59 protein-coding genes and 1 tRNA gene (2 of these 60 only partly in view) are annotated in these 56,049 nt (G+C 69.0%); 35 read left to right on the forward strand and 25 right to left on the reverse strand.

The genetic code is table 11. The features are described from left to right. From A0130_09480 to A0130_09505, 6 genes are all read right to left on the reverse strand, one after another. On the reverse strand, nucleotides 1–364 hold the 5' portion of the coding sequence (locus A0130_09480; GenBank protein ID ANF31873.1) for a cation transporter. Its footprint begins 233 nt before the window's first position; the window shows 364 of its 597 coding nt (coding positions 1–364); its start codon is at nucleotides 362–364; its stop codon lies beyond the left edge, outside the window. 46 nt (nucleotides 365–410) lie between these two features. Further along, the gene (locus tag A0130_09485) at nucleotides 411–698 is read right to left on the reverse strand and encodes a monooxygenase (GenBank protein ID ANF31874.1); all 288 of its coding nucleotides are present in this window, start codon (nucleotides 696–698) and stop codon (nucleotides 411–413) included. Between the two features lie 33 nt (nucleotides 699–731). Continuing rightward, nucleotides 732–1,835 carry a cobalt transporter gene (locus tag A0130_09490; GenBank protein ANF31875.1) on the reverse strand — a complete coding sequence of 368 codons (1,104 nt, stop codon included), beginning with the start codon at nucleotides 1,833–1,835 and terminating at the stop codon, nucleotides 732–734. Beyond that, nucleotides 1,832–2,212 carry a transcriptional regulator gene (locus A0130_09495; GenBank protein ID ANF31876.1) on the reverse strand — a complete coding sequence of 127 codons (381 nt, stop codon included), beginning with the start codon at nucleotides 2,210–2,212 and terminating at the stop codon, nucleotides 1,832–1,834. The genes A0130_09490 and A0130_09495 overlap by 4 nt, the downstream gene beginning before the upstream one ends. A gap of 215 nt (nucleotides 2,213–2,427) precedes the next feature. Then, entirely contained in the window at nucleotides 2,428–2,736 is a 309-nt protein-coding gene (locus A0130_09500) for a hypothetical protein (GenBank protein ID ANF31877.1), read from the reverse strand. Nucleotides 2,737–2,854: 118 nt separating this feature from the next. Beyond that, entirely contained in the window at nucleotides 2,855–4,510 is a 1,656-nt protein-coding gene (locus A0130_09505; GenBank protein ID ANF31878.1) for a CoA-disulfide reductase, read from the reverse strand. A 109-nt stretch (nucleotides 4,511–4,619) separates the two neighbouring features. On the opposite strand from A0130_09505, the gene A0130_09510 reads away from it, so the two are divergent. From A0130_09510 to A0130_09545, 8 genes are all read left to right on the forward strand, one after another. After that, entirely contained in the window at nucleotides 4,620–4,802 is a 183-nt protein-coding gene (locus A0130_09510; GenBank protein ANF31879.1) for a hypothetical protein, read from the forward strand. A 2-nt stretch (nucleotides 4,803–4,804) separates the two neighbouring features. Then, on the forward strand, nucleotides 4,805–5,161 hold the full coding sequence (locus tag A0130_09515; protein ID ANF31880.1) for a thiol reductase thioredoxin: 357 nt from the start codon (nucleotides 4,805–4,807) through the stop codon (nucleotides 5,159–5,161). A 67-nt stretch (nucleotides 5,162–5,228) separates the two neighbouring features. Next, nucleotides 5,229–5,498 (forward strand): transcriptional regulator, encoded by a 270-nt coding sequence (locus tag A0130_09520; protein ANF31881.1) that lies wholly within the window; start codon nucleotides 5,229–5,231, stop codon nucleotides 5,496–5,498. After that, on the forward strand, nucleotides 5,495–5,857 hold the full coding sequence (locus A0130_09525; GenBank protein ANF31882.1) for a hypothetical protein: 363 nt from the start codon (nucleotides 5,495–5,497) through the stop codon (nucleotides 5,855–5,857). Before A0130_09520 ends, A0130_09525 begins: the two co-directional genes overlap by 4 nt. Nucleotides 5,858–6,563: 706 nt before the next feature. Then, entirely contained in the window at nucleotides 6,564–7,427 is an 864-nt protein-coding gene (locus A0130_09530; protein ANF33376.1) for a hypothetical protein, read from the forward strand. 1,267 nt (nucleotides 7,428–8,694) lie between these two features. Further along, nucleotides 8,695–8,982 (forward strand): hypothetical protein, encoded by a 288-nt coding sequence (locus A0130_09535; protein ANF31883.1) that lies wholly within the window; start codon nucleotides 8,695–8,697, stop codon nucleotides 8,980–8,982. Between the two features lie 503 nt (nucleotides 8,983–9,485). Beyond that, on the forward strand, nucleotides 9,486–12,218 hold the full coding sequence (locus A0130_09540) for a hypothetical protein (protein ANF33377.1): 2,733 nt from the start codon (nucleotides 9,486–9,488) through the stop codon (nucleotides 12,216–12,218). 484 nt (nucleotides 12,219–12,702) lie between these two features. After that, the gene (locus A0130_09545) at nucleotides 12,703–13,578 is read left to right on the forward strand and encodes a hypothetical protein (GenBank protein ANF31884.1); all 876 of its coding nucleotides are present in this window, start codon (nucleotides 12,703–12,705) and stop codon (nucleotides 13,576–13,578) included. A gap of 18 nt (nucleotides 13,579–13,596) precedes the next feature. Here A0130_09545 and A0130_09550 read toward each other — a convergent pair whose 3' ends face one another. Beyond that, on the reverse strand, nucleotides 13,597–14,205 hold the full coding sequence (locus A0130_09550; protein ID ANF31885.1) for a hypothetical protein: 609 nt from the start codon (nucleotides 14,203–14,205) through the stop codon (nucleotides 13,597–13,599). 720 nt (nucleotides 14,206–14,925) lie between these two features. On the opposite strand from A0130_09550, the gene A0130_09555 reads away from it, so the two are divergent. Next, on the forward strand, nucleotides 14,926–15,111 hold the full coding sequence (locus A0130_09555) for a hypothetical protein (GenBank protein ANF31886.1): 186 nt from the start codon (nucleotides 14,926–14,928) through the stop codon (nucleotides 15,109–15,111). Between the two features lie 470 nt (nucleotides 15,112–15,581). Next, nucleotides 15,582–15,655 (forward strand) — tRNA-Gly (locus tag A0130_09560). Nucleotides 15,656–15,709: 54 nt separating this feature from the next. On the opposite strand, the gene A0130_09565 is transcribed toward A0130_09560, so the two are convergent. From A0130_09565 to A0130_09585, 5 genes are read right to left on the reverse strand one after another with little or no spacing between them, the layout of a single operon-like run. Continuing rightward, nucleotides 15,710–16,084: a hypothetical protein gene (locus A0130_09565; protein ID ANF31887.1), complete on the reverse strand. Its 375-nt coding sequence runs from the start codon at nucleotides 16,082–16,084 to the stop codon at nucleotides 15,710–15,712. Between the two features lie 13 nt (nucleotides 16,085–16,097). Further along, nucleotides 16,098–17,348, reverse strand: coding sequence for a hypothetical protein (locus A0130_09570; GenBank protein ID ANF31888.1), 1,251 nt, complete (start codon nucleotides 17,346–17,348; stop codon nucleotides 16,098–16,100). Next, on the reverse strand, nucleotides 17,332–18,210 hold the full coding sequence (locus A0130_09575) for a hypothetical protein (GenBank protein ID ANF31889.1): 879 nt from the start codon (nucleotides 18,208–18,210) through the stop codon (nucleotides 17,332–17,334). The genes A0130_09570 and A0130_09575 overlap by 17 nt, the downstream gene beginning before the upstream one ends. 37 nt (nucleotides 18,211–18,247) lie before the next feature. Then, nucleotides 18,248–19,030, reverse strand: coding sequence for a hypothetical protein (locus tag A0130_09580; protein ANF31890.1), 783 nt, complete (start codon nucleotides 19,028–19,030; stop codon nucleotides 18,248–18,250). Between the two features lie 59 nt (nucleotides 19,031–19,089). Next, a complete protein-coding gene (locus A0130_09585) occupies nucleotides 19,090–19,827 on the reverse strand; it encodes a CDP-alcohol phosphatidyltransferase (GenBank protein ID ANF33378.1) in 738 nt (245 codons plus the stop codon). A gap of 104 nt (nucleotides 19,828–19,931) precedes the next feature. Here A0130_09585 and A0130_09590 point away from each other — a divergent pair, with 104 nt between their 5' ends. From A0130_09590 to A0130_09615, 6 genes are all read left to right on the forward strand, one after another. Further along, a complete protein-coding gene (locus A0130_09590; GenBank protein ID ANF31891.1) occupies nucleotides 19,932–20,909 on the forward strand; it encodes a dehydrogenase in 978 nt (325 codons plus the stop codon). Further along, nucleotides 20,909–21,295 carry a 6-pyruvoyl tetrahydropterin synthase gene (locus A0130_09595; GenBank protein ANF31892.1) on the forward strand — a complete coding sequence of 129 codons (387 nt, stop codon included), beginning with the start codon at nucleotides 20,909–20,911 and terminating at the stop codon, nucleotides 21,293–21,295. Before A0130_09590 ends, A0130_09595 begins: the two co-directional genes overlap by 1 nt. Further along, nucleotides 21,292–22,341 carry a hypothetical protein gene (locus A0130_09600; GenBank protein ANF31893.1) on the forward strand — a complete coding sequence of 350 codons (1,050 nt, stop codon included), beginning with the start codon at nucleotides 21,292–21,294 and terminating at the stop codon, nucleotides 22,339–22,341. Before A0130_09595 ends, A0130_09600 begins: the two co-directional genes overlap by 4 nt. Beyond that, a complete protein-coding gene (locus tag A0130_09605) occupies nucleotides 22,338–23,156 on the forward strand; it encodes a hypothetical protein (protein ANF31894.1) in 819 nt (272 codons plus the stop codon). The genes A0130_09600 and A0130_09605 overlap by 4 nt, the downstream gene beginning before the upstream one ends. 978 nt (nucleotides 23,157–24,134) lie before the next feature. After that, the gene (locus A0130_09610) at nucleotides 24,135–24,866 is read left to right on the forward strand and encodes a deaminase (GenBank protein ANF31895.1); all 732 of its coding nucleotides are present in this window, start codon (nucleotides 24,135–24,137) and stop codon (nucleotides 24,864–24,866) included. Beyond that, nucleotides 24,863–26,488 carry a hypothetical protein gene (locus A0130_09615; GenBank protein ID ANF31896.1) on the forward strand — a complete coding sequence of 542 codons (1,626 nt, stop codon included), beginning with the start codon at nucleotides 24,863–24,865 and terminating at the stop codon, nucleotides 26,486–26,488. Before A0130_09610 ends, A0130_09615 begins: the two co-directional genes overlap by 4 nt. A 9-nt stretch (nucleotides 26,489–26,497) precedes the next feature. Here A0130_09615 and A0130_09620 read toward each other — a convergent pair whose 3' ends face one another. Continuing rightward, the gene (locus A0130_09620; protein ANF31897.1) at nucleotides 26,498–27,676 is read right to left on the reverse strand and encodes a transporter; all 1,179 of its coding nucleotides are present in this window, start codon (nucleotides 27,674–27,676) and stop codon (nucleotides 26,498–26,500) included. A gap of 99 nt (nucleotides 27,677–27,775) precedes the next feature. Here A0130_09620 and A0130_09625 point away from each other — a divergent pair, with 99 nt between their 5' ends. The 5 genes from A0130_09625 to A0130_09645 all read left to right on the forward strand — a co-directional run bounded on the left by A0130_09625 (nucleotide 27,776) and on the right by A0130_09645 (nucleotide 32,399). Then, nucleotides 27,776–28,189 (forward strand): hypothetical protein, encoded by a 414-nt coding sequence (locus tag A0130_09625; protein ID ANF31898.1) that lies wholly within the window; start codon nucleotides 27,776–27,778, stop codon nucleotides 28,187–28,189. 118 nt (nucleotides 28,190–28,307) lie between these two features. Continuing rightward, the gene (locus A0130_09630; protein ID ANF31899.1) at nucleotides 28,308–29,159 is read left to right on the forward strand and encodes a lipase; all 852 of its coding nucleotides are present in this window, start codon (nucleotides 28,308–28,310) and stop codon (nucleotides 29,157–29,159) included. A gap of 113 nt (nucleotides 29,160–29,272) precedes the next feature. Further along, nucleotides 29,273–30,379 (forward strand): spermidine/putrescine ABC transporter ATP-binding protein, encoded by a 1,107-nt coding sequence (locus tag A0130_09635; protein ID ANF31900.1) that lies wholly within the window; start codon nucleotides 29,273–29,275, stop codon nucleotides 30,377–30,379. Beyond that, nucleotides 30,376–31,584 carry a spermidine/putrescine ABC transporter substrate-binding protein gene (locus A0130_09640; GenBank protein ID ANF31901.1) on the forward strand — a complete coding sequence of 403 codons (1,209 nt, stop codon included), beginning with the start codon at nucleotides 30,376–30,378 and terminating at the stop codon, nucleotides 31,582–31,584. Before A0130_09635 ends, A0130_09640 begins: the two co-directional genes overlap by 4 nt. Beyond that, nucleotides 31,563–32,399, forward strand: a complete 837-nt coding sequence (locus A0130_09645; protein ID ANF31902.1) for a spermidine/putrescine ABC transporter permease — start codon at nucleotides 31,563–31,565, stop codon at nucleotides 32,397–32,399. Before A0130_09640 ends, A0130_09645 begins: the two co-directional genes overlap by 22 nt. A 64-nt stretch (nucleotides 32,400–32,463) precedes the next feature. Here the strand turns inward: A0130_09645 and A0130_09650 are convergent, their stop codons facing one another. From A0130_09650 to A0130_09665, 4 genes are all read right to left on the reverse strand, one after another. Continuing rightward, the gene (locus A0130_09650) at nucleotides 32,464–32,823 is read right to left on the reverse strand and encodes a hypothetical protein (GenBank protein ANF31903.1); all 360 of its coding nucleotides are present in this window, start codon (nucleotides 32,821–32,823) and stop codon (nucleotides 32,464–32,466) included. Nucleotides 32,824–33,193: 370 nt separating this feature from the next. Beyond that, nucleotides 33,194–33,580 (reverse strand): glyoxalase, encoded by a 387-nt coding sequence (locus tag A0130_09655; protein ID ANF33379.1) that lies wholly within the window; start codon nucleotides 33,578–33,580, stop codon nucleotides 33,194–33,196. 94 nt (nucleotides 33,581–33,674) lie between these two features. Continuing rightward, entirely contained in the window at nucleotides 33,675–34,379 is a 705-nt protein-coding gene (locus A0130_09660; GenBank protein ANF31904.1) for a transcriptional regulator, read from the reverse strand. 31 nt (nucleotides 34,380–34,410) lie between these two features. Then, nucleotides 34,411–35,430, reverse strand: a complete 1,020-nt coding sequence (locus A0130_09665) for an aldo/keto reductase (GenBank protein ANF31905.1) — start codon at nucleotides 35,428–35,430, stop codon at nucleotides 34,411–34,413. A gap of 107 nt (nucleotides 35,431–35,537) precedes the next feature. Between A0130_09665 and A0130_09670 the strand changes: the two genes are divergently transcribed. Next, on the forward strand, nucleotides 35,538–36,125 hold the full coding sequence (locus A0130_09670; protein ID ANF31906.1) for a TetR family transcriptional regulator: 588 nt from the start codon (nucleotides 35,538–35,540) through the stop codon (nucleotides 36,123–36,125). Here A0130_09670 and A0130_09675 read toward each other — a convergent pair. Both A0130_09675 and A0130_09680 read right to left on the reverse strand, forming a co-directional pair. Next, a complete protein-coding gene (locus A0130_09675; GenBank protein ANF31907.1) occupies nucleotides 36,106–36,420 on the reverse strand; it encodes a hypothetical protein in 315 nt (104 codons plus the stop codon). The two genes, A0130_09670 and A0130_09675, sit on opposite strands and share 20 nt — an antisense overlap. A gap of 9 nt (nucleotides 36,421–36,429) precedes the next feature. After that, the gene (locus tag A0130_09680) at nucleotides 36,430–37,611 is read right to left on the reverse strand and encodes a monooxygenase (protein ANF33380.1); all 1,182 of its coding nucleotides are present in this window, start codon (nucleotides 37,609–37,611) and stop codon (nucleotides 36,430–36,432) included. A gap of 93 nt (nucleotides 37,612–37,704) precedes the next feature. Between A0130_09680 and A0130_09685 the strand changes: the two genes are divergently transcribed. Then, on the forward strand, nucleotides 37,705–38,241 hold the full coding sequence (locus A0130_09685) for a molybdenum cofactor biosysynthesis protein (protein ANF31908.1): 537 nt from the start codon (nucleotides 37,705–37,707) through the stop codon (nucleotides 38,239–38,241). Nucleotides 38,242–38,243: 2 nt separating this feature from the next. Here the strand turns inward: A0130_09685 and A0130_09690 are convergent, their stop codons facing one another. The 3 genes from A0130_09690 to A0130_09700 form a co-directional block, all read right to left on the reverse strand. After that, nucleotides 38,244–39,440: a hypothetical protein gene (locus A0130_09690; GenBank protein ID ANF31909.1), complete on the reverse strand. Its 1,197-nt coding sequence runs from the start codon at nucleotides 39,438–39,440 to the stop codon at nucleotides 38,244–38,246. 100 nt (nucleotides 39,441–39,540) lie between these two features. Beyond that, a complete protein-coding gene (locus A0130_09695) occupies nucleotides 39,541–39,966 on the reverse strand; it encodes a hypothetical protein (GenBank protein ANF31910.1) in 426 nt (141 codons plus the stop codon). 137 nt (nucleotides 39,967–40,103) lie between these two features. Beyond that, nucleotides 40,104–40,862: an NmrA family transcriptional regulator gene (locus A0130_09700; protein ID ANF31911.1), complete on the reverse strand. Its 759-nt coding sequence runs from the start codon at nucleotides 40,860–40,862 to the stop codon at nucleotides 40,104–40,106. Between the two features lie 177 nt (nucleotides 40,863–41,039). Here A0130_09700 and A0130_09705 point away from each other — a divergent pair, with 177 nt between their 5' ends. The 8 genes from A0130_09705 (at nucleotide 41,040) to A0130_09740 (ending at nucleotide 49,605) form a co-directional block, all read left to right on the forward strand. Further along, on the forward strand, nucleotides 41,040–42,443 hold the full coding sequence (locus tag A0130_09705) for an MFS transporter (GenBank protein ID ANF33381.1): 1,404 nt from the start codon (nucleotides 41,040–41,042) through the stop codon (nucleotides 42,441–42,443). A 37-nt stretch (nucleotides 42,444–42,480) separates the two neighbouring features. Then, nucleotides 42,481–43,242 carry an NmrA family transcriptional regulator gene (locus A0130_09710; GenBank protein ID ANF33382.1) on the forward strand — a complete coding sequence of 254 codons (762 nt, stop codon included), beginning with the start codon at nucleotides 42,481–42,483 and terminating at the stop codon, nucleotides 43,240–43,242. A 9-nt stretch (nucleotides 43,243–43,251) separates the two neighbouring features. After that, nucleotides 43,252–44,142: an RNA polymerase subunit sigma-24 gene (locus A0130_09715; protein ID ANF31912.1), complete on the forward strand. Its 891-nt coding sequence runs from the start codon at nucleotides 43,252–43,254 to the stop codon at nucleotides 44,140–44,142. 69 nt (nucleotides 44,143–44,211) lie between these two features. Then, nucleotides 44,212–45,549, forward strand: coding sequence for an NADH dehydrogenase (locus A0130_09720; GenBank protein ID ANF31913.1), 1,338 nt, complete (start codon nucleotides 44,212–44,214; stop codon nucleotides 45,547–45,549). Continuing rightward, complete coding sequence (locus A0130_09725) at nucleotides 45,549–47,189, forward strand: ubiquinol-cytochrome c reductase cytochrome b subunit (protein ANF31914.1); 1,641 nt, start codon at nucleotides 45,549–45,551, stop codon at nucleotides 47,187–47,189. The genes A0130_09720 and A0130_09725 overlap by 1 nt, the downstream gene beginning before the upstream one ends. Beyond that, nucleotides 47,158–47,541 (forward strand): hypothetical protein, encoded by a 384-nt coding sequence (locus A0130_09730; GenBank protein ID ANF31915.1) that lies wholly within the window; start codon nucleotides 47,158–47,160, stop codon nucleotides 47,539–47,541. Before A0130_09725 ends, A0130_09730 begins: the two co-directional genes overlap by 32 nt. Before the next feature lie 101 nt (nucleotides 47,542–47,642). Further along, nucleotides 47,643–48,362 (forward strand): alpha/beta hydrolase, encoded by a 720-nt coding sequence (locus A0130_09735; protein ANF31916.1) that lies wholly within the window; start codon nucleotides 47,643–47,645, stop codon nucleotides 48,360–48,362. A 223-nt stretch (nucleotides 48,363–48,585) separates the two neighbouring features. Next, nucleotides 48,586–49,605 (forward strand): tellurium resistance protein TerC, encoded by a 1,020-nt coding sequence (locus A0130_09740; protein ANF31917.1) that lies wholly within the window; start codon nucleotides 48,586–48,588, stop codon nucleotides 49,603–49,605. Here the strand turns inward: A0130_09740 and A0130_09745 are convergent. Then, nucleotides 49,576–50,187, reverse strand: coding sequence for a hypothetical protein (locus A0130_09745; protein ANF31918.1), 612 nt, complete (start codon nucleotides 50,185–50,187; stop codon nucleotides 49,576–49,578). The genes A0130_09740 and A0130_09745 overlap by 30 nt on opposite strands. A 62-nt stretch (nucleotides 50,188–50,249) precedes the next feature. Between A0130_09745 and A0130_09750 the strand changes: the two genes are divergently transcribed. Further along, nucleotides 50,250–51,125, forward strand: a complete 876-nt coding sequence (locus A0130_09750) for a short-chain dehydrogenase (GenBank protein ANF31919.1) — start codon at nucleotides 50,250–50,252, stop codon at nucleotides 51,123–51,125. On the opposite strand, the gene A0130_09755 is transcribed toward A0130_09750, so the two are convergent. Then, nucleotides 51,097–52,437: a hypothetical protein gene (locus tag A0130_09755; GenBank protein ID ANF31920.1), complete on the reverse strand. Its 1,341-nt coding sequence runs from the start codon at nucleotides 52,435–52,437 to the stop codon at nucleotides 51,097–51,099. The genes A0130_09750 and A0130_09755 overlap by 29 nt on opposite strands. A gap of 58 nt (nucleotides 52,438–52,495) precedes the next feature. Beyond that, nucleotides 52,496–53,371, reverse strand: a complete 876-nt coding sequence (locus A0130_09760; GenBank protein ID ANF31921.1) for a hypothetical protein — start codon at nucleotides 53,369–53,371, stop codon at nucleotides 52,496–52,498. Between the two features lie 52 nt (nucleotides 53,372–53,423). Between A0130_09760 and A0130_09765 the strand changes: the two genes are divergently transcribed. The 3 genes from A0130_09765 to A0130_09775 form a co-directional block, all read left to right on the forward strand. Beyond that, a complete protein-coding gene (locus A0130_09765; GenBank protein ANF31922.1) occupies nucleotides 53,424–54,674 on the forward strand; it encodes an MFS transporter in 1,251 nt (416 codons plus the stop codon). Between the two features lie 134 nt (nucleotides 54,675–54,808). Next, a complete protein-coding gene (locus A0130_09770) occupies nucleotides 54,809–55,513 on the forward strand; it encodes a short chain dehydrogenase (protein ID ANF31923.1) in 705 nt (234 codons plus the stop codon). Between the two features lie 278 nt (nucleotides 55,514–55,791). Further along, nucleotides 55,792–56,049, forward strand: partial view of a hypothetical protein gene (locus tag A0130_09775; GenBank protein ID ANF31924.1) — the 5' portion only. Its footprint extends 96 nt past the window's final position; the window shows 258 of its 354 coding nt (coding positions 1–258); it begins with the start codon at nucleotides 55,792–55,794; its stop codon lies beyond the right edge, outside the window.

Consider the following 56,049-nt stretch of genomic DNA (forward strand, 5'->3'; position numbering starts at 1 on the left):
CGAGGATGAACATTGTGGCGGCGGTGATCCCGGTCCATATGATGCCCCCGACGCTGCCGTCCGGTCGATGACCGCCGGCGAGGGCCACGACCGTTTGCACAAGGAGGTAGCCGGCGACGGCTACGAAGGCAGCGCCGATAAGCCGCAGGGCGATCCTCTGCCGGTGCTCCCCCGTCCCCGAAAGCTCCCAAATTACGACCGTGCTCGCCCCGATCTCGACTAACGAGTCGAGCCCGAAGCCGGCGAGAGCGACGGAGGCGGACGACAAGGCGAGGACCGCGAGCACCATGACGCCTACGACGTTCCACTCCAGCGTGAATCCGGCACGCAACAGCGCACGCCGATCGGGAGCGAGATCGGTCATCGTCAGCGTCCTTCCGCGCGAGAATGCATGGTCGAGCGAAGTCGACTCAGAGGTCGACCACCTCGAACTCGAGCAGGTCGGCCCCAGTGGCGACCGGGTTGGATCCGCCGTGAGTCATCCCGGCCTGTCCCTCCCGCCACGCCTGGTACGCCTCCTCTGTCGCCCAGGTACTGACGACGAAGTAGCGATCCTCCCCCTTGACCGGGCGAAGCAGCTGGAAGCTCTCGAAGCCGATGTGCTGGTCGACGTCGTGTGCGCGGCCGGCGAAGCGGGCCTCGAGGTCAGCTCCCCGGCCGGCAGGGACGTGAATGGCGTTGATCTTGACGATGGACATGCGTGTTGTTCCTTTCAGTGGAGCGGGGGCTGATCAGTGGTCGGCCGCGATCGGTGTCACGACGAAGTCGTCGAGGTTGCGCAGCTCACTGCGCACGTGCTCGGTCGCGCGATCGGCCACATGGGTGGCGTCGTGGAGGGTTGTGGCGCCGGTGGTGATCACTGCGGAGCCCAGGAGGCGGTGCCCGGACCAACGCAGCTTCACGTTCCGGACACCCGTAACACCGTCCGTTGTCCCGAGTATGCGCTCGACTCGGTCGAGAAGATCGGGATCGACGGCATCCATCAGTCGTGCGCCGACCGATTTCACGGTGCCCCACAGCAGCACCAGGATCGAGATGGAGATCAGCAGGCCGATGATCGGGTCGGCCAGCGGGAACCCGAGCATCACGCCGATCGCACCGAGCACGACCGACAGCGACGTGACCCCGTCCAGCCGGGCATGCACACCGTCAGCCACCAAAGCAGCCGAGCCGATCTTCCGCCCCACCCGGATGCGGTAGATCGCGACCAGTTCGTTTCCGGCGAAGCCGATCACACCGGCGACGACCAGCCACCACGCATTCTCCACTGGCCGCGGATGCACAAACCGGTCGATCGCCTCCCACCCGGCCACCACCGCCGAGAGGGCGACCACGAAGACGATGAACAGGCCGGCGAGGTCCTCGGCGCGGCCATAGCCGAAGGTGTAGCGACGAGTGGCCGCTCGACGGCCAAGGACGAACGCGATCCACAACGGCACCGCCGTAAGCGCATCCGCGAAGTTATGGATCGTGTCCGCCAGCAACGCCACAGAGCCGGTGACCCACACCAGGATCAACTGAAGCAGCGTCGTGCCCAGCAGGATGAACATCGACACCTTGACGGCGGTCACACCGGCCTTGCTCGCCTCCAGCGCGTCATCCACCGCATCAGCGGAATCGTGGGTGTGCGGAACGAAAAGGTTGTAGAGGAACCCCTTCACCCCACCGTGAGGGTGCGAATGCTCGCCGTGATCATGCGAGTGACCGTGATCGTGCGACTGACCGTGACCCTGGTCATGCTCGTGGTCCTCGTTGTGAGGATGAGCATGATTTGTGCCGTCGTGAACGTGGGAGTGATCGTGATCGTCGTGAGAGTGCGTGTGGGTTCCGCTCATGCTGACGCCCCCTCCGTGGCCGCCGCCACAGCATGGTGATGCCGGGGAGTTCCTCCAAGGGAGTGCTCGGCCTGCAAGATCGCATCGGACACCAGCCGGCTCGCGTGCTCGTTCTCCAGCCGATAGAACACGCGCTGCCCGTCCTGCCGGGTCGCCACGATGCGCGCCAGCCGCAGCTTCGCCAGATGCTGAGACACCGCCGACGGCTGCTTGTCGAGAATGTCGGCCAAGTGGTTCACCGAGAGCTCGCCCGCATCCTTCAACGCCAGGACGATCCGCACCCGCGTCGCATCCGCCAGCATCGCGAAGACCTCCACCGCCAGCTCGACGAACTGGCTATCGGGAAGGCGCCCACATATCGGCTTGTCTGCATCCATACGCAGATAATACGCGCGCGGCCAACGGCAACGAGAAGAGCACGGGGCGCGCACTCATGCGCTCGTGTCGCTATTGCGGGTGTCGGTCGCCACGCCACCACAGGGCAACCCAGAAGCCGCACCGTCTGCAGATGCGAGCGCTGCCGCCTTCCAGCGAGTGAACTCTGCTTCTGGGCAGCTCGCGTCCACAGCAAGAGCACACCACCAAGGCGTCATCATTCATGGGTCGAGATCGCCTGCACCAGCTGATCGACCGTCGGGAGCCCTGCGACGCCCTCCGGGGTGAAATAGATCCGGCACGCGAGATCGGTTGTTCGCGCTCCGTTCGGAAACAGATCCGCCCCGTCCGCGGTAATCGTCGGTGAACCCGCGAATGCGACCGCCGCCGCCTCCAGCGGAGTCTGAAGAAGCCGAAAAGCAACGGCCGTCGTCGTGTCACCGAGTCGATCGAGGGCGTCGCGGACGCGCTCACCCGCCTGCTCCCAGTTCGGGCACTCCTCGATATGCAGTACCTCGATCCTCATGCAACCATCCTCCGTCATTCAGGGCGCTCGAGCATCGTTGATTCATTGCAGGATGGCCCGAATCGGGCTAGATCGAGCCGGTTGTGGCGTCACAAGCAGCGCTCGTGACGCCACCTCATCACGCCGATTTGACCGGTACCGGCACCGCCACTGACGTGCCGGCCACCCAGGTGCGGTAGCCCCCGTCGAGGTTGACGACGTCGAAACCGTGCTGGTCGAGGATGCGCGCGGCGGTGTGACCGCGCTGGCCCACCTGGCAGTGCACCACGATCGGGCCGGCCGGCAGCTCGCCCAGCCGGTCGCGCAGCTCGTCCACTGGGATGTTCACAGCGCCGGGGATCGAGCCGGCCGCGTGCTCCCCGGCCGTGCGTACATCGACCAGGGTGGCGCCAGCGTCCAGCGCAGCGCCGAGCTCGTGCCACTGCAGGGAGCGGGTGGTACCGCTGCGGAGGTTGTCGGCGACGTAGCCGAGCTGGTTGATCGGGTCCTTCGCCGACCCGAACTGGGGTGCATACGCCAACTCGAGACGCATGAGACCGGAGGCGGTGATCCCGCCCGCCATGGCGACCGCGATCACGTCGATGCGCTTATCGACACCCTCGCCGCCGACGATCTGCGCACCCAGGATCGCATCTCTCCCAGGATCCACGAGCAGCTTCATCGACATGGACTGGGCACCCGGGTAATAGGTGGCGTGCGAGGCAGGATGCGTGTGGATGACTCGGTGCGCCCGCCCAGCAGCGGCGAGCTGCCGTTCCCCCCAGCCGACCTTCGCCGCGACGGCGTCGAAGACTTTCACGATCGCGGTGCCGAGGGCGGGCGTGTTGTGCTCCTCGCGGCCGGCGATGACGTCGGCTACGGATCGGCCGTGACGGTTGGCGAGCCCGGCCATGGTCACGAGCGTCTCTGCGCCGCTGAGCGCATCCACCTTCTCGACGCCATCGCCGACGGCGAAGATGCGCTCGACGCTGGTGCGGTTGCGGGCATCGACCGCGATCCCGCCCGTCGGCCCCAGCCACAGACCGGCCGAGCGCGCCAGGTCCACGCTCGGCACCACACCAGACGCGTCGATGATGAAGTCCGGCCGAACCGTCGCGCCGTCGCTGAGCAGCACCACCCCCGCCTCGACCGTGTCGATCGTGACGGAGGTGCGCACGTCGACGCCATGGCTACGCAGCTGCGCCTCAACGGGCGCAACCATCTCCACGTCGAGCGGGCTCAGGATGTGTGGGCCGCGCTGGATGAGCGTGACGTGGATGCCGCGCCGCACCAGGTTCTCGACGGCCTCGAGGCCGATGAAGCCGGCACCGACGACGAGGGCAGAAGGGTTGTCCGCGGCGGCGTCCACCAGCACGCCGATCGCGTCGACATCCTCCACCGTGCGCAGGGTGTGCGTCGGGATGCCGGGATGCCCCACGGCCTCCCGTGCAGACGCTCCGACGGCGAGGATCAGCTCGTCATAGCTCTCTATCATCGTCTCACCCGCGGCGAGGTCGAACACCGAGACAGTGTGTGCGACCGGATCGATCGCGAGGACCTCGTGGCCGGTTCGCACATCGAGCCGGAACCGGGCGGCCAACGACTGCGGGGTCTGCAGAAGGAGTGATGACCGATCGGTGATCACTCCGCCGACGTAATAGGGCAGCCCGCAGCTCGCATACGAGACGTACGGGCCGCGCTCGAACACCACGATCTCCGCAGTCTCGTCGAGCCGGCGCAGTCGCGTCGCGGCAGACATTCCTCCGGCGACTCCGCCGACGATCACGATCTTCATCCTGTGCACCTCCCGAGGGCGGTTTGGTTATACCCTCCCCGGTATCGTACTATACCGAGGGGGTATCCAGACCCACCCCTCCCGGACCCGAGAAGGAGAGTTCTAACCCATGTGCTACCCCGCCACCTGCAAAGTCTGCGCCAAGACGACCTGGAGCGGCTGCGGCCAGCACGTCGCCGACGTGCGCCGGCGCGTGCCCGCAAACCAGTGGTGCAACGGCAACCACACCGACGCCGAGAAGGCCGCCGCCTCCAGTGGCGGGTTCTTCGGCCGGCTCTTCGGACGCGGCTGACCGTGAGCACCGTCACCCTCACCGCCGACACACTCAAAGGCCAGATCGAGCAGAACGACATCGTCTTGATCGACTTCTGGGCGGCCTGGTGCGGCCCCTGCCGCATGTTCGCCCCCGTCTTCGAGACCGCATCCGAGCAGCACCCGGACATCGTGTTCGGCAAAGTCGACACCGAGACCGAGCAGAAACTCGCCGCGGCCGCCGGGATCACCTCGATCCCCACCCTCATGGCTTTCCGCGACGGGGTCCTCGTGTTCTCACAGCCCGGAGCGCTCGCCGGCCGGGACCTCGAGGATCTGATCGGCCAGATCCGCGCCATCGATCCGGCTGAGCTCACCGCCGTCAAGGCCCGCATCTGACCCGAACCGATACCCTGGCGGGTACCCGCGACGCCCCCTCGGCGCCATCGAGAAAGTTGAACATACCGTGGCCACTACCACCGCCGCCGACATCAAGCCCGTCCTCAACCGGCTCCGCCGCGCGCAGGGCCAGCTCAACGCCGTCATCGCCGCCGTCGAGAACGGCGGCAAATGCCGCGACGTCGTCATCCAGCTCGCCGCAGTCTCGAGTGCCCTCGACAAAGCCGGCTTCCAGATCATCTCCACCGCCATGCAGAAATGCATCACCGACCCCGACGACGACTCCGACCCGATGACGGTCGAAGAGCTCCAGAAGCTCTTCATGACTCTCGCGTGAACGACGTGGCCGACGCCGTAGCGTCCGGTGTGGTTGTTCACCTCGATGAGGCCGACCCCGCCAAGCACGCCGACGTCCTCAGGAACGTCAGCAACCTCATCGATGCGCTCGAACCGGGAACGGACATCGAACTCGTCGTCCATGGGCCAGGGATCAGCATCCTTCTGCCCGACAGCCCGCACCACGAAACCGTCCGCACGCTCCAACACCGCGGACTCACCGTCGACGCCTGCCGGAACACTCTCCGAAGCGAACACATCGACGCCGAGCAACTTGTGGCCGACACCGTCATTGTTCCCTCCGGCATCGCTCACCTCGTGATCCGTCAACGCGAAGGCTGGGCGTACCTACGGCCGTGATGGCGGCGGGCATGCGCCCTCGGGTCATCTCGTAAGGTAAGTCCGATGGAGAACACGACAGCGCGTCTATTCCGCGCCCTGATGGGGCTTGTCATCTGCGTAGTGGGCGCTGGAATCGCTGTCATCGCGATCATCCTCACCGTCGAGTACGCCTGGGGATGGATCTTCCTCATTGGGCCAGTCGCGCTTGTTCTTGCGGCACTCTCCACTCGGTGGGGAACTCGCCTGATTTCCCACTAGGGCGAAGCACACCGAACCGAACCAGAGCAGGAGGCCGAGCGGCTCTGCGAATCCGACATCGTGAGCACAATGCGCTGCGCTGCACGCACAGCCGCCCAATCTTCCCTGGCCAGCGATAAGAGAACGTCGAAGTCGAATAACCCTGCCGGCCAAGACATTGACACCGTCCACCGACCATGACCTCATCCGAGGAGGAGTCAGCGGCCTGATCAACTCGTTCACCATCCAGATTGGACAGGGCTCGATCGGACGCCTTCGGCGTGCTGACTTCCTTACTCTTCTCTCCGATCCGGCAGCCGACCATAGCAAGCTCCGGCAGCTCCAGGCCCGGTCGTCGCTATTTGCAGACTCCGCTCGCTGCGCTCACTCCGCTTAGCAACCGCTGCCTCCGGGCATTCCGCTGCCTCCACCCGCTATCGATCTTTGTGCCGGAACGGCCAGAAGAACGATGAGGGAGTTCGAGATCATGAGCGGCAAAGTCATCATCCGGAGCGCGAAGGCGCGACAGGTAGAAGCGGAGGCACTTCACGCGTCGATCGTGGAGCAGGTCCAACAACTCGCCGACAGCGGCCAGTGGCGGGCGTTCCTCGAGTTCGCCCGCTCCTTCCACAACTACAGCCTGAACAACCTCCTGCTGATCCTCTCCCAGAACCCCAAGGCGACCATCGTCGCCGGCTTCCGACAGTGGCAGACCAAGGGACGACAAGTTCGTAAAGGCGAGAAGGCGATCAAGATCTTCGGCTACCGCGAGAGGAAGGCCAGCCGCGACGACGACACAGACGAGACCGAAGGCGAACAACGAGTGGTGCGCTACTTCCCCACCCTTTCCGTGTTCGACATTGCACAGACCGACCCAATCGAAGAAGCCGAACCCCTCCCCCAGAACCCAACCCGCCGCCTAACCGGCCACGACGACCACGGCGTCATCGCTCCCCTGACCACGCACCTCCAAGCCAACGGATGGAGTGTCCAACGCGCACCGCTCATGAACGCGAGCGGGTACACGGATCCCGGACTGCACCGGGTGACCATGGCGGAAAACCTGGCGATGGAGCACGCGGCCAAGACACTCATTCACGAGACCGCGCATATCGAGCTGCGCCACGTCGAGGATCTCGACGAGTACCGCGCCCACCGGGGGCGGATGGAGGTGGAAGCCGAATCGGTCGCCTACATCGTCGCGGGCCTGTCCGGGTTCGATACCAGCGCGTACAGCATCGGCTACCTAACGGGCTGGGCCGGCGAGGACACGGCCCTCGTTCGAGACACGGCCGCGCGAGTACTAAAGGCAGCGCACACGATTTCGGCGGTCGTGGAAAAGCCTCACTAGGCCGTCAGCCGCACCGCGAAGAGAGCCCCGATCCACTCGGATCGGGGCTCTTCGCCGTCGGGGAACGGAACCGCGTTGAAGCGGCTCGAAGAACAGATCGGGCGAGACGTGGTGAAAAAGACGCCAAGCGAAGAAACGGGAACAACAAGAGGAGGACGCAGATCGGGAGAACCCAAATACAACGGCCAAGGCTAGAACCGACGGAGCAAGAAGCGAATGGCCGGCAAAGAGCGAATGCACGCAGGCACTTTGAGTGGAATGGTCGGTCGGTGGGCGCGGACATTGCGGCGTTGCGTGGCTGAGCTAGCGACGTCGAGGTGGCCCCATGTCAGGGCGGAAGCGATCACGGGCGCGGCTTTGAGCCGCGTGGAAGCGAAGTAGCTAACGCGTCGTTGAGTACTCGTTCGGCGACCAGAGGCCGGTCTTGAGCAGCCAGTTGTTGTAGCTGAGAAGGATGACCTTGCGAGCACGTCGGGACCCAAAGGCGTTGTGCCAGCGCTGAACTTTTGCCTGCACGTACTCCAGGTACTCCACGGCGTTGGATGTCCATCGATGGTGGTAGCTGAGCCTTGGTTCGACGAAGGTCGGATCGAGGTCAATCCAGGCAACCGACCCGGCGCCGCTGCCAACGGCATCCCACAATGACTGACGAAGATGCGTCCAGCCGTGGGGCACAGTCTGCTCGACTCGGCGTGCAGATGCATACGCCCTCGTCATCAAGTCGCGCCACGCTTCAATGTCGTACTCTGCTTCCAGCAAGAGGAGGCGATTCCGGAGCTCAGGTATCCAAGCGAGCAGGTCGGCTGCCGCTTCTCGCCTTTGTGTGCGCTCGTCGTCGAGTCGTCTACGGCGGCTTTCGCCCCAAACACCGATCAACCCGGTTATCGCGCTCGAGCCAAGCTTCGTCGCCACATCAGACATCTGGTTCCTCCGTGCAGATGTAATCAGTCGCGTCAGACAAACCTGCTGCGACAGACGGGCCCACACTATTTTCACGGCAGCGAGCAGACGCATGAGAGCCTCCTTGCGAGGCCGGCCGGGACGGATCGAGGACGCCGCACACGGCGCTGCGCTGGTGCGGTTGAGAGCCTTTCCGCCGCCCGATCGTAGCTCGCTCCCGATGCTCCGTGCCGGGCTTTCGCGGCGTATCCTCCTCCGCTGCGCTCCCCCGTTACTCCACGGTCCCGGCACTCCACACCTCCCACTCGCTCTCGATCACTCGCCGGAAAGGCAGTCAAGGACGATCGACACCTGAGAAGTGAGTGGGATGCGGGTATTCACAATCGACACCAGCAACATGGCACCGGAACTGCAAGGCGGACTCATCGGAGTGGGAGGCTTACCGAACCCGAATGCCTCTGAGAAGTACGAGTGCATTGAGATCGTCAGCGCATTCGTGCTGGACGGATGGGCGATCGCCGCCGACCCGCACACGCAGATCGGGTGGCTCGCCGCGCTGACCGCGGAGACGGCGTGCGTGCCCTTCGTCAACTTCTCCCGCCTGGCCATCGAACAACGTGAGCCGCAGTCGGTGCGCGACAGCGTCGGTGGCTAGACGCACGATGGCCGCGCGGTCCACGGCACGGTTCGAGCCGAACTACCGCTACGATTCCCGCGATTCCTAGCGGGTTTCGGACATTTCCGGGGTTCGCGCGTCAAAAGCGGCTTTCAAACACAACGTGTAGGTATGAGGGCATTCGATTCGGACAGGACAGCACAGCGCGGCTCTCTGACAGCCGCGCGGGGTCCCCTTAGCGTGAACCGTCGCCGCGTCGAGACGGCCGGATTTGCACTCGGTATGAGCTGCGGAATCGTCACGGGTTGCAAATTCACAGGTGACCGCGGGTGGCCCGTTCAAATACCCGCAAACACAGGCCAGATCTGGCCGGTCACCGTTGAAGGGGGACAGAGCGGATTCGGGAAAGCAGCAGCGCGCGCCATTTGCGCGCCAAAACGCTCGCCGAACCGGAAGTAATAAGTAGAGGGAGTTCTTTTTGAAAGGACCAGACTGTCCAGTTTCGGGAAGCTCGAGATCAGGTGTGTGGGAGGTGAGTGCAGGTGCGAGGTGGAGTAGCCAGGTGGAAGCGAGGGCAGCAGTCCCACGGGGTCAAGCAAGCCGTCGACTACGCCTTCAGCGGCGTTTGTGATGCCACGCTCACCGCCAAGACCGCCGATGGTGTCATCGCTGCTGCCGGCTACGCCGACGCAGTGATGACCCGGTACATCGTGGAGAACGGGGCCATCCGCGACGACCTCCTCACCCGGCACCAGCTGAAGGACTGGGTCGACGGACTCGACCCCCTCACCGGGGAACGCCGCGGCCGGGATCTCGAGTCTCCCGTTGCGGATCTGATTCTGGATGCGACGATCAACGCTCCGAAGTCGTTCTCGATCGCCGCGATGCTCGACCCCGACCTGGCAGCCGCCTACGAAGACCTCCAAGACCGGCTCCGCGACCGGATAGTGAAGCTGTGGCAGGGCGAGCTCAACGCCCGCCGCGGCAATGGCGGCGCCATCCGCGAGAACCTGGCCCGGATCGAGGTCGTCGAACTCCGGCACGAACGCTCCCGCTCCCTGGACCCGCACAAGCACCGTCACCTCTGGCTGAATGTCAAAGTCCAAGGCCAGGACGGGAAGTGGTCCAACATCGACACTAGGGTGGCGTTGCGGTTCCAGAACGTGATCAACGCCGAAGGCGACCTCGCCTCCCGCACCGATCCCGCCTGGATCACCGCTCTGGCCGCGAAAGGGTTCACCCTCAACGCGGACGGGGAGATCTCCCAACTGCAGCACCTGGTGCGACCGTTGTCGAAGCGGTCCGCGCAGATCGAAGCTAACAAACTCTCCCGAACCGCGTGGTGGAAGCAACAGCATCCCGGGCAGGATCCGTCGCGCGATGTGCTGAATCAGATCGACCGTTGGGCGTGGGCAGCAGGTCGACCCAACAAGCCCAGCGACCTGAACGAGGACGACTGGGCCGAGCTCATCCGTCAAGAACTTGTAATCGCTGATCCCGCGATCCATCGAGCTAGCAGCCGCGTCGAAGTTGCTCAGGCGTCAGTAGCGGACCTAGACCTTGAGTTACTCGCCGCCAAGGCCGTCGTCGACGCTGACGCCCGTTCGACGGGGACCGGCGGCCGGTTCAGCGTGATGGACATAAGAGCGGGCGCGCTCCGAGCAGTCGCAACAAGCGGCGTCGTGGCCAGCCGGGAGGACCTAAACGCGGTCGCCATTGAGGTTTCCGCTGTTGCTCAGCGGACTCTTACCGTCGCGATGCTTGCGGACTCAAAGGTTCCAGACCACGTCAAGGGCCTCATGGCGACCAACACCGCAACGCTCAAGGCCGTCCTGGCTCACAGGGTTGAAGCGCTCTCCGCAACGGGGACGACGATGCATCCAGACGAGGTCAGGGCTATCGCTGGGATCGTAGAGCCGAGTCGCGCTCTTGACGAGGGTCAAGTCGACGGCGCCACCGCAATCGCGGGAACCTCGCGTACTGTCGCCATCTCCGGAGCCGCGGGTACGGGAAAGACCACGATGCTCAAGGTGGCCAACGCGGCTCTGCGCCGCCGTGGTCGAAACATGATCATCGTTGCCCCGACGAAGAAAGCATCGGACGTCGCCGGTCGCGAGACTCAAAGCGCGGCATCGTCACTCCACCAACTTCTCTTTGATTACGGCTGGCGCTGGTCAACGGGCGAAACGGGAGCAACAACCTGGACGCGTCTGAATACTGGAGACTTCGATCCGGTAACGGGAGGAACTTATGCAGGTCCTCGGATCAGGATCCGACCCGGGGATCGGATCGTCGTCGATGAGGCCGGCATGCTCGACCTCGAAGCTGCTAACTCCCTTGTCGACGTTCTGACCCGAACCGGTGCGGGAGTGGCCCTCGTCGGCGACGAACGCCAAGCGCTCCCAGTTGGACACTCGGGTGCAATGGCGCTCTTCTGGCGGTACGCGGCCGACCAGGTCGAGCTCACCACCATTCATCGATATAAGGATCCGGAGTGGGCGGACCTTACCCTGCGCCTTCGAGACCCGCGCAACAAAGACGTCGCGGCCGGCGTCGCAGATGAGCTTGTCGACACCCGCCACGTTGTGCTCACGGACAGTGACGCTGCGGCGCGTGACGCAATGATCGAGGGCTGGTTTGATGCGCGCCAGATCGGTATGTCGATCGCGCTTGTAACGGCGACTCATGCCGAAGCCCAAGCAGTTGGCGAAGGCATCCAGGCTCGCCGAATCGCGGACGGCGCGATCAAGACTGACCGCTGCGTGGTTGGCCAGTCAGGTCAGGCCATTTTCGTCGGCGACGTGGTCCAGACACGCCGCAACGACGGTTCCGCAGATGTGCAGAATCGTCAGAGCTGGATCGTAAAGAAGGTCACCCACGAGAAGGTGGTACTCGTGTCGCCGACAGATTCGTCAGACCTTCGGAACATCAGCCACGACTACGCCGGCTCACACCTCCACCTCGGATACGCATCAACCGTGTACGGCCTCCAAGGCGAGACCACCGAACTATCCCTCGTCGGCCCGGGCGTAGACGCGGCCGGACTCTACGTGGGACTAACGCGTGGAAGGATCGACAATTCGGTAGTCGTTGTGGCGCCGACCGAAGTGTCCGCGAAGTCTCAACTCGTCGAAATGATGCAGCGAGGAACCATCGAAGAGACGCTCCACGCTTCGCGCCTGGCCGCTCGAATCGAGCTCAACCGTGCCGCCCAAGCAAAGGCGGATTCGACGCACGCTAGCGTTGAGGGCGCTGGCGCTTCGCTCTCTCGCTGATCGCGTCTAAGCAAGCCCGTTGGCGCGAAGTTGTCGACCAAGTTCGTTAGCGCCGTCGAGAGCACCGTCGTTTGCACGGTACCGAAGAAGTGCGACGCCACATGCATGTGCGCGCTGTTTAGCAGTTGGCCGCACTCCACCAGGAAGAAAGATCAGCGGTAGTCGGCCGTCGTATGCGGCGACGGATGCTGCGTGATCGACCATATCGACATCCAGGTTGCCCCGGCTGTCGCTGACCCAGGCGAGATAGCCGCTGCTATACAGATCGCAAGCTTCACGGGTATCGCCGGAGGATCTCACCACATCGACAGCTCCGAGGTGTGCCATCCATTCTCTGCACAATTCAACCGCTTCTTGGCCCGAAACCCCATATGGCCGTGGCATCGGCTCTGGCGTGTTCACCACCCAAGTTTCCACCCATCCACCGAGCTTGGTCGGCACCGTCGGCCCACTGGTGCTCCGCACTGCCCCATATTGTTGGTGCATGTCGGTCGACGCCTTCGACTTCAACAAGCCTCCCAACGAGGAGCGGGAGCGACTCGGTATCGCGTTATGGGCGCAAACGTACCCGCGAATCGATGACCTCGAGACGAAGCTCAACGGACCCTACATGCTCGTTCAAGCGGGCTCGACCCTTGCCGTCGACGACCGCTTCTTGGGCCGGTGGCGGGCAGGCGGCCTCCAGGGTGGGGCGATGGCAGCGTCACTGGACGCGCTGCTGACAGCGCGAATGGTTCTCGAAGCAGGCACACTACCGATGACCGCCCTTTACCCAGTGTTTCGAGCAGCGATCGAGAACGCATCACTTGCCATCTATTTGCTGTCGCCCGACGCGCGCGACGACAGACTCGTGCGCGCCTACGGGATCGCAGCAGACGAGGCTCAGAAACAGTTCGCCTTTCAAGCGTCGCTCGGCCAGGACGGGGCGAGCGCCCGGGACCAGATTCTCTCCGAGATTCGCAACCTCGTGGAGGCTCGCGGGACTCTCGGGGACGCAAAGGCTTTCCGGCCGATGAACTCCACCCACACGCTGATCGTCAAATCTGCCGACGAGGTCATCGAACGGGACCCAGCCATTGCTCACCATCAAAGAATGCCGTTGGTCGCGATCTGGCAACTGTTGTCGGGCATGTCTCACGCAAAGCAATGGGCGCTAATAACGGCGCTTCACCGAACCGAGGCAATCGTGAATGAAGAGGATCAGACCGCTCACGTGAAATTGACCTCAGGGACCGAGCTCGTCGCCCTCGTGATGAATCGGGCCGTCGAGGCCCTCGAAGTTGCACTCAGGTTCCACGGAAGACGCTCCAAGACCTGGACTGCGTTGCCCGAAGACACTGCTGATATGACACGTCGGTAGCCACGCCCAGGGCGTGCGCTACTCCTCGTCTTCATCTTGCGGCGGCACGAGCGAAATCCCCGCACGTTGGAGCTCCTGAAGTTTGTCGAGGTTTGGCACGTCCGGCGCGTCCTCGATCCCCCACTGCTCCGTAACTACGGGCCGCCCCTTCTCCAGTCGGGTTGGGCTGTAGAAGCTAAAGGGCAGATCATCGATTGCCTTGACCTGCACTTTGCGGTCCTTGCCTCTTCCCGCCCGAAGCGCTTCCAGGTGCCGGGTCCCATCGACGACAAATGCACGCGGGTGGTAGGTGACAACGTCGCCGACGTACACCTCCGCACCAAGGAGCGTCATGGACCAATCGGAATGGGTCATTCCGATCGCATGTGGCTCGGAGAGGAATCCCTCGATACTGTCGCCGATGGCACCGGTCAGTTGGAAGTTGAACCCATCGATCCCTGGATAAGGAACCGCACGCCCTTGAAGGACTCGAGCAATGATTCGGGCCCAGAGACGTTCGTCATTTGTCACGCCTTCTTCCGGGATGACCAATGCAACATCTAGCTCATTCTCGATGAACGCCAGATCTTCTATCAGGTCCGAAAGGGCCTTTGGGATCTCGCGACTCGCTTCTCCGCTGAGCTGCATTGGAATCGGTTCGGCGCCATCGATTGCGATTGTCAGCCGTTCTGCTCGTGTGAGCGAATTGACGAACCGGATCGCGCCACGCACATCTCGTGCTCTGTGGCCAGTAGGACCGTACTCAAATGTGACCTCCCCGTGGAGCGAAAGATCCTTCGGAAAGCGCCACAGCTGGTTGAATCCACCGTCAAACTCCACATCTACCGTCGCGCCTTTCGCGCCACTCACGATGCTCTTGGTCGCACCACTTAGGCTCGCCAATCGCGAACCATTTCTGTCGAGTGCGACAACTTGGACCGGTTTTCCTATAGCTTGTGGCATTGGAATGAGGTGAACCTCAGCTCCGCCGGCCTCCTCTTCGAACCACGACGCCCCCGCCTTCTTGAAGGAGGTGACGACGTCTGAGGGAAGCACCAAAGGGCGGGCCAGCCCATAGTCCATTCCAGCCTGAAAACGTGTGCGCAGATCCTCGTGTTTAGGACTAAAGAGAGCCGTGAAGTTGACGGTCAGAGGTTCGTGAATCGGCGCATCCGGCCGCTTCGCGTAGAGAGTTTCGGTATAGGTTCCGTCCTGCTCGATGCCAAACGCGAAGCCCCAGTATTGACTCCGACCGTCGAGTTGTTTCTGAATGCGGCGTGTCTCGCTCGCTAAGTCCCCTGATTGTGTCAGCGCAGCTTCTGGACGATTGATGGCTGAAAGTAGCCGTATCCCATAGTCCTGGAGGTAGTGATCACGGATCTCCGGGTACTTCGAAAGGAGCAGATCCAGCTCGACTGGCCCAATGAACTCCATGCGCACTATTCGCCCGCGGCGCATGTCGAGAACGGCTTTGCGTTCTTGAGCCGTGACCTTGCGCGGGGTCACCAGCGCCCACACGGGGGGATGATGCTCGGCCATAGCCTTGTCGAATGAGTCTCTGATCTGACGGCGCCTATTCCGATGGCCTCCCGAGAAGCCTTCGGGGAAATACTTCACTTGCAGGATCTTGACCAGCTGCCCGGTCTTCTTGACAGTCACATCAATGTCGATCCCGCCGTCTCCGCCTCGGCCATCAATCGCCGTGGCGATTAGGCCGCTCCCTGCATAGTCGCGGACGATGAGGGCGTCGACAAGCTTGTTGAAGACGCCTTCGTCGATATGCCGCCAATCGATAGAGTTCACCGGGTCTCCCCTCGACCTCGCCAGAAGGTACCGCAATTAGCCAAGCACGAACCTTCGCCGCGCAAGGCATTCGACTTCAGGCCGAAGCAGGTCTTGCCGCCTGAAAGAAGGTGCACTGATCACAAAGCGGTGAGTAAACGGTGAGTTTGGCCAAAAACCATTGAGCGGGTAGTCTGGGCGGCAGCCCTCCTCCCCAGTGTTTTACTGGGATTCCGGGCCACGCGAGTGTAGTTCAATGGTAGAACTTCAGCTTCCCAAGCTGATAGCGCGGGTTCGATTCCCGTCACTCGCTCCGATGTGATGTCTCGGGACATCGTGAACGGCCGGCTGAACCCTCGGAGACGAGGGTTCAGCCGTTTTTGCGTTGGTAGTCGCGGGTGGGGTCGACCTCACCGTTTGTTGTCAGGATCGGTGTCCGCGCCACTCTCACGAGCTCGTCAAAAGCCGTGTCCGACACTCGCGGATCCACGATCACCGGCGTGGCGTCGAGGAGCCACAGGGCGATGAGCGTCCCTGTGAAGACCGACGGATCCGTCAGCTGAACGACGACTCGATCTCCTGCGCCGACGGACCTGCTGCTGAGGGCGGCGAGTGCTTCATCGACCAGATGCTCGAGTGGGCGTGAACCGCTGCCCAGTTGGGCCACGTGTGGAGATCGGGGAGCTTCAAGGAGGAAGCGTACGAAGTCCGCACGGGAGGTGGATGCGGTGGTCTGCTGGGGCATATCGCTACTTTCTTCAGGGGCGCAACGCGTCGCCGGCGTGCGCAGTCGAGGCCTGGCGCCCGTCGCCCCGAGTCACCGCTTCCGCGACCAATCGCCAGAGCAGGAGAAACGGGAGCCCCGCGGCTCCGGCGACGAGCAGTGTGCCGACCACAGGGACGGAGGCTTCCGGCACGATCGAAATCGCGAGCACGCCGGCGACGATGGCCACATCAACCGACGGGCTCATGAGCGAAAAGTAGCGCCCGATCTGATCGCCCGGTATTCGGCGTTGGATCTCGGTGAAGTAGATGGCGATTCCGGACCCCTCGAGAACCCCGAGCAGCGCCAAGAGCAGGACGAGGACTCCCACATTGGGCGAGACGAGGGTGGCGAGCCAGAGTGGAACCTCGGCGAGAGTGATCGCCACGTACCATCGAGCCGGGGATGAGATGCGAAACCGCCCAACCGCCAAGCCGCCGACGATTCCCCCTGCAGCCAGGGCAGCGATCAGGAGACCGAGTTGATCCTGGCTTGTCCGAAGGGTCACAACCAACATGGCCGGCAGCAGTAGTCGCTGCGCTCCGATTCCTACCGAGTAGAGGACGCCGCTGATCGTGTACTCGAGGATCAGGCGGTCGCTGCGGACGAGCGCCCAGGCCCGTCGATAGGGGCCCGCGAGGCGGCCCGCCCATCCGGCTGTTCGCGCCTGCTGGGTGGGCGTGGACATGGCGGGTCGCGGCAACGTGAGAATCAGCGCCCCCGAAATGCTCGCCAGAACCGCCTCGAAGTAGAAGATGTACGTGTAGTTCCCGGCCGTCGCGATCAGGGTCGCGACAAGTGGGCCAAGGACGAGGCCTAGACGCTCGGCGGCGACGATGTACCCGCTGGCCTGTTGCTGGAGCGCCTCCGGTATCACGCTCGCCCTCAACGCCATGCGGGACGAGATCGCTGGGAGTCCCGCGACTCCGATCAGGACGGCGACGACGCTCGCAAAGGCGGGCGTCGTTGCGAGCGGATACAGCATGACGACGAGTGCGCTCGCCAGCGACGACGCAACGGCCACCTTTCGAGGGTCCCTCTTCGAGACCAAATCTCCGACGACCGGGCCCAAGAGCACGTTCGGTGCTACCTGAAGCGCGAGAGCGACACCGGACTCGACACCGATACCGAATCGATCCACCAGCAGCAGGACGGCTGCGACAGCGGTCATGGCCGCACCGAGTTGTGTGAGGAACAGGCTTGCGACGAGCGTGCTCAGCCTGCGTTGCTCAGTGGCTCGCAACACGGGTCCGCCGCTTGTCGTGTGCGCGAAGCGCACGCACCATCTCCGGAGCACGATGAAGTTCGACGAGTATCTCGGGTGGAGGGACGGCTTCCACGCCGAGCCAGTCCAGTACGCGGGTGAAGTGTGCCCTGTAGCTGGCAGCCAAGTCGTCTCGGACACTCAACGGAACATCCCAACCGTATTCGTCGCCGACGGCCACAGCATGCTCCACGGTGCGTTCGATAACGGTGTCCCGGGCTGCTGAGACAGGCGCGCGATCGGGCCGGAACGGCTCCCAGAGGGGGTCCTCGGCTGCGCCGGTCACGATGTCGCGGACGTGATCGGCGATCATAGGCGAAAGGTGTATGCCCTCCCGATAGGTTCCCGCAATCACGACAAGGCCAGGAACGGGAGCTCGTCCGATCAGTGGCAAGGCATCGGCGGAAACGGGTCGGTTGCCGCTGATGAGCTCGGCGATCCGCCCCCGAGAGAATCCCGCGTGAAGTTGTTCGACAGCGCAATTCAAAAGGAACACCGCATCGTCGACGGTCGGTGCGGAAACCGGTGAAGCGAACAGATGATTCGTGGCCCCGACATACATGCCGCCGCCATGCCGCGGGACGGCGTGGAGTCCGCACGCGAAGGCTCGGTTCGGAGTCCTCAGCACGGATCGGGGGGGAAGCGTCTGAGGCCCGTCGACCACATGCGCAGCCACCCCAGCCCCGGAGAACACGGGCATGATCGCCTCATCCAACTCCGGAACACCGTTGGACTGGCCCGCGAAGAACCGGTCAGCGTCCCCGTCCCACACCTCGTCGCCCCACTCGAGCGAGAACTGGCCGTAATCGGTGTCGACGGTCTGGTCGAAGAGGATCCTCGTCACGCCTGAACCATACCGATCCGGTGGGTGGTTCACGACCTCACGCGAGGAACGCCGCCACCCTCTCCGGCCACGTGTCGGCGTCCGCGGCGTGCTCGGCGACCACCAGCTCCGAGTCCGGCAGCAGTTCGTGGAGGCGCTCGGCGGTCGAGAGCGGGTGCCCGGGGTCGCCGGCCCAGGGCAGCAGCAGCACCGGCATGCGCAGGGTGGCGATGGCGGACGGCTCCGGGAGGTCCGAGAGGGCCGCGCCGCGCAGCACGGTCGCCGCGGTCTCCGGTCGCAGCTGGGTCTGCAGGCCCACACCGCGCTCCTCCAGCACCGGCGGCAGCGCGACGGGGGACGACGCCATCCACTCGGTCAGCGCGTCCCAGCCCTTCTCGTCGATCAGGTCGGCCATCTGCCGGTACATGGCGGCCTGGCCGGCGCGGGTGTCCCACGCGGTCGGCGGCAGCGCGAGCACGAGCCGGCGGAACCGCTCGGGATGCCGCACGGCGGCGGTCAGGATGGTGCCCGTCCCCATCGAGACGCCGACCGCATCCACCGGTCCGTCCGCTCCGACGGCGTCGAGCAGGGCGAGCAGGTCGTCTGCCAGCACCGGCCAGCGGTAGCGCTCCGGGTCGTCCGAGCCCGGGGATCCGCCGTGGCCGGCCGCGTCGTAGCGGACGAGCCGGTGCCCGCGGGACGCAAGACCGCGCACGTCGATGATGGAGAGGTCGGCGTCCCGGCCGGCGGTGAGGCCGTGCGCCTGCACGACGATGGGGCCGGTGCCGTCGACCTCGTAGGCGAGGGTGGCGCCGGGGCGGGAGAGGGTCTGATCGGTCACGGCGTGCTCACGATGGTCGGGGGTGGGCCAGCGGCCGCGAGCGCGGCGCGGTCGCCATGCTAACCCCGCGGGCGCCAGCGGGATGACTCCATCACGGCGCACCTCAGCACACTCATCGTCGCCGTGCGCTGACGCACCAGCCATAGCGCGTCGCGACCGAAGGACTCCAGCAGCAGCGCCAGCGCCAGCCCGACGGCGACCGCGGCGACCGGCACGGGCGCCCCGGCCACCGCGAGGGCGAGGGCGATCCCCGCGACCGCGGTGACCACTTTGCGCCAGTAGCGGTACGGCAGGCGCGCGCGGAACCACGGCAGCATCCACCCCACCGCGACGAAGGCGTAGCGCAGCAGGCCGATCGTCAGCACCCAGAGGCCCAGGTCGCGGGCGACGGAGGCGCTCAACACGAGCAGCAGGAACGCGTCCACCTCCATGTCGAACCGCGCCCCCAGCTCGCTGGTGGAGCGCGTACGGCGGGCGACCCATCCGTCCACCGCGTCGAGCGCGAGGGCGGGCACGGTGAGGCCAACGAGCAGGGGGACGGGCACCGGGGCGACGAACGAGGCGACGACCAGGCCCGTGATCAGGCCGACCAGCGTCGAGCGCAGCGAGGTGACCGCGTTGGCCGGGCCGAAGCGAACCGCGCCGTGGCGGCGGAGGCCGCGCATCAGCAACAGGGTGGTGACGACGAGGTAGGCGACGGCCGTCAGCCAGGCCATCAGTGGCACCGAGGACACCCCGCCGGCGGCGAGGGCGGCGAGGGGCAGGACCAGGATTCCCCACAGCGCGGCCCATCCGATCGCTTCGCGTTGAACCGTTCTCACATCCACCTCGTGTTCCAGGAGAGCACCTTGTCGCGTTTAACACGCGACCGGTGCGCCGAAGGTTCATGGGAGGTCCGCGGATGCGCGAGGCGACGGCGTTCTGGGTCGAGCGGCCGGGTGCCGGCGCGCTCCGCCCGGTCCCGCTCGCCGCCCCGGAAGACGGCGAGGTGCTCGTCCGCACCCTGCACACCGGCATCAGCCGCGGAACCGAGACGACGGTGTTCGACGGTCGCGTACCCCCGAGCGAGTACGAGAGGATGCGCGCGCCGTTCCAGGAGGGCGCGTTCCCCGGACCCGTGAAGTACGGCTACCTCAACGTCGGCGTCGTCGAGCAGGGGCCGTCCGCCCTGGTCGGCCGTGTTGTCTTCGCGCTCTACCCGCACCAGTCGGCGTTCGTCGTCGGCGCCGACGACGTCGTCCCCGTCCCGGAGGACGTCCCCGCCCGTCGCGCCGTGCTCGCGGGCGCCGTCGAGACGGCCATCAATGTGCTGTGGGATGCGGCCCCGCTGGTCGGAGACCGGATCACGGTCGTGGGGGCCGGGATGATCGGATGCTGCATCGCACGTCTCGCTTCGGGCATACCCGGGGCGGAGGTGGTGCTCGTGGATGTCGATCCGGCGAAGGCCGCCGTGGCCGCCCGGCTCGGGGTCGCCTTCGCCACGCCGGGCGACGCCCCGCACGGACGTGACCTGGTGATCGACGCGAGCGCGTCCGAGGCCGGGTTGCAGCTCGCCTTCGAAACGGTCGTGACCGAGGGCGAAGTGATCGAGGCGGGATGGTTCGGCGACCGGCCCGCGACACTGACCCTGGGCGCCGATTTCCACTCCCGGCGCCTCAGCATCCGGTCGAGCCAGGTGGGCGCCGTCGCACAGCGCCGCCGGGGGTCCCGCACCGCCCGCGACCGGCTCGCGCTGGCGCTCGAGCTGTTGCGCGATCCGGCGTTCGACGCCCTCCTCACCGGCTCGTCGTCCTGGCGGGAGCTGCCGGAGGTGATGTCGCGGCTCGCGGAGGGACCCAGCGGGGAACTCTGCCACACGATCGATTGGAGCGACGCCTGATGCCGTACACCGTGACCGTCCGCGACCACTTGATGGTCGCCCACAGCTTCCGCGGCGAGGTCTTCGGACCCGCGCAACGGCTGCACGGCGCGACGTTCGTGGTAGACGCCTCGTTCGGCGCCGACGAGCTGGATGCGGACGGCGTCGTCGTCGACATCGGCCGCGCCTCCGCCGCGCTGGCCGACATCACTGGAGCGCTCACCTACCGCAACCTCGACGAGGATCCCGACTTCGCGGGCGTCAACACGACCACCGAGGTGCTCTGCCGTACCATCGCCGACCGGCTGGCCGAACGCGCAGGCGACCTCGGCGGAGCACTGACCTCGATCACCGTCACCCTGCACGAGTCGCACATCGCGTGGGCGAGCTATTCGAGGTCGCTGTGAGCACCGTGTTCTTCGCCGTTCCCGACACCGTCGACGACCCGGAGCGGGTCAGCGGAGGGAACGTCTACGACCGTCGCCTGCGCGACGGGCTGGAGGCGTCCGGGTGGGACGTGCGGATGCTGCCGGTGCCGGAGCGCACCGGCGCGCTCCGGCGGACGCTCGCCGGCGTGCCGGACGATGCGCTCGTGCTGGTCGACGGTCTCCTCGTCGCTCGCGAGACGGGCGCGGTCGCTGCCGAAGCCCGGCGCCTGCGCTGCGCGATCCTCACCCACATGATCGACGGCGAGCTCGGCGACGCCGAACGCGCCGACTATTACGCCTCCCGTCAGGTCATCGCGACGAGCGCGTGGACCCGCGCCGAACTGATCGCGCAGGATGCCGCGGAACCGCACGCGATCACGGTCGCGCATCCGGGCACTGATGAGTTCGCGCCGAGTTCCCCGTCGCCGTCGGGAGGGCGCCTGCTCTGCGTCGGCGCGGTCGCCCCGCACAAAGGTCAGGACCTGCTGGTCGAGGCCCTGAGCGCGTTCGCCGGCCGGCCCGGCTGGACCTGCACCGTCGCCGGTTCACTGACGACGGATCCCGGCTTCGCGGCCGCTCTGCGTGAGCGCATCGACGCCGCCGGTCTCGCCGACCGCGTCGTCCTCGCCGGTGTGCTCGGCGGCGACGCCCTCGCGGAGGCGTACGCGCGCGCCGACCTCGTCGTCCAGCCCTCCCGCCTCGAGAGCTACGGGATGGCCGTCGCGGACGCGCTCGCGCACGGCATCCCGGTGCTGGTCACGGAGGTCGGCGGCCTGCCCGAGGCGATCGGCGTGAACGATGCGGCGATGATCGTGCCGCCGGACGATCCCTGGGCGATCCGGGTGGTGCTGCAGCGGTGGTGGGCGAGCGCCGAATTCCGCCGCGCTCTGCACGACGAAGCCCTCCGCGCTCGGGGAGCGCGCCGCACCTGGAGGTCAGCGGTGGAGGCCGTCGCGGCGGCGCTGCGACGCATCGAGAGCACGGACTCCCACCCGGCCGGAGCGACGAGGGCGGCGGCCTCGTGAGCGACGTCATCCAGGTCAGCCCCGACTGGCTCGCCCTGCGCGAGGCGGAGGATGCCCGCGCCCGCTCGCTGGACCTCGCGCGCGGCCTGCCGGACATCCTGCCCGCCGGCCCGCTCACCGTGCATGACCTCGGCAGCGGAACCGGGTCGATGATGCGCTGGCTGGCGCCGCTGCTGCCCGGTCCCCAGGCCTGGGTGCTCCACGATTGGAACGCGAGCCTGACGGCGCAGGCGTTCGAGGGTCCGCGCCCGCGCGACCTGCACGGCGCACCGGTCGCCCTCCGCACCCGGGTCGACCAACTCGACCGGTTGGACGCCGGGGCGCTGGCAGGCGCCTCGCTGGTCACCGCCTCCGCGCTCCTGGATGTTCTGACCGCGTCCGAGGCACACGCGATCGTGGATGCCTGCGTCGCCGCGGGCGCGCCCGCCCTGTTCTCGCTGAGCGTCACCGGAGACGTCGACCTGCGCCCGTGGGACGCGCAGGACCGTCGCGTCGCCGAGGCGTTCAACGCGCACCAGCGGCGATCGGTGCAGGGCCGTGGCCTCCTCGGCCGATACGGCGCACCGATCGTCCAGGGACTGTTCCGGCTCGCCGGATGGAACGTCCGCACGGCGCTGACCACCTGGCGCCTCTCGGACGCCGAACCGCAGCTGCTGAGCGAGTGGTTCGACGGCTGGCTGGGCGCGGCGGAGGAGCAGTCGCCGGAACTGGCGACCCGGATCGCGGGCTACCGCGAGCTGCGCACGTCCCAAGCCGGTCGCAGGGAGCTCTCGGCCGTCGTCTACCACCGGGATGTGCTGGCATGGCCGCGATGACCGCCGTCCGACCGCGTCCGATGCTGGGCCGGATGCTGCACTCCCGTCGGGTCGGCGTCATCGTCCGCCTCGTCCTGGGCGGCGCGGTGTTGGTCGCGGTCGTCCTGCGCTTCGGCGGCGCCCCCTTCCTGCACGGCCTCCGCAGCGTGGACGCGACGACCGTCATCGTGGCGATCGTCCTCTGCGCGGTGGCGACGGCGGCAGCCGCGTGGCGGTGGCGGCTGATCGCCGTCCGGCTCGGCGCCGACCTGCGGTGGGGCACTGCGGTCGGGATGTACTACCGGTCCCAGTTGGTGAACAGCGTCGTTCCGGGTGGGATCGTCGGGGACGTTGAGCGCGCCGTGGACCACGGCCGCAGCACCGACCGCCTGGGCGCCGCGGCCCGCGCCGTGGCGGTGGAGCGCACCGCCGGCCAGGCGGTCCAGCTCGCGGTCACGGTCGTGGTGCTGGTGCTGGTCGGACCGCAGTTCGCCGGGTGGCTGCTCCCGGTGATCGGGATCGGCCTGGCCGCTGCGGCCCTCGGGCTCGCGGCCGCGGCTCTGGCCAGCGCCCGGGTGCGGAGCGTGCTGCGTCGCGAGGCCGCGGAGCTGCGAGCCGGGCTGGGCTCACCCGCCGCCGCGATCCAGGTCGTGGCGGCCTCCCTCGTGGTCGTCGCGTGCCACGTCACCACGTTCGCCGTCGCCGCTGTCGCGGTCGGCGCGCACGTCCAGCCCGCACGGATGCTCGTCCTCGCGCTCGTGGTGTTGCTCACCACGTCCATCCCGCTCTCGGTCGGCGGCTGGGGGCCGCGCGAGGGCGTGGCCGGCTGGGCTTTCGCCGTCGCCGGCCTCGGCGCCGCCACCGGCGTGTCGGCAGCCACCGTCTTCGGTGTGCTGGCCGTCGTCTCGGTGCTGCCCGGGGTGCTCGTCTTCCGGATCGCTCCGGCCGTCGCATCCCTTCTCACCCGTTTCGTCGCGTCCCTCGGCTCCGGGAGGAACCATGATCGACACCCCGTACGTCACCCTCAGCTGCGCGGTCTCGCTGGACGGCTACCTCGACACCGCCGGGCCGCCGCGGCTGGCGCTCTCGAACCCGGCGGACTTCGACCGGGTGGATGAGGTCCGCTCCCGCAGCGACGTCATCCTGGTCGGGGCGCACACCGTCCGGCTGGACAACCCGCGTCTGCTGGTGCGGGACCGCGACCGGCAGCGCAGGCGCACGGAGGCGGGTCTCGGAGACTCGCCCTGGAAGGCGACGGTCACCGCGAGCGGCGACCTCGACCCGCACGCCGCATTCTTCACGGAGGGAGACACCGCGAAGCTCGTCTACTGCCCGCGTGACGAGGCGCCGCGCATCCGCCGGCGCCTGGGGGGAGCGGCCGAGGTCGTCCCGCTCGGCGGGACTGTCCGGATGCGCGACCTGCTCGCAGACCTCGGCGCACGCGGTGCCGGCAGACTGATGGTCGAGGGCGGCGGGAAGACCTTGACGCAGTTTCTGGCGGACGACCTCGTCGACGAGCTCCATCTCGCCGTCGCGCCGCTGTTCGTCGGCGACCGCCGGGCGCCGCGGTTCGTCGGCGACGGCGACTTCCCGTGGACGGCCGACAACCGCGCGCGGCTGGTGGACGCCCATCCGATCGGGGATGTGGTGCTGCTGCGGTACGCCCTGTCGGCGCGGTTCGAGGAGGTCGAGCTGCGTCCCCTCGAATACGGCCGGGTGGTGCGCTCGTGACCGCCGCCCGCGTCCGTCCCGTCCGTTCCGCGCTAGCGACCACGGCGGCCGTCGTCGTGCTGTTCGCCGCAGCGACGGCGCCCGGCGTGATCGCGTCCGGGTCCGCGCTGGCATTGGTCCGCATCCCGCTCGTCACCGTGCTCGCCCTGACCGTGCTGGCGTTCGTCCCGTGGCGCTGGCTGCGCCGCGTCATCGCCGCGGTCGTCGCCCTCGTGCTGGTCGCGGCGACCGTCAGCGCCGCACTGGACCGTGTCTTCACCGCAACGGTCGGGCGCCCCTTCGACCCCGTGTCCGGCTGGACGGAGCTCGTCGATGGCTACGGCGTGGTGCAGGACTCGGCCGGCGACCTCGGCGCGCTGCTCCTGCTCCTGCTCGTCGCTCTGCTCGCGGTCGCCGCGGTCGTCGGCGTCACCGCCTCCCTGCTCCGGCTCGCGCGGCTGCTCCGCCGCCACCTCCGCGCCACCGCCCTCGGCGCGGCCGCCGTGACGGCGGGATGGCTCGTCGTCGCCCTGGTGGGAGCCCAGCTCGTACCGGGCGAGCCGGTCGCCGCGGCCGATCCGCTCCCGACCGCAGCGGCGCGCGTCGCCCAGGTGGAGGCGGCCGGCCGCGACCAGGCGGTCTTCGCCCGGGAAGCCGCCACCGATCCGTACGCGGGTCTTCCCGCTTCGCAGCTCCTCACCGGGCTCCGCGGCAAGGACGTCATCGTCGCCTTCGTCGAGAGCTACGGCCAGGTCGCGGTCCAGGGCAGCTCGTTCTCCCCCGGTGTGGACGCCGTCCTGCGACAGGGGAACGCGCAGCTCGCTGCTCACGGCTACAGCGAACGCAGCGCGTTCCTCGACTCCCCCACCTTCGGCGGCGTCAGCTGGCTCGCGCACTCCACGCTCCAGACCGGCCTGTGGATCGACAGCCAGCAGAAGTACGACCAGATCACCTCCGGTAATCGCTTCACCCTGGCCACCGCCTTCCGGAAAGCCGGCTGGGACACCTTCAGCGACGTCCCGTCCGACACCAAGCCGTGGCCCGTCGGCACGGACTTCTACCGGTTCGGGACGCAGCTCAACGCGAAGAACGTCGGCTATCGGGGACCGAAGTTCAGCTACGCCCGCATCCCCGACCAGTACACGCTGGCGCACTTCGACCGGACCGTGCTGGAAAAGCCGCACGCGCCGGTCATGGCGGAGATCGACCTCGTCTCGTCGCACACGCCCTGGACCCCGCTCCCGAAGCTCGTCCCGTGGAATGCGATCGGCGACGGCTCCGTCTACGATCCGCAGCCGGCAGAAGGTCTCAGCCCCGGCGTCGCCTGGCAGGACGCGGCCCGCGTGCAGCAGCTCTACGGCCAGTCGGTGCAGTACTCCCTCGGCTCGCTGTTCTCCTTCCTCACCGAGACCCACGACCCGAACCTGGTCCTCGTCGTGCTCGGCGACCACCAGCCCGCCACGATCGTCAGCGGCGAGGGCGCGAACCACGAGGTGCCCGTCAGCGTCATCGCGAAGGACCCTGCGGTGATGGAGCGGATCGCCTCCTGGAAGTGGGAGCCGGGGATGCTGCCGTCGACCTCGGCGCCCGTCTGGCGAATGGATGCGTTCCGCAACCGCTTCCTGGACGCCTTCGGCGGGTGATGCCGCCGTTCAGGGCTCGGACGGGAACGACCGCCGGGCCACCAGTACGATCACCAGGCCCACGAGCACGAGCGCCGCACCTGCGTACGGCAGCCACCCGGCGCCGGGCCCGGCGAGCACCGCGGCGCCGATCGCCGCGCCTCCGCCGATCCCGATGTTCGCCGTCGAGTTGACGAGCGCGCCGACCACCTCCGGGGTCGCGCCGCGGGTGCGGATGGCGGCGGTCTGGAACACCGACGCCACCCCGCCGAATGCGGCGCCCCAGAACGCGGCCGCGGCGAGCGTCCCGCCGAGAGTTGGGAACACGAGCCCCACCGCGACCAGCGCCAGGGTCAGGACGCTCAGCAGCACCAGGACCACGAAGCGCGGCCGCCTGTCGAGCATGGACCCCGCGAACCACGTCCCGAGCAGTCCGACCGCGCCGAGCCCCAGCAGGACCGGGCCGATCCCCGCCTCCGGCAGCCCTGCGCCGAGGAGCAGCACCGACACGAAGGTGTAGACCGTGAACTGCCCCAGGTAGACCACGGCGTTGGCGGTGGACACGATCCCGAGCCGCACGCGACGCGCTCCGACCCCCGCGCCGGTGTGCTCCGTCCCCCCGCCGGGGACCGCCGGCAGCAGAACGAGCACGAACACCACCGTGAGCGCGCACACGCCCGCCAGCACCCCGAAGGCGGCCCGCCAACCGACCGCGTTCCCGAGCGACGTCGAGAGCGGCACACCGAGCACGAATCCCGCCGCCGCACCCGCCGTGACGATGGCGAGCGCCCGCCCCGTGAACGCCGGCCGGACCAGCCGCGAGGCGTAGCCGATGCTGACCGAGAAGAACAGGGCATGGGCGATACCGCCGAAGGCGCGCCCGGCCGCCAGCACTCCGAAGTCCGGCGCCACGGCGACGAGCGCGTTGCTGATCGTGTAGCCCACGATCGTGGAGGTCAGCAGTACCTTGCGCGACACCCGGGCCGTGGACAGCGTCAGCGGCACGGCGAGCACGGCCACCATGAACGCGTACACCGTCACCAGCAGACCGGTCACCGAGTCGCTGACCCCGATGTCGCGCCCGATCGCCGGGAGCACACCGACGGGGAGCATCTCAGTGGTGACCGCGAGGAACGTGGCGACGGTCAGCGCGACGAGTCCGCCGGCGGCCTGGCGGAGGGTCCCGGGATCCCAGGCGGCGGCGGGCATGAGCCGATGCTAGCGGCCGGTGAACCTTTCCCGCTGCCGCCTCGTGTTCCCCATGACGCCTTCGCCGGGTGGAGGCGCGAAGTGGAAGCGGGTAGAGAAATGAGCGACAGCCGTCGGGGCATCCTGGGCCTCCCCTGGGTCATGCGCATCCTGAGCGCGATCCTCCTCGCGGCGGCGGGCGGGATCCACCTGTTCCTGGTCTTCGACGGGGTCGGCGGGATCCTCGGGGTGTTCTTCATCCTCAACGCGATCGCGGGCATCGTGCTCGCCATCGGGATGCTCGTCACGCGCGGCCGGCTCCTGCAAGCGGTCACCGTGCTCGGATTGCTGTTTCTGATCGCGAGCCTCGCCGCCCTGCTGCTCGCTCTCACGGTCGGGCTCTTCGGCATCACCGAGTCGTGGTCGTTCACACTCGTCCCCGAGACGGTGATCGTCGAGTCCATCGGCATCGTGGTGCTGGCGATCGCGTCGGCGATGGTGCTGCGCGCGCGGGCGGTGCGGACGGTTGCCTGAGGGCCTCCTGCGCACCCTCTCCCAACGTCTCAGAACCGCTTGATCCCTCGGTGCCGCGCGTCTACCGTCCTCCGCCGAGCTCGCGTCCCCCAAGCGAGCTGCGATGGAAGAGGTACCGATGTCGATACTGAAGAAGCTGATCGTCACCGCCGCGGCGGCGACCCTCGGGGCGTTCGCGCTCGCCGTTCCCGCGCAGGCGGGCACCGTGTCCGTGTCGCCTCCCGGCGCGAACGACTGGTCGTGCGTGCCGTCGGCCGCTCACCCGTATCCGGTGATCCTGGTGCCCGGCACGTTCGAGAGCATGGCCAAGAACTGGGCCACCATGTCGCCGAAGCTCAAGCAGGCCGGCTACTGCGTGTACGCGCTGGACTACGGCGAGTACAACGGCGTGGCGGCCTCCGGTCCGATCGCGCAGTCCGCTCAGCAGCTCGCACCGTTCGTGGACGCGGTGCTCGCCTCCACGAAGGCCTCGCAGGTCGACATCGTCGGGCACAGCCAGGGCGGGATGATGCCGCGCTACTACCTGGGCTTCCTCGGCGGCGCCAAGAAGGTGCACCAGCTGATCGGCATCGCACCCTCCAATCACGGCACCCGCGGCGTCATCGTCCCGGGCCCGGACGGCCTCCCCGCGCTGACCAGCGCCGACCCGAACGCGTGCCCGGCGTGCGCCGACCAGACGGCCGGGTCCGCCTTCCTGCAGAAGCTGAACTCCATCGGCGACACGGTGAAGGGTCCGAGCTACACCGTCATCTCGACCACGCACGACGAGGTCGTCACGCCCTACCAGAGCCAGGCGCTGGCCGGTTCGGCATCGCAGGTGACGAACCTCGTCATCCAGGACAAGTGTCCCGCCGACCCGATCGAGCACGACCAGACGCCCAACGATCCGGTGGTGCAGCAGCTGGTTCTGCAGGCCCTGAGCGTGCCGAACGGTCCGGCGAATCCGGCGTATCAGCCCAGCTGCGTGTAGCGGCGGGAGCCCCTCACGGCGCGGAATCGGTTCCGGCGCTTTCAAAAACCTTCGGAATCCTTGGTCGGCACGCCTGAATACAAAGCTTTTCGTCGTGCGGCGGATCGTCTACGATTTGCTCACTGACGAAGGAGCCCCGAGTGCCCGAACTGCCCGCTATCCGGTTGACACAGCTGACCAAGCTCTTCGGCTCGGTCTCGGCCGTGGACCACCTGGACCTGGAGATCGCCGCGGGTGAGTTCTTCTCCATGCTGGGCCCGTCCGGGTCCGGCAAGACGACGGTGCTCCGCTGCATCGCCGGATTCGAGCAGCCGACCTCGGGCACGATCGAGCTGTTCGGGCAGGATGTGACGGACAAGCCCGCCGCCTCCCGCCCGGTGAACACCGTGTTCCAGGACTACGCGCTGTTCCCGCACATGAACGTCCTCGAAAACGTCGCCTACGGGCTGCGCGTGCGCGGGGTCGCCCGGGCCGAGCGGCGCCGGCGGGCGATGGATGCGCTCGCCTCCGTCCGCCTCGAGGGCTTCGCCACTCGCAAGCCCTCGCAGCTGTCGGGCGGCCAGCGGCAGCGGGTGGCCCTCGCGCGGGCGACGGTGGTGCAGCCCAAGGCGCTGCTGCTCGACGAGCCGCTCGGCGCCCTCGACCTCAAGCTACGGCAGCAGATGCAGGTCGAGCTCAAGCAGCTGCAGCACGAGCTGGGCATCGCGTTCGTCTTCGTCACGCACGACCAGGATGAGGCGCTGACGCTGTCCGACCGCATCGCCGTGTTCAACAACGGGCGGATCGAGCAGCTGGGGACGCCGCGCGAGCTCTACGAGCACCCGGTCTCCCGCTTCGTCGCGGACTTCGTCGGCACCTCGAACCTGTTCGACCGCGAGCACGCCCAGTCGGTGCTGCGCCGAGAGGGGGAGTTCTCCATCCGGCCGGAGAAGCTCACCCTGAGCACCGTGCCCGACTCCACGGGCTCGCCCACGGCCACCGGGACGCTCGTCGAGTCCGTCTACGCGGGCAACAGCATCCGCCGCGTCGTCGACCTGGATGCCGGACCGCGGATCTCCGTGCTGGAGCACAACGACCGCACGCACCGCGGCGAGCTCGACCGCGGCACCCGCGTGCACGTCTCGTGGAACGACGACGACCTCCGGGAGCTGGCGGGCGCCGCCCCGGACACCGCAGACGTACCTCCCAGCAGAGGTGAAGAAGAGAGGCAAGAATCATGATCCGTTCAACGAAGCGCGTCATGCGCCCGGCCGCCGCACTCGCGGCCGCGTCTGCGGCCCTTCTGGTGCTGGCCGCGTGCTCCAGCGGCGGCTCGAGTGGAGGCGGTTCCGCGTCCGTGCCGAACGTCCCGATGGCGAAGAAGCTCGGCGCCAACGAGGGACAGCTGAACATCATCGTCTGGGCGGGTTACGCCGAGGACGGCAGCAACGACCCGAGCGTCGACTGGGTCACGCCGTTCGAGAAGCAGACGGGCTGCCAGGTCAACGCGAAGGTCGCAGGCACGTCCGACGAGATGGTGCAGCTGATGCGCACCGGCGGGTACGACGGCGTCTCGGCGTCGGGTGACGCCACCCTCCGCCTCGTCTACGGCGGTCAGGTCGCCCCGGTGAACACGAAGCTGGTGCCGAACTACGCGACGATCTCCGACTTCCTCAAGAAGAAGGCCTGGAACTCGGTCGACGGGCAGATGTACGGCATCCCCCACGGCTGGGGCGCGAACGTGCTGATGTACAACAAGGCCACCGTCACGCCCGCCCCGGACTCGTGGTCGGCCGTGTTCGACGACGCATCGAAGTACGCCGGCAAGGTCACCGCGTACGACTCCCCGATCTACATCGCCGACGCTGCCCTCTACCTGATGGCGCATGATAAGTCGCTCGAAATCAAGGACCCGTACTCGCTCACCGAGAAGCAGCTGGATGCCGCGGTCGACCTGCTGAAGAAGCAGAAGGCCAACATCGGTGAGTACTGGTCCGACTACACCAAGTCGGTGCAGTCGTTCGAGTCGGGCAGCAGCGAGGTCGGGACGTCCTGGCAGGTGATCGCCAACCTCATCCAGAGCGACGGCAAGGTCCAGGTGGGCACGACCGTCCCCAAGGAGGGCTCGACCGGGTGGTCGGACACCTGGATGATCTCGTCGAAGGCGAAGCACCCGAACTGCATGTACCGGTGGATGGACTGGATCACGTCCCCGAAGACGAACGCCCAGGTCGCCGAGTGGTTCGGTGAGGCGCCGGCGCAGACCAAGGCGTGCGACGAGACGACCGACCCGTCCTTCTGCACCACCTACCACGCGACCGACGCCGACTACGCGTCCAAGATCCACTACTGGACGACGCCGCAGAAGAAGTGCGTGGACGGCAGCGGGACGAACTGCACCGCCTACAGCGAGTGGGTCAACAAGTGGCAGGAGATCAAGGGATGAGGGCTCGCCTGAGCCTCGTGCTCGGGCCGCCCCTTCTCTGGCTCGTCGTCATCTATCTGGGCTCGATCGCCGTCCTGCTGGTCTCCTCCTTCTGGACGGTGGACGGGTTCACGGGTGCGGTCGTCCCGACGTTCACGCTGGAGAACTACGCGACGCTGTTCACGGATCCGCTCTACGGCACCGTCGCGCTGCGAACGCTCCTGGTGTCGCTCGGGGTGACGCTCATCGACGCCGTGATCGCCTTCCCGATCGCGCTGTACATCGCGAAGGTGGCCAAGCCGAGCCGTCGCGCCCTCTACCTGGTGGCGGTGACGACGCCGCTGTGGGCGAGCTACCTGGTGAAGGCGTACGCCTGGCGCATCCTCGTGGAGCCGGGCGGGCCCATCGCGGTCGCGACCGGCGGCTACACACCCGGGTTCGGGCTGCCGGCGACGATCATGACGCTGGCCTACCTGTGGCTGCCGTACATGATCATCCCCGTCTACGCCGGCTTCGACCGGGTGCCGGACTCGCTGTTCGAGGCGAGCTACGACCTGGGCGCGTCCACCTGGCGGACGATCCGCACGGTCGCTTTCCCGCTGGTGTTCCCGGCGATCGTTGCCGGCTCGATCTTCACGTTCGCCCTCAGCTTCGGCGATTACATCGCGGTCGGGATCGTCGGCGGCAAGACGCAGCTGCTCGCCAACCTCATCTACGGGCAGCTCGTCACGGCGAACAATCAACCGCTGGCGGCGGCGCTGTCCGTCATACCGCTCGTGGCGGTCGTGCTGTATCTGCTCGCGGTCCGCCGCACCGGTGCATTGGAGAACGTATGAAGCTCTTGTCGACACCGGCCCGGATCATCACCGGGGTCTGCATGCTGCTCGGCCTGGTGATCCTCTACGTGCCGCTGCTCCTGATCGTGCTCAACTCGTTCAACAGCTCGCGCACGTTCTCCTTCCCGCCTCCCGGCTTCACGCTGCAGTGGTGGGAGGACGCGTTCCACTCGCGCGGCGCGGCGGATGCGCTGGCCACCTCGGTGCTCTGCGGGCTGTGCGCGGCGGCCATCGCCCTGGTGCTCGGGACGATGGCCGCGTTCGCGGTGCAGCGCTTCCAGTTCTTCGGGCGGCAGAGCATCAACTTCCTGGTCGTCCTGCCCATCACGCTGCCCGGCATCGTGACGGGCATCGCGCTCGCGTCGACGTTCACCACCGTCCTCGGGCCGCTCGGCGTGACCCTGGGGATCGCGACGGTGATCATCGGTCACGCCACCTTCTGCATCGTGATCGTCTACAACAACGTGCAGGCGCGGCTGCGGCGGATGGGCAGCTCTCTCGAGGAGGCGTCGGGCGACCTCGGGGCGCGCGGGTGGCAGACGTTCCTGTGGGTGACGCTGCCGCAGGTCCGCGGCGCCCTCGCCGCCGGCGTGCTGCTCGCCTTCGCGCTGAGCTTCGACGAGATCGTGGTCACGACCTTCACCGCGGGACCGGCCGTGCAGACGCTCCCGATCTGGATCTTCCAGAACCTCTTCCGGCCGAATCAGGCACCGGTGGTGAACGTGGTGGCGGCTGTGCTGACGATCCTCGCGATCATCCCGGTGTGGTTGTCGCAGCGGCTGGCGGGGACTCGGTCACGAGCCGGGTGTGAGGGGCGCGGGACGCGCGAACAGGTTCACCACGTTGCCATCCGGGTCGCGCACGAGCGCGGAGCGGTTGCCCCACGGCATCGTGGTCGGCGGCAGGACGACGTCCGCCTCCGCCACTCCGAGCCGCTCGAACTCGGCGTCGACGTCGTGCACCTCGAACTCGACGATGACCGAGCGGTTCGCCGCAGGGCCGACAGCGCCGTCGAGCATCGCCACGGTGGCGGTGCTCGCGATGGCGAGCGTGGCGCCCTCTCCCGCGAACTGGGCGAAGACGGGCGCAGGCCGCTCGGCGGGCCGGTCGAGCACGCGCTCGTAGAACGCGGCGAGGCGCTCGACGTCTTCGGTGACGATGCGGATGGATGCGAACGACATGACGATCTCCTGACTGACGGTGCGCCGGCGCTCGGCGACGTCTGCAGCCTGCACGAGTGCGGCGACACCGTCCTGTCGGTGTTTCTGCAGGTGGTCAGCGCAGCTCGTCGACGACCGGGCGCAGGGTGCCGAACGGGATGTCCAGGTCCTCGCGGCTCAGCGTGCGTCGCGGCGGCCGCTCGTCCGTCAGCTCGATCGAGACGATACGGTCGCCGCGGAACGCGCGCACCCCATCCCGCAACCGGCACCATCCGATGAGGTACCAGGTGTCGCCCTTCACGATCGAGCCCAGCGGTTCGACGTCCCGGCTGCTCGCCTGGCCGGCGCGGTCGCGGTAGCCGAGGCGGATGACGCGGTCGGAGCGCAGCGACGCGGCCAGCTCCGGGACGACCGGCGCCCGCTCCTCCTCGGGTTCGAGCAGGTGGATGCGAGAGGCGGCGACGGTCGCCCGCCGCGCCTCCTCGTCGGGCATCACGGCCAGGATCTTCCGCATGGCCGTCGTCGCGGCCGACCCGAGCGGGCCGCCCCGAAGCCGCCCCAGGCCGACGAGGAGCGCCAGCGCCTCGTCGGCGGTGAAGCTCGCCGGAGGCAGCGTGGCCGCGGCGTCGAGCGTGAACCCGCCGGCGCGGCCGCTCTCCGCCCAGATCGGCACCCCAGCCTCCTGGAGCGCCGCGAGGTCGCGCTCGATGGTGCGGGTGGACACGGCGAACCGCTCCGCGAGCCAGCGCGCGCTGCGCATCCGGGGCGCCACCCCGCGGAGCTCCTCGACGAGGGCGTACAGGCGGTCGGTGCGGTTCACACCCCTATCCTGTCCGCCACCGCCGACGCCGTCACGCCGCCGATCGGTCCGGAACGGCCCGGCGGCGCAGCGCGGCGTCCACGATCGGGGGCGTGTTGTACTCCTGGTCCATCCGGCCGACGCCGGTTCCGGGCGGGACGATCTCGTCGATGCGGTCGAGGAGGTCGTCGGTGAGCTCGACATCGGCGGCCGCGAGGAGGTCCTCCAGCTGCTCCGGGGTGCGCGGGCCGATCAGCGCGGCGGTCACACCGGGATGCGCGATGACGAAGGCGAGGGCGAGATGCGTGAGGGGGAGACCGGCCTCCTCGGCGAGCGGGAGGAACCTCTCCACCGCATCGATGCGACGCTCGTCGCGCAGGGCGGCGAACAGCTGCGTGCGGCGGAGGTCGCTCTCCTGCCCGCGGCGGACACGACCGGTCAGCATCCCGCTCGCCAGCGGGCTCCAGATGACGGTGCCCATGCCGTACTTCTGCGCCATCGGGAGAATCTCCCGCTCGATGCCGCGATCCAGGAGCGAGTAGTGCGGCTGCTCGACGCGGAACCGCTCCAGGCCCCTACGCTCGGCCACCCACTGCGCCTCGACGATCTCGGACGCGGGCATGTCGGACGACCCGATCGCGCGGACCTTCCCGCTGCGCACCAGGTCCGTCAGGGCCGAGAGGGTCTCCTCGACGTCCGTCTCCGGGTCCGGGCGGTGCATCTGGTAGAGGTCGAGGTGGTCGGTCTGGAGGCGGCGCAGCGAGTTCTCGACGGCGGTCATGATCCAGCGGCGCGACCCGCCGCGGTGGTTCGGGTCGTCTCCGATCGGGCGCGCGAACTTGGACGCGAGCACGACGTCGTCGCGCCGACCCTTCAGCGCGCGGCCCACCATCTGCTCGGAGTCGCCGTAGGCGTCGGCAGTGTCGACCAGGTTGATGCCGGCGTCGAGGGCGCGGCCCATCATCCGGTCGACCTCGTCCTGGTCGCTGTTGCCGAACGAGCTGAACATCATCGCGCCGAGCGCGAAGGGCGAGACGTGGATGCCGGTGCGGCCGAGCGGGCGGTACTTCATGTGGTCCTCCATCCGGTGTTCACGCTGCGGACGCGGTAGGCTCGACTAAGCGGAACACTCGTCCGTAACTATACGGAACGTTGTTCCGTTTGTCACCAAGGAGTTTCATGTCCATCGCCGAGGAGGCCGCCGAGCCGAGGCGCAAGCGCGCCGACGCGGTGCGGAACACCGAGGCGGTGCTGGAGGCCGCGAAGGCGGCGTTCGCCGAGCTCGGCGTGGACGCGCCCATGCGCGAGATCAGCGCCCGCGCCGGCGTGGGCGTCGGCACGATCTACCGCAACTACCCGCAGCGCTCCGACCTGATCATCGCGGTGTTCCGGCGCGAACTGGAGGCGACGGCCGCCGAGGCGGAACGGCTCGGCGCCGAGTACCCGCCAGCGGAGGCGCTGCGCCGTTGGGCCGAGAGCCTCGGACGCTTCGTGGCGACCAAGCGGGGCTTCGCCAGCGCGCTGCACTCCGGCGACCCGGCCTACGCGCCGCTGCCCGGCCAGTTCCTGGGCGTGCTCGCCCCGAAGGTGCAGCAGATCCTCGACGCGGGCGCCGCGGACGGCTCCATCCGGCCGGACGTGAAGGCCGAGGACCTCATCCACGCGCTGAGCCGCCTCGCGGACGACCACCCCGGCGACGCCGACGGCCGGGCAGGCCGGATGATCGGGATCCTGCTGGACGGGCTGATCACGCCGCCTGCTCGCTGAGCCCGTCTCTGATGGCGCCGACGATGCCCGCCGCGAGGATCAGCACCCCGACACCGACCACCGCGAAGCCCATCCACAGGCCCGAGTAGTCCGGCACGATCGCGTGCTGCGTGTACTGCGCATAGACGTGGACCGGCAGGGTCGGCATGGGCTGCGGGCGTTGGGCGTACTGGTCGGCCGCGGTCTTCGCGGCCTGGACCCACGCGACGCCGGCGATGACCGCCAGCGAGCCGACCAGGATCAACCACGCGAGGTACGGTCGTCGACGTCGGTCCGCATCCCGAGGCTCACGCATGGGGAGACCCTAGCGGGCGCGGTCCTCTCGCCGCCAGAGCCGCGCGTCGACGTGCTCGCGGCCGAGACCCAGGCCGATGAACCGCGCAGCGAGCGGCCGGATGAGCGGCGACAGCACCCGCAGCGTCCGCAGCGCCCAGCGCGCAGCGATCCGGTGCCCCCGCCGCTGCCTCGCGATCGCGTTCTGGCCGATCCGCTGCACTCGTTGCATCGTCGCGACCGGCTTCTCGCGCCGCTTCTGCACCGCGGCCAGCGTGTCGGACGGTGCGAAGCCGAAGCGCAGATCGCCGCCGATCGCGTTGGCGAGGGCGACGGCATCCTGGATCGCGTAGTTCACGCCGACGCCGAACATCGGCGACATGGCATGCGCCGCATCCCCGATCGCGATGAAGCCCGGACGCCACCAGCGCGGGAGGCGGTTGATCTGAACCGACAGCAGCTTGATCTGGTCCCAGTCGGCGAGGGTGTCGACCACCGGTCGCAGGAGCGGCGCCGCGCCGACGATGCGTGCGCGGAGGTCGGCAAGCCCCGCCGAGCGCAGTTCGTCGTAGCCGCCCTTCCGGATCACCATGCCCGACTGATAGTTCGTTCCGCGGTCGATGGTCAGCACCATGCCTTCGGACGAGAGGTATGCCAGGGTCGGCGGGGGCGGGTCGGCCGGCTTCGGCAGGTCGAACCAGAGCACGTCGATCGCGGAGCCGAACTCGTCCGGCACGAAGCCCGCGGAATCCCGCAGAACCGAGCTCCGCCCGTCCGCGGCGACGGTCAGCGTCGCCCGGAACTCGAGCTCGCCTTCGGGCCCGGTCGCCCGCAGGCCGCGGACGGCGCCACCCTCGACGGTGAGGCCGATCGCCTCGGTGCTCATGCGCAGGTCAAAACCTGGGAATGCCGCGGCCTCGTCGGCGAGGAAGTTCAGGAAGTCCCACTGGGGCGCGAGAACGAGGAAGTCGTTCGGCTTCGGCAGCGTGCGGAAGTCCACCAAGGTCATGCGGTGGCCGTCGACGACCGCGTCCAGGCTCGGGATGCGGTTGACCGGCAGCCGAAGGAAGCGCTCGCGCAGCCCCAGCTCGCCGAGAAGGCCGATGGTGGCCGGATGGATGGTGTCGCCGCGGAAGTCGCGGAAGAAGTCGGCATGCTTCTCCAGCACGGTCACGCGCAGGCCGGCGCGGGCCAGCAGGTATCCCAGCACCATCCCCGCCGGGCCGCCGCCCGCGATCACGCAGTCGCGTTCGATCGTCGTCGTCGTCACATCCACCTCCGCAGGCCTTATGACAAGAATGGACCCATGACGAGCGCACGCGTGACCGGTGTCAACCGAGCGGCCGAGCACCGCTTCTCGAAGAGCGCCGAGGACGCCATCACGCTCATCGCCGGGCTCGGAGTGGAAGGGGATGCGCACTTCGGTGAGACGGTGCAGCACATGTCCCGGGTGCGGAGGGATCCGACGCAGCCGAACCTGCGCCAGGTCCACCTCATCCACTCGGAGCTGTTCGACGAGGTGACGGCCGCCGTGGAGCCGGGGCAGCTGGGCGAGAACGTCACGACCTCGGGCCTCGCGATCCTCGACCTGCCGCGCGGCACCCGGCTGCGCCTGGGCGACGACGCGGTCGTCGAGCTGACCGGACTGCGGAACCCGTGCGTGCAGATCGACCGCTTCCGGCCGGGGCTGTTGAAGGAGGTCGTCGGGGTGGACGCCGCCGGTGAGGTCGTCCGGAAGGCCGGGGTCATGGCCGTCGTGCTCGCGGGCGGTGTCGTCAAGCCGGGGGATGCGATCGAGGTGACGCTTCCCGACGGGCCGTTCGTGGCGCTGGCGCCCGTCTGACGTCAGGCGACGGGACCCTGGGCCAGCGTGACGTCGGCGGTGTGGGAGGAGCCTGCGGCATCCGTCCACGAGACGCTGACGGTCTGACCCGGCTTCTGCGCGGCGAGGGCGGCGGTCAGGTCCTGCGCGGAGCCGATCGTCGTGCCACCGAGGGCGGTGATCGTGTCGCCGGCGGTCAGTCCGGCCGCGGCCGCCGGGCCGCCGTCGATGACGCCGGAGACGGTCGCACCCGCGGTGCCGGTCGACCCGTACGCGTAGCCGTATCCCGCCGCGGACTCCTCGGCCGCGGAGGCGACTTCGATCCCGAGGAACGCCGGATACCCGATGGTCACGGTCGCCGACGCCTGGCCGGACTCGATCTGGGCGGCGATCGCGAGAGCGTCCTCGATCGGGATGGCGTAGCCCGCGGTCGTCGCACCGCCCTCGGCGGCGGCGGTGTCGATGCCGATGACCTGGTCGGCCGCGTCGAAGAGGGGCCCACCGGAGTCGCCGGCCTGGATGTCGGCATCCGTCTGGATGAGGCCGTGCAGCGTCTCGGAAGCCGCCGTCTGCTCGGCCCGGGTGGTGATCGACTGCTCCAGTGCGGTCACCGTTCCCGGCGACGCGGAGGGTGTTCCGCCGGTTCCGCCCGCGTTGCCGACACCCGTCACCGCCTCGCCGACCGCCGTGTCGCCTGCGGTGTCGAGGTGCGCGGTCTGGAGGCCGGACGCACCGGTCAGCTGCAGGACTGCGACATCATCGGTCGCGTCGGTGCCGACCACGGCGGCGGTGTAGACCGCGCCGGTGGAGACGACGGTGACGCTGATGCTGGTCGCGCCCTCCACGACGTGGTTGTTCGTCAGGATCTCCCCGCTCGACGTGAGCACGATGCCCGTCCCGGCGCTCTCCGCCTGGTCGTAGGTCAGCTGGGAGGTGATGTCCACGACGCCGATCTCCTGCGCGGCGCTGGCCGAGCCGAGGGTGCTGGTCGCGGTGGAGCCGGAGGACGACCCGCCGGACCCGTAGCCGTATCCCGACCCGTAGCCTCCGAGTCCCAGCGCTGTGTGGATGTCGGGCGACGCGCTCACGGACGCCACAGCCGAGGAACCGGCCGCGGAGGCGGAGACCGCCACACCGAACGCCGATCCGGCGACGACCGTCGCCGCGACGGCTGCGGACAGGCCGATCCGGAGACGGCGGCGATTCGTGGTGGCGTTCATGGCGGTCCTCTCGCTGGGGTGGATGAGGACAGCACACCGCGGGCGGTTCGGAGGCCGGCAAGCGAGGGTTATGTCCCAGCCGTGAGAACGCCAGAGACTCCTATGAGAACTCCGAGCGATTGCTCCGAGCAGGTACGTCAGACGACGTTCCCCGCCGCAGCGGCACCGGGTCGAGCCGCACCCACACGACGCTGACCAGCCCGCCGACCAGGTCGACGGCGATCGACGCGGTCCGGCGGCCGTCACGCGAGAGGAGCAGGCCGGGGCTGCCGTTCACCGGGCGCTCGGCCACCTCGAGCCCGCGCTGCGCGCCGAGGCCGTGCGCAAGGAGGAGGGACGCATCCTCCACTCCCCGCACCACGCGCACCTTCGCGCGCTCGGGCTCGCCGGAGTCGACGACGACCGACACGTCCGGGTCGAGCAGCGCGCGGACGCGTCGCAGATCGCGGGCGGACGCGGCGGCGCGCAGCGCGGAGACGGCGCGGCGGCCGGACCGCAGCTGCGGGAGCCGACGGGTGTCGGACATGACGATCTCCTGTCGTGAAGGGGGTCCGGCGGCGGATGGGACCAGCCGTGGTCTGCTTGGCGTCTGTCCCCGGGGAGAGGGACCGCCTGAAACCCGGTGTTTCCGCTCTTACCTCACGGCTGGGCCGGACCCACGGCTCAGTGCGTGACCGCCGCCTGCGCGTCCAGCCACTGCTCGAACGTGGTCGGGAACACCTCCGCGTCCGGCCCGGGCAGCAGCTCCCGGTCGGTCAGGTGCGCGCCGAAGTACCGGGCGTCGTGGTCCGCGACGACATGGCGCCCGTCACCACGCGCTGCGAGCCCGCGCTCGATCAGGTCGGTGAGCAGGAACTCCTCCGGGCCGCTCACCTCGAGCACGCCGTTCAGCGGGTCGCGCGCGGCCGTGCGCGCGACGGCGGTCGCGACGTCCTCGGCGGCGATCGGCTTGATCGACACCGGCGCGAGGCGCACGATCTCACCGTCCGTCGCGGCATCGGCGATCGACGTGACGAACTCGTAGAACTGGGTGGCGTGCACCAGCGAGAACGGGATGCCGGACTCGCGGATCAACTGCTCCTGCGCGACCTTCGCCCGCATGTAGCCGCTGTCCGTCATCCGCTCCGTCCCGACGACCGAGAGCGCGACATGGTGGTGGACGCCCGCCGCGTGCTCCGCGGCGAGCAGCGTGTTGGTGGAGGTGACGAAGAAGTCCATCACGGCCTTCTCCTCGAATGATGGCGAGTTGGAGACGTCGACGACGACATCGGCGCCGGCGAGCGCCGCATCCACTCCTTCACCGGTGAGCGTGTTCACGCCCGAGTTCGGCGAGGCGGCGACCGCCTCGTGGCCGTGGGCGGTCAGCTTCGCGACCACCTTCGATCCGATCAGGCCGGTTCCGCCGATGACGACGATCTTCATGTCCCTGTCTCCTTGGCTCTGGTGACGTCGGCCGGTGCGGCCGTCCATGAGCTAGGACAGGGCACGGCCCGCGGATGTGACACCCGTGTCACAGACCGCACCGCCGTCCGGTCTGAGTCTGCGCCGGTACACCCCGGCCTCGTAACCCCCACGGAGAGGGAATCCATGGCTCGCTGGATCACCGCGCCAGAGCGCACGGTCTTGGCGGTGGCGGTGCTCGCCACCTTCATCGCCTTCCTCGACGGCAGCGTCGTCAACGTCGCGCTGCCGGCGATCGGCCGCGACCTCGGCGGGGGCCTGGCCGCACAGCAGTGGGTGGTGGATGCGTACCTTCTCACCCTGGGGTCGGTGATCCTGCTCGCCGGGTCGCTGTCGGACCTGTTCGGGCGCCGCCGCGTGCTGTTCTGGGGGCTGGTCGGGTTCGCCGTCGCGTCCGCGCTGTGCGCGCTGGCGCCGACCGCGGGTGTGCTGATCGTCGCTCGCGCGGCGCAGGGCGTCGCCGGGGCGCTGCTCGTCCCGAGCTCGCTCGCGCTCATCCTGAGCGGCTTCACGGGCGCGGCGCAGAGCCGGGCCATCGGCACCTGGACCGCGATCACGTCGCTCGCGAGCATCGCCGGGCCGGTGGTCGGCGGCGTGCTGGTCGACACGCTCTCGTGGCGGTGGGTGTTCGGCATCAACCTGCTGCCCATCACGGTCGCGCTCCTGCTTCTCCGCGGGCTGCCTGCCGATCCCGTGCGAGCGGCCGGGGCCCGCGTCGACTGGTTCGGCGCCGCCCTCGGAGTCGTCGGACTCGGACTGCCCGTGTTCGCCCTGATCGAGCACCCGCACTATGGATGGGGCTCTCCCGTGATCGTCGGGGCGCTCGCAGTCGGCGTGGTCGCCCTCGCCGCCTTCGTCGCCCGGGAGCGGCGGACCTCACAGCCGATGCTGCCGCTGGGCATCTTCCGCGCACGCGACTTCTCGGTCGGCAATGTCTCGACCGCGTTCATCTACGGCGGCGTGGCGGTCGGCACGTTCGCGCTCGCACTCTTCCTGCAGCAGGGCGCCGGGTACTCGGCGACGCTCGCCGGGTTCGCGATGGTGCCGTCCAGCATCCTGCTGATCGCGCTCTCCGCGTTCTTCGGCCGGCTCAGCGGACGGGTCGGGCCGCGGCTGCTCATGACCGTCGGACCGCTCGTCGCGGCGGCCGGCTTCCTGCTCATGCTGCGCATCGGCGACCGCGCCGACTATCTCACCGAGGTGCTGCCCGCGGTCGCCGTGCTCGGCCTCGGGATGTCCATCACCGTGGCTCCGCTCACCGCGACGATCCTGGGCGCCGTCGACTCCGCGCGAGCCGGGATCGCGTCGGCCGTCAACAACGCGGTGTCGCGGGTCGCGGGGCTGGTCGCCGTCGCGCTGGCGGGATCGGCCGGCGGCGCGATGTCGGCGACGGCCGGGTTCCACGAGCTGGCAGCGGCGGCCGCGCTCGCGTTGATCGTGGGCGGTGTCGTGTCGGGGATCGGCATCCGGAATCCCCAGGCGGAGGGAGACGCCACGACGACACTGTCACAAAGCCACACCCTGTCCGGTCATAGCGCGTGAGCCCGTGGACGGACCGCGGGCCGGAACGGAGAACGTCATGAGGATCGTCGTCGTCGGAGGCACGGGGCTGGTCGGCCGCCAGGTCGTGGAGCTGCTGCGCGAGCGCGGACACGATGCCGTCGCCGCCTCCCCCTCCACCGGCGTGGACACGGTCACCGGTGTCGGGCTCGCGGAGGCGCTGCAGGGCGCCGACGTGGTCGTGGACACCCCGAACGCGCCGTCGTTCGAAGACGGGCCCGTGCTCGAGTTCTTCGAGCGGTCGACCGGCAACCTGACCGCGGCCGCGAAGGATGCGGGCGTGCGCCACCACGTCGTCCTCTCCATCGTCGGCGCCGACCGCCTGCCCGACATCGGGTACATGCGGGCGAAGGTCGCGCAGGAGCGGATCGTGCGCGAGAGCGGAATCCCGTTCACCATCGTGCGGGCGACGCAGTTCTTCGAGTTCATCGGCGCGCTGACCGACGGCGCCACGCAGGGCGACACGGCGGTGCTCTCGGATGTGCTGATGCAGCCGATCGCGGCGGCGGACGTCTCGGCCGCGCTGGCGGAGGTCGCCACGGCCGAGCCGACGGACGCCGTGATCGAGCTGGCCGGCCCCGAGCCGCTGCGCCTCGACGATCTCGCACGCCGACTGCTCGCCGCCCAGGGCGACCACCGCACGATCTTCACCGACCCCGCCGCGGGCTACTTCGGCGGCACGGTCGACGACCGCTCCCTCGTCCCCGGGAATGACCCCTCGATCACCGACCAGCGCTTCGGGAGCACGACGTACTCCCGCTGGCTGGAGGGTGCTCGCTAGCATTCGGCCATGCCCGGGGAGACAACGGCAGACGACCTGACCGCCGCAGCGGAGACGTTCGCGGCGGTCCGGCCACGCCTGTTCGGCATCGCGTACCGGATGCTCGGCACGGTGGCCGACGCCGAGGACATCGTCCAGGACACCTGGGAGCGGTGGCAGGGCACTGACCGGTCCGCGGTGCGCGAGCCCGCCGCGTTCCTGGCGACCACGACCACACGGCTCGCGATCAACCAGGCGCAGTCGGCGCGCGTGCGGCGGGAGACCTACATCGGCCCGTGGCTGCCGGAGCCGGTGGACACGAGCGCCGATCCGCTGCTCGGCGCCGAGCGGGGAGAGGCGCTGGAGTTCGCCGTGCTCGTGCTGCTCGAATCGCTGTCGCCGACCGAGCGCGCGGCGTACGTGCTGCGGGAGGCGTTCGACTACCCGTACGCGCAGATCGCCGACATCATCCAGGGGTCGGAGGCGTCGGCGCGGCAGCTCGTCAGCCGCGCGCGCAAGCACCTCGCCGAGCAGCGGCACGTCCGCGAAGCGGGGCTGCAGGAGCAGCGCCGGATGCTGGAGGCGTTCCTCGAGGCGGCCCAGTCCGGCGACATCGGCGAGCTGGAGCGCATCTTCACCGCCGACATCGTCAGCTACTCCGACGGCGGCGGCCTGGCGCGCGCGTCCCGCATCCCCGTGTTCACGCGCGAGACCGTCGCCATGTACGTGCACGCGTTCCACACCCGGTTCTGGGATGGGACCGTGCACGTCGTCGAGGCGAACGGCGGACCCGCGGCGGTGCTCGTGCGCGACGGCGCCGTCGTCGCCTTCGTCGCGCTCGACGTGACGGAGGACGGCATCCGCCGCCTGCAGTGGGTCCTCAACCCGCAGAAGCTCGAGCGCCTGCCCGTCCCCGCCTGACCTGTCACAGATCGCGACCCTGTCTTGTCTTAGCTCATGAAGGAATCGAGCTGAGACAGGGAGGCTGCGATGCGTCGGATCCTGGTGGTCGGCGGCGGATACGCCGGTTTCTACACCGCATGGAAGCTGGAGAAGAAGCTCCGGCGCGACGAGGCCGAGATCGTGGTGATCGACCCGCGGCCGTACATGACCTACCAGCCGTTCCTGCCGGAGGTCGCGGCCGGGTCGATCGAGGCGCGGCACGCGGCCATCCCGCTGCGCAGCCACCTGACGCGCACGCGCCTCATCCACGCAACGGTCACGCGCATCTCCCACGCGTCCAAGACGGTCTCGGTGCGCCCGGTGGACGGCGAACCGTTCGAGCTCGGCTACGACATCATCGTGGTCACGGCGGGCGCGGTGACGCGGACATTCCCCATCCCGGGCGTGGTCGAGAACGCCATCGGCATGAAGCACGTGGAGGAGGCGGTCGCCATCCGCGACCGGCTGCTGGACGCGTTCGATCGGGCCGCCGTGCTGCCTCCCGGGCCCGAGCGGTCACGGCTGCTGACCGTCGCGTTCGTCGGCGGCGGCTTCTCGGGCGTCGAGGGCTTCGGCGAGACGCTTTCGCTCGCGACGGCACTGCTGAAGTCGTATCCCGAGCTGCGGTTCTCCGACCTGTCGTTCCACCTGGTGGAGGCGCGGGACCGCATCCTGCCCGAGGTGACCGACGAGCCGGGACGCTGGGTGGTGCGCTCGCTGGAGCAGCGCGGGGCGCGCATCCACCTCGGCGCTCAGCTGGTGTCGGCGGACGGCGGCCACCTGGTGCTGTCGACCGGCGAGGAGTTCGACGCGCACACGATCGTCTGGACGGCCGGAAACGGCGCGAACCCCGTGGTCGCGAACAACACCGACCTGCCGGTGACCGCGCGCGGCTCCGTCATGGTGCGCGCGGACCTGCGGGTCGCGACGCCCGACGGCATCGTCTCTGACGCCTGGGCCGCGGGCGACGACGCGGCCGTGCCGGACCTCGCCTCGCCGATCGCAGGCGCGATCACCGTCCCGAACGCGCAGCACGCCGTGCGTCAGGCGAAGCGGCTGGCGAAGAACATCGTCGCGACGCTCCATGGCGAGGAGCCGAAGGACTACGTGCACCACAGCCTCGGCGTCGTCGCGACACTGGGACTCGGTAAGGGGATCTTCCAGTGGCGCGGCATCGTGATCACCGGGTTCCTCGCCTGGGTGATGCACCGCGGCTACCACGTTCTCGCCATCCCGACCTGGGAGCGGAAAGTGCGCGTACTGCTGGTCTGGGCGAGCGCCGTGGTGTTCGGCCGCGACATCGTCTCGCTGCTGTCGGTGCAGCATCCGCGCCGGGCGTTCACCGGCGGCGACCCCACCGAGCGCGAGCTCGCCGGGAGCCTCTGATGCCCGTCGATCGCAGGGTCCGCCCGGCCGTCACCGCGCGCCTCTCCCGCCTCGTCTCGGGTACCTCCGTCGGCCGCCGCACCGCCGCGCTGCGCGACGAGCTCAGGAGGCGGCGAGCGCCGCTCCACTGGACGAACCTCTTCGGGGTGGTCGCCCTCGCCTGCGTGGTCGTGCTGTTCGTGACCGGCTTCATCCTGATGTTCGTGTACACGCCATCGAGCGAGCGCGTGACCTACGACGGGCCGTACCTGCCGCTGGCGGGCGCGGAGATGTCGAAGGCGCTGCAGTCGACGCTCGCGATCTCGTTCGAGCTTCCGGGCGGCCTTCTGGTGCGGCAGGCGCACCACTGGGCGGCGCTGCTCCTTCCGGCTGCCCTCATCCTTCAGCTTGCGGTGACGTTCTTCACCGGCGCGTTCCGGCGGCCGCGACGCCTCTCCTGGCTGCTGCTGTTCGGTCTGCTGATCACGGCGCTCGCGGGCGGCTGGAGCGGCTACGCGCTGCCCGACGACATGCTCTCGGGCACCGGCCTGCGGATCGTCGAGGGGATCGTGCTCGGCATCCCGGTCGTCGGCACCTGGCTGTCGGCGCTGCTGTTCGGCGGCGAGTTCCCGGGGCGGATCATCGAGAACCTGTATCCGATCCACGTAGCCGTCGTCCCGGCGCTGCTGGTAGTGCTGATCGCGGCCCGGGCCCGCAGCGCGTACGTGAACGGGCCGGTGCAGTTCGCGGGACCGGGACGCACCGAGGACCGCGTGGTCGGGCTTCCGGTGTGGCCGAACCTGGCCGTGCGTGCTGGAGGTCTGTTCGCCGTCGTGACGGGCTGCCTGCTGCTGGTCGCCGCGACCGTCACCATCAGCCCGGTCTGGCTCTACGGTCCGTCGTCGCCCGGCGACGCGTCCGCGGGCAGCCAGCCCGACTGGTACACCGGCTTCCTCGACGGGGCGCTGCGCCTCGTCCCGCCCGGCTGGGAAGTGGAGTGGCTGGGGCGCACCTGGACGCTCGCGGTCCTGGTCCCGCTCGCCGTCGTCGGGCTGTTCCTCCTCACCGTGGCGGTCTACCCGTTCGTCGAGGAGTGGGTGACCGGCGACCACAGCGAGCACCGCATCCTGGACCGGCCGCGCAACGAGCCGACGCGCACCGGGCTCGGCGTCGCCGCCCTCGTCTTCTACGGGGCCCTGTGGGGAGCCGGGAGCGCCGACCTCGTCGCCACGCACTTCCACGTCACGGTCGAGTCGGTCGTCGCCTTGTACCAGGGGATCGTGGTGGCCGGCCCGATCATCGCCTTCCTGCTCACCCGGCGCATCTGCCTGGCGCTGCAGAAGCGCGACCGCGACATCCTGCTGCACGGCTACGAGACGGGGCGGATTGTCCGGCTGCCCGGCGGCGAGTACGTCGAGGTGCACGCGCGGGTGGATGCGGCCGAGCGGTACCGCCTGGCCGGACCAGTCGCCGCACGGCCGGAGGAGGCGCATCCGGACGAGGACGGACGGCTGCGGATCGGCGGCCGGGTTCGGGCAGCGCTGGCGCGGGTCTTCTTCGAAGAGAGGCTGCAACCCGTGGACGACGGCGACCCCGGTGGAGGACGAACGGATGAGGCGATCGAACGCGGTGAGGCGACGCGGCAGGCGGGCGCGGCGTGACGCCGGGGCCGAACGCGCGGCCGCCTTCCGCGACGCCTACCGGGCGGACGACCCGATCGCGCTCGCGCGGCTCCTCGCTCCCGACGTCTGCGTCGTCGTCGACACCGGCGGGGTGGCCGGAGCCGCCCAGGGACCGGCGGTCGGCACGACGGCCGCGCTGACGCTCCTCCGCGTCGCGCTGGGCGCGCCCGGCGCACTCCGCCTCGACATCCGGTCGGTCAACGGACGCGCGGGCGTGCTGGCCACGCGCGCCGGCCGGCCGGTTGCCGTCCTCGCGTTCGACGGCGATGCCGACGGGATCGGGCACGTGTGGGTCGTGACGAACCCGGTGAAGCTCGACCGGTGGTCTTAGCCGGGACTGCCCCGGACGGCAAGCCTTGTCACGAACCGCCCGGCTGTGCGGTCATCGCTGTAGCGCCAGGTCGGCGCCCCACGATCCGAAGGGACACCACCATGACCGATCAGAAGCCCACCGTCGTGCTCGTGCACGGTGCGTTCGCCGAATCCAGCAGCTGGAACGGCGTCATCGAACGCCTGCAGGCGCAGTCCGTCTCCGTCGTCGCCGCCGCGAACCCGCTCCGGAGCCTTTCGGGCGACGCCGCGTACGTGCGCGACGTTGTCGCGAGCATCGACGGTCCCGTCGTCCTCGTCGGCCACTCCTACGGCGGGATGGTCATCACCGAGGCGGGCGCGAAGAACGACGCCGTGGTCGGCCTCGTCTACGTCGACGCGTTCGTGCCCGACCATGGCCAGAGCGCGCTGGACCTGTCCGGCGAGTTCCCCGGAAGTACCCTCGGCGACACGCTCGCCTCCTACCCGCTCGCCGACGGCGGCGTGGACCTGGCGATCCGGCCCGATGCCTTCCATCACCAGTTCGCGGCGGACGTCGACGACCGCACGGCGGCCCTCATGGCCGTGACGCAGCGCCCGGTCGCGCAGGCGGCACTCGCGGAGGGTCTCCCGACGGACGCGCCGGCGTGGAAGACCGTGCCCAGCTGGTGCGTGTTCAGCGACGCGGACCTCAACATCCCGGTGGCGGAGCACCGTGCCGGCGCCGAGCGGGCCGGCGCCCGCGGCGTGCGGGAGGTGCCGGGCGGATCCCACGCGCTGAGCGTCTCGCAGCCCGGGCCGGTGGCCGAAACCATCCTGGAGGCACTCGCAGCCCTGCGCTGAGCGCGGCGCCGCGCGGCGCATGCCTCCCGGCCGGCCCGGCGGATTCCCAGCCGGGCCGGCCGCCCCGCCGGTACAGTGGAGGCATCAAGGGGAGTACTCCCGCTTGCAGTGAGTCCGTCATTACGGATGCGCCATCGCATCCCGGGCCGCTGGTCCTGCAGCCGAGTCGGCCGGGGCGGAGGAGACCTTGGCGAGTCGCTACGCCTATCCCCTTGGAGTCCCGGTGCAGGTCACCCCGCTCATCTGGATCATCACGATCGCCGTCACGATCGCGTTCTTCGTCTACGAGTTCTTCGCGCACGTCCGCAAGCCGCACGAGCCGACCATCGGCGAGTCGGCGCGCTGGTCCGCCTTCTACATCGGCCTCGCGCTGCTGTTCGGCGTCGGCGTCGGCCTCGTCTCGGGCTGGAACTACGGCGGCGAGTACTTCGCCGGCTACCTCACCGAGAAGGTGCTGTCGGTCGACAACCTGTTCGTGTTCCTGCTGCTGATGTCGGCGTTCGCCGTGCCGAAGGCGTACCAGCAGAAGGTGCTGATGATCGGCATCATCATCGCCCTCGTGCTGCGCGGCATCTTCATCGCGGTGGGCGCGACGCTGATCGAGAACTACTCGTGGATCTTCTACCTCTTCGGCGCGCTGCTCCTGTTCCTGGCCTGGCGTCAGGCGTTCGCCTCGCACGATTCCGACCCCTCCGACAACCGCGCTATGCGGTTCCTGCGCCGACACCTCCCGGTGACCGACGAGTACCACCGCGACCGGCTCACGGTGAAGAAGGACGGCCGCCGCTTCGTCACGCCGATGCTGCTCACCATCGTCGCGATCAGCCTCATCGACGTCGTCTTCGCGGTGGACTCCATCCCCGCCATCTACGGACTCACCAGTGAGGCGTACATCGTGTTCACCGCGAACGCGTTCGCGCTGATGGGTCTCCGCCAGCTGTTCTTCCTCATCGGCGGCCTGCTCGAGCGGCTGGTCTACCTGTCGCAGGGCCTCGCGGTCATCCTCGGCTTCATCGGCGTGAAACTGGTCTTCCACGCACTGCACGTCAACGAGCTGCCGTTCATCAACGGCGGCGAGCCGGTGAAGTGGATCCCCGAGATCCCGATCTGGTTCTCGCTGACGTTCATCGGCCTGGTCATCGCCGTCGCGGCGGTGCTCAGCCTCCGGAAGACGCGGAAGGCGCCGGAGGGACGCGACGACCGAGAGACCGGCTCACTGACCGACGCCCGCACCACCGACTGAGCCACCGGCGTCGCGCCGGGCGAGCTGCTCCCGCACGCGCGGGAGCAGCATCGCCACGGCCTCGTCGACGACCGCGTTCACGCGCTCCGGCGCCAGCCGGCCCGCGACCACGAGCGCGCCGATCCCTTCGAGCGTCCCCGCCAGGAGGTACGGCATGGCTCCGACCGGCTCACCCGGCACCTCGCCGAGCAGCTCGGCGCCCAGGGCGTAGAAGCGGGCGGCGGCCTCCGCATCGGGTTCGCCGGGGAGCGGCTTCCGGGCGAACATGAGCGCGACGAGCGGTCCGTTCTCGATCGCGAAGCGGACGTGGGCGTGCGCGTACGCGGTCAGCCGCTCGTCGAGGTCCTCGTCGCCGGCGGAGCGGCGCAGGTCGGCGGTCAGCTCGTCGAACCCTTCCGCGGCGAGCGCCGCCAGCAGCGCGTCGCGGTCGGCGAAGTGCCTGCTCGGAGCGGCGTGGCTGACCCCGGTGCGGCGGGCGAGCTCTCGGAGCGTCACTGCGTCCGGCCCGTCCTCCACCAGAAGGCGGCGACCTTCGGCCAGCAGCGCCTCGCGCAGCGAGCCGTGATGGTAGGTCGAATCCACCCGTCGATCCTACCCGGATGTAGTCATTGACAACAATGTAGTCGGTGTCTACATTGGCATACATGGCCGATTACAGCGCATCCTCCCTCCCCGATCTCACGGACCGGACCGCGATCGTCACGGGTGCCTCCAGCGGAATCGGACGCGCAACCGCCCGCGCTCTCGCCGCAGCCGGCGCGCACGTGGTGCTCGCCGTCCGCGACGAGGCGAAGGGCCGAGCCGTCGCGGACGGCATCCCGGGATCGACGGAGGTGCGCCCGCTCGACCTCGGCGACCTGTCATCGGTCCAACGGTTCGCCGCGGACTGGACCGGACCTATCCACGTGCTGATCAACAACGCCGGTGTCTACGCCCGCGCGCTCACCCGGACGGCGGACGGGTTCGAGCTGGACCTCGGGACCAATCACCTCGGGCACTTCGCGCTGACCACACTGCTGCTCCCGCACGTCACCGGCCGCGTCGTCACGCTCGCCTCCCAGGCGGAGCGGATGGGGCGTCTGGACCTCGGCGACCTGAACTGGGAGCGGCGGCCCTACGATCCGGCGCGTGCGTACAACGACTCCAAGCTCGCCAACCTGCTGTTCACCGCCGAACTGGACCGCCGCCTCCGCGGACGCGGGTCGGCCGTGCGGGCCGTGGCGGCGCATCCCGGCCTGGTGACGACGGCGATCTACGACGCTCCCGCAGGGAGCCGCCGCAACCTGTTCGACCGCCTGCTCCCCCACCTGGGTCAGGACGCGGAGCACGGCGCCCTGCCGGCGCTGTACGCGGCAACCGAGGAGGTGCCGGGCGGCGCGTTCGTCGGGCCGCAGCACCTCCTGCACATGCGCGGCGGCGCTCAGCCCATCTCGCGTTCGGCTCGCGCGTCCGACCCCGACCTGGCCGGCCGCCTCTGGCAGGCGTCGGAGGTCATGACGGGCGTGGCTCTGCGGAGCTGAGCGGCCGCCCGGACCGGTCGTTGCGCCACGCCCGCAAGGTGTGGCGGTAGCCAACGAGCTCGTGGCCGACGACCTCGACCACGGCGCCGAGGGCGACCAGTCCGATGACGACGCTGAGCGCGGTCAGCTCGCCCGGCTGGTCCAGGTCGATTCCCTCGCCGGGATGGGTCAGCGCGCCGACGACGACGGCTGCGGCGAGCGGCGCCAGGGTCACCAGCAGCAGCGGCAAGTGGGTGAGATCGAAGGAGTGGAGCAGAACGCTCCACGTCAGGAAGATCAGCACGATGGTGAGAGCCAGCGGCACCGCCAGGGCCAGCGCCACACCGAGCAGGGAGACGCTTCCGCTCTCCATCGCGATCGTGGTCAGGTGCAGCCCGGCGCCGATCGCCGCGATGGAGCCGAACAGGGCGAGGTGCGCATAGCGCCAGCCGAACGCCCGCTCCGGTCGCCGCTCCAGTACGAGTCGCGACGGGACGAGGAAGTACGTCCACCACACGGCCGCCGCCATCACCAGACCCGAGGAGGCGATCAGCACCGCCTCCGGCGACCACCCGGCCGTCGCGATGAGCGTTCCCACGGCCGAGGTCGTCCCGGCGATCACCTCGCCGATGGTGATGATGGTGAGCAGCGCGAACCGCTCGGCCAGATGTCCCGCGTTCCACGGCGAGAAGCCGTAGAGCCGGGTCGCGACGACGGGAGCGATCATCTCGAACAGCGCCACCACGATCAGGGCCGCGACCGTGACGGCGGTCGGCAGCGGGACGATCGCGGTGAGCAACCAGCAGACCTGGGCGATCGAGATGATCACCACATACGACAGCGCGTTGCGCCGATGCTCCGGGTCCTCGCGAGAGGCGCGCAGCCACAGGAGGATCTGCGGAACACGCATGATGATGTAGCCGAGCACCATGAGCAGATTGTTCGGACTCTCGCCGTGCGCCGCCCGCTCGAAGCTCACCGGGAGCCCGTAGGTGAGCACGATGACGCCGATCATCTGCACGATGGTCGCCAGCCGGAAGAGCACGTCGTCATTGCCGTACGCCGAGGCGAACCAGGTGAAGTTGAGCCACGCCCAGCTGACCGCCCAGACCGCGAATGCGTACGCGCCGATCGCAGGCCAGATGTCGCCGTGGGCGAGCTGCTCGGCCAGCTGGTCGGAGGCGGCGGCGAAGGCGACGACGTAGGTCAGGTCGTACAGCAGCTCCAGCGGGGTGGTGGTGCGACCGCGCTCGCGCGGGTCGCGTCCCCGCATCGGACGCATCCGGTGCCGGAGCTCGAGCTGCAGTTCGTCGTCGAAATCCGCCATGCGCATCCCCTCCCCGTCCGCGCCGAGTCTCGCGCATCCGCACGCGCGGGGGAAGAGCAGCGGGTCAGGCGCCGGCGATGCGGTCCTCGAGCAAGGCGAGCAGGGCCTCGGCGGCGCGGCCCGGACGCTGCCGCGCGATGGCGTTCAGCCGCCAGTCGACCTTCTCGCGCAGCGGGCGCACGACCGCGCCGGGAGCGGGGATGATGGTCAGCTCGGGCAGCGCGGCGACCCCGAGTCCGGCGGCCACGAAGCGCGGGATCTCGCCCAGGTCGGCCAGCTCCGTCGGGACGCGGCGGGTCAGCCCGAGCCCGGCGAACGCGCGGTCCAGCGACACCCGGTTGCCGAAGCCGGCACGCGCGTCCACCCACGGCTCGTCGGCCAGATCTCCCAGCGACACCGCGCGCTTCCGGGCGAGTGGATGCGCCTCCGGCAGCACCGCGCGGAACGGCGAGTCGGCGAGCGGCCGCGTCAGCAGGTCGGGCACCGCGTCGGGCAGGCCGTGGAACGCGATGTCGAGCCTGCCCTGGCGCACGTCCTCGATGAGACCGGTCGACCCGCTCGGCGACGGCCCGAGCCGGAGGTCGACGGCGGGGTGGCGGCGGTGGAACTCGCCCATGATCCCAGGCAGGTCGACGGTCGTCAGGTTGGTGAAGATGCCGACGCGGACCGTCCCGCGCAGCGGCCCGTCGCGGTCGGCGAGCTCCCGCATCCGGTCGACGCTGCGGAGCGCCGCGCGCGCCTCAGCGAGCACCGACTCCCCAGCGTCGGTGAGGCGGACGCCGTGCGCGTCCCGCTCGAACAGCGGCGTGCCGAGTTCGCGCTCCAGGCTCTGGATGCCGGCCGACACCGTCGACTGGGCCGCGAACACCCGCTCCGCAGCGCGCGTGAAGCTCTGCTCGTCGGCGACCGCGACGAGGTACTCGAGCTGGCGCGTGTCCATGGCTTTCATCGTATCCGTCGATGCTCAGCATCGTCTATTTCCGTTGGACTCGATGGAAGCGCTGGAGCATCATCGAAGCATGACCGCCCTCCTCGACACCCCAGCAGACGTCCGCCGGCCGTTCCACCTCCGCCACGGAGCCGGCTTCTGGGTCATCGCCGCGGCGTTCTTCGCGGTGATGGCGTTCTCCACCATCCCGACCCCGCTGTACGCGCTGTACCAGGCGCGGGACGGGTTCCCGACCTGGGTGGTGACCGTCATCTTCGCCGCCTACGCGGTCGGCGTCATCGCGAGCCTCTTCCTCATCGGCCACCTGAGCGACTGGGCGGGACGCCGCCGGATGGTGCTGATCGCCGTGCTGATCGAGATCGTCGCCGCCGCGCTGTTCCTGGTCTGGAACGACGTGGCCGGGCTCATCGTCGCGCGCACGCTGTCCGGGATCGGCGTCGGGGCGCTCACCGCGAGCGCCACCGCGCACCTCAGCGAGCTGCGGGCGGTGGCCAAGCCCGAGGAGGGGCCGCGGCTCGCCGGGACGGTGTCGACCGTCGTCAACACCGGCGGCCTCGCCCTCGGGCCACTGATCGGCGGCGCGTTCGCGCAGTTCCTTCCCGCACCGCTGCTGCTTCCGTACGCGGTCTTCCTCGTCCTGCTCGCGGTCGCCGCGGTCGCCGTCGCCCTCGTGCCCGAGACGGTGGAGCGCGCGGAGGAGCGCCCGGCCTACCGCCCCCAGCGCATCTCGCTTCCGGCCGAGGCGCGCGGCGCCTTCTCCGCTGCCGCGGTCGCCGCGTTCGCCGGGTTCGCGGTCTTCGGACTATTCACCTCCCTCGCGCCGAGCGTGCTCGCGGGGACGCTGCACCAGACCTCTCACCTGCTAGCCGGCGCCGTCCCCTTCGCCGTGTTCGCCGCCTCCGCCGTATCGCAGATCGTGTTCGCCCGACTCTCCGGACGGGCGCAGCTCGTGCTCGCGCTCGTGCTGATGCTGCTCGGCCTCGGCAGTCTGGCGGCCGGCGTGCTGCTGGAGTCGCTCGCGGTGTTCGTCGTCAGCGGGGTGCTCGCCGGCGCGGGCGTCGGCCTGCAGTTCCGCTCGGCGATCGCGGCGGCCGCCTCACTCGCGGCGCCGGAGCGTCGTGGTGAGGTGCTGGCCGCGATCTTCCTGATCGCCTACATCGGCCTGGCGCTGCCGGTGCTGCTGGTGGGTGTCGCACTCATCCTCTGGCCGCTGGACCCGGTGCTCGTGGTCTTCGTGACCGCGATCGCGGTGCTGTCGGTGCCCGCCGGGCTCCGGATGCTGCGCCGGGCCTGAGCCGGGCTGCAGCTTCCGAAACGGAGGAGTCTCCCGCCCCGACGGACCGGACCACCTCCGTTTCACTGCACTCAGCGGTGTGTCCCCGCCGATCTCCTCCGTTTCGAACACGACCGAACGTCTAGGGTCGGAACATGCCGAGCACCGACACCGACCGCCCGATCGCCCTCATCACCGGAGCCTCGCGCGGCATCGGCCGCGCCATCGCCGTCGAGCTGGGGCGCACGCACCACATCCTGGTCGGCGGGCGGGATGCGGACGCGGTGGCCGCCGTCGTGGCTGGGCTGCCGTCGGCCGAGCCGTACGTCGCGGATCTCGTGGCCGACCTGAGCGGCACCTCGCTGCCTGCGCTCCCCGACCGGCTGGACGTGCTCGTCCACTCCGCGGGCGTCGAGGACGGCGGGACGGTCGAAGCAACGGATGCGGAGACCTGGCAGCACGTCTTCGAGGTCAACGTGTTCGCCGTGGCCGCGTTGACGCGGCGAGCCCTCCCTGCGCTCCGCGCCGCGCGCGGCCTGGTCGTCGCGATCAACAGCGGCTCGGGCCTCACGAGCGGCCCGGGCGGCGGGGTCTACGCCGGGTCGAAGTTCGCCCTCCGGGCCCTCACCGACGCACTGCGGGAGGAGGAGCGGCCGCACGGCGTGCGCGTGACGAGCATCCATCCCGGACGCGTCGACACGGACATGCAGCGCGCGCTCGTCGCCCGGGAGGGCCACGAGTACGACCCAATTTATACGATGACGCCCGAGATGGTGGCCGCGACCGTGCGCGTCGCCGTCGACCTCCCGCCTTCCGGAACGGTCGAATCCCTGAGCGTGCGCCCCTTCAACCGCCGCTGACGCGCCTCAGGCGCCTTTGTGCTCCTCGGGCCCGCCGCCCGAGGTCGTGTCCTCGCCGGGCTCGGACTGGCTGCCGTCGGAGTTTGAGCCGTCGGGCAGCTCGTCGGCGTCGGGGCGCTGGTTCTCGTCGCTCATCGCGTTCCTTCCGTTGGTATCCTGACCGCGCGACCGTACCCCGGTCGCGCGGCGCCCGCTAGGAGAGACCCGTACCCGCGCCGCTACACGTTCGTCACGGCCCTCCCCTACACTGCCACCGTGACGACGGAGGGACCGAAGAGATGAGCGAGACCGGCATCGACCCCGCGGTGCCGCCGAGCGGGCCCGGATGCGTCGAGTGCACGCAGAACGGCGACTGGTGGGTGCACCTGCGGCGCTGCGCGGAGTGCGGGCACATCGGCTGCTGCGACGACTCGCTCAACACGCACGCGAGCAAGCACGCGGCGAGCACCGGGCATCCGGTCATCCAGAGCTTCGAGCCCGGGGAGGACTGGTTCTGGGACTACCGGCGCCAGACCTTCCTGAGCGGCCCCGAACTC

Origin of the sequence: Leifsonia xyli, assembly GCA_001647635.1 — a bacterium.
Lineage (GTDB): Bacteria > Actinomycetota > Actinomycetes > Actinomycetales > Microbacteriaceae > Leifsonia > Leifsonia xyli_A.

Bases quoted from the DNA above. Each gene is read 5' to 3' on its own strand.
- A0130_09625 (ANF31898.1), top strand. From the start codon at position 27,776: ATGAGCGACAGCCGTCGGGGCATCCTGGGCCTCCCCTGGGTCATGCGC.
- A0130_09505 (ANF31878.1), bottom strand. From the start codon at position 4,510: ATGAAGATCGTGATCGTCGGCGGAGTCGCCGGAGGAATGTCTGCCGCG.
- A0130_09590 (ANF31891.1), top strand. From the start codon at position 19,932: ATGCGCGAGGCGACGGCGTTCTGGGTCGAGCGGCCGGGTGCCGGCGCG.
- A0130_09610 (ANF31895.1), top strand. From the start codon at position 24,135: ATGATCGACACCCCGTACGTCACCCTCAGCTGCGCGGTCTCGCTGGAC.
- A0130_09690 (ANF31909.1), bottom strand. From the start codon at position 39,440: ATGAACGCCACCACGAATCGCCGCCGTCTCCGGATCGGCCTGTCCGCA.
- A0130_09770 (ANF31923.1), top strand. From the start codon at position 54,809: ATGCCGAGCACCGACACCGACCGCCCGATCGCCCTCATCACCGGAGCC.
- A0130_09665 (ANF31905.1), bottom strand. From the start codon at position 35,430: ATGAAGTACCGCCCGCTCGGCCGCACCGGCATCCACGTCTCGCCCTTC.
- A0130_09620 (ANF31897.1), bottom strand. From the start codon at position 27,676: ATGCCCGCCGCCGCCTGGGATCCCGGGACCCTCCGCCAGGCCGCCGGC.
- A0130_09565 (ANF31887.1), bottom strand. From the start codon at position 16,084: ATGCCCCAGCAGACCACCGCATCCACCTCCCGTGCGGACTTCGTACGC.
- A0130_09630 (ANF31899.1), top strand. From the start codon at position 28,308: ATGTCGATACTGAAGAAGCTGATCGTCACCGCCGCGGCGGCGACCCTC.
- A0130_09760 (ANF31921.1), bottom strand. From the start codon at position 53,371: ATGGACACGCGCCAGCTCGAGTACCTCGTCGCGGTCGCCGACGAGCAG.
- A0130_09685 (ANF31908.1), top strand. From the start codon at position 37,705: ATGACGAGCGCACGCGTGACCGGTGTCAACCGAGCGGCCGAGCACCGC.
- A0130_09545 (ANF31884.1), top strand. From the start codon at position 12,703: ATGTCGGTCGACGCCTTCGACTTCAACAAGCCTCCCAACGAGGAGCGG.
- A0130_09595 (ANF31892.1), top strand. From the start codon at position 20,909: ATGCCGTACACCGTGACCGTCCGCGACCACTTGATGGTCGCCCACAGC.
- A0130_09495 (ANF31876.1), bottom strand. From the start codon at position 2,212: ATGGATGCAGACAAGCCGATATGTGGGCGCCTTCCCGATAGCCAGTTC.
- A0130_09720 (ANF31913.1), top strand. From the start codon at position 44,212: ATGCGTCGGATCCTGGTGGTCGGCGGCGGATACGCCGGTTTCTACACC.
- A0130_09670 (ANF31906.1), top strand. From the start codon at position 35,538: ATGTCCATCGCCGAGGAGGCCGCCGAGCCGAGGCGCAAGCGCGCCGAC.
- A0130_09650 (ANF31903.1), bottom strand. From the start codon at position 32,823: ATGATCACCGTCGCGATCCCCAGGGTCACGCCGAGCGGCCCGAGGACG.
- A0130_09755 (ANF31920.1), bottom strand. From the start codon at position 52,437: ATGCGCATGGCGGATTTCGACGACGAACTGCAGCTCGAGCTCCGGCAC.
- A0130_09510 (ANF31879.1), top strand. From the start codon at position 4,620: ATGTGCTACCCCGCCACCTGCAAAGTCTGCGCCAAGACGACCTGGAGC.
- A0130_09500 (ANF31877.1), bottom strand. From the start codon at position 2,736: ATGAGGATCGAGGTACTGCATATCGAGGAGTGCCCGAACTGGGAGCAG.
- A0130_09725 (ANF31914.1), top strand. From the start codon at position 45,549: ATGCCCGTCGATCGCAGGGTCCGCCCGGCCGTCACCGCGCGCCTCTCC.
- A0130_09765 (ANF31922.1), top strand. From the start codon at position 53,424: ATGGAAGCGCTGGAGCATCATCGAAGCATGACCGCCCTCCTCGACACC.
- A0130_09530 (ANF33376.1), top strand. From the start codon at position 6,564: ATGAGCGGCAAAGTCATCATCCGGAGCGCGAAGGCGCGACAGGTAGAA.
- A0130_09535 (ANF31883.1), top strand. From the start codon at position 8,695: ATGCGGGTATTCACAATCGACACCAGCAACATGGCACCGGAACTGCAA.
- A0130_09710 (ANF33382.1), top strand. From the start codon at position 42,481: ATGAGGATCGTCGTCGTCGGAGGCACGGGGCTGGTCGGCCGCCAGGTC.
- A0130_09490 (ANF31875.1), bottom strand. From the start codon at position 1,835: ATGAGCGGAACCCACACGCACTCTCACGACGATCACGATCACTCCCAC.
- A0130_09695 (ANF31910.1), bottom strand. From the start codon at position 39,966: ATGTCCGACACCCGTCGGCTCCCGCAGCTGCGGTCCGGCCGCCGCGCC.
- A0130_09680 (ANF33380.1), bottom strand. From the start codon at position 37,611: ATGGTGCTGGGATACCTGCTGGCCCGCGCCGGCCTGCGCGTGACCGTG.
- A0130_09655 (ANF33379.1), bottom strand. From the start codon at position 33,580: ATGTCGTTCGCATCCATCCGCATCGTCACCGAAGACGTCGAGCGCCTC.
- A0130_09485 (ANF31874.1), bottom strand. From the start codon at position 698: ATGTCCATCGTCAAGATCAACGCCATTCACGTCCCTGCCGGCCGGGGA.
- A0130_09735 (ANF31916.1), top strand. From the start codon at position 47,643: ATGACCGATCAGAAGCCCACCGTCGTGCTCGTGCACGGTGCGTTCGCC.
- A0130_09640 (ANF31901.1), top strand. From the start codon at position 30,376: ATGATCCGTTCAACGAAGCGCGTCATGCGCCCGGCCGCCGCACTCGCG.
- A0130_09750 (ANF31919.1), top strand. From the start codon at position 50,250: ATGGCCGATTACAGCGCATCCTCCCTCCCCGATCTCACGGACCGGACC.
- A0130_09675 (ANF31907.1), bottom strand. From the start codon at position 36,420: ATGCGTGAGCCTCGGGATGCGGACCGACGTCGACGACCGTACCTCGCG.
- A0130_09550 (ANF31885.1), bottom strand. From the start codon at position 14,205: ATGCAGCTCAGCGGAGAAGCGAGTCGCGAGATCCCAAAGGCCCTTTCG.
- A0130_09700 (ANF31911.1), bottom strand. From the start codon at position 40,862: ATGAAGATCGTCGTCATCGGCGGAACCGGCCTGATCGGATCGAAGGTG.
- A0130_09715 (ANF31912.1), top strand. From the start codon at position 43,252: ATGCCCGGGGAGACAACGGCAGACGACCTGACCGCCGCAGCGGAGACG.